At 70.8% G+C, this 50741-nt stretch carries 38 protein-coding genes and 1 tRNA gene; 19 read left to right on the top strand and 20 right to left on the bottom strand.

Annotated features, from left to right (window positions below):
* Positions 1 to 122: 122 nt before the first annotated feature.
* Positions 123 to 818, top strand: coding sequence for an HAD family hydrolase (locus C1A38_RS09705; RefSeq protein WP_102657495.1), 696 nt, complete (start codon positions 123 to 125; stop codon positions 816 to 818).
* Positions 819 to 1509: 691 nt separating this feature from the next.
* Here the strand turns inward: C1A38_RS09705 and C1A38_RS09695 are convergent.
* The 3 genes from C1A38_RS09695 to C1A38_RS09685 all read right to left on the bottom strand — a co-directional run bounded on the left by C1A38_RS09695 (position 1510) and on the right by C1A38_RS09685 (position 3221).
* Positions 1510 to 1779, bottom strand: coding sequence for a hypothetical protein (locus C1A38_RS09695; RefSeq protein ID WP_102657494.1), 270 nt, complete (start codon positions 1777 to 1779; stop codon positions 1510 to 1512).
* A gap of 47 nt (positions 1780 to 1826) precedes the next feature.
* Positions 1827 to 2258: a RusA family crossover junction endodeoxyribonuclease gene (locus C1A38_RS09690; RefSeq protein WP_102657505.1), complete on the bottom strand. Its 432-nt coding sequence runs from the start codon at positions 2256 to 2258 to the stop codon at positions 1827 to 1829.
* Between the two features lie 384 nt (positions 2259 to 2642).
* Positions 2643 to 3221 (bottom strand): DsbA family protein, encoded by a 579-nt coding sequence (locus C1A38_RS09685; RefSeq protein ID WP_013734788.1) that lies wholly within the window; start codon positions 3219 to 3221, stop codon positions 2643 to 2645.
* A 248-nt stretch (positions 3222 to 3469) separates the two neighbouring features.
* Between C1A38_RS09685 and C1A38_RS09680 the strand changes: the two genes are divergently transcribed.
* From C1A38_RS09680 to C1A38_RS09665, 4 genes are read left to right on the top strand one after another with little or no spacing between them, the layout of a single operon-like run.
* The gene (locus tag C1A38_RS09680; RefSeq protein ID WP_102657493.1) at positions 3470 to 4756 is read left to right on the top strand and encodes an ABC transporter substrate-binding protein; all 1287 of its coding nucleotides are present in this window, start codon (positions 3470 to 3472) and stop codon (positions 4754 to 4756) included.
* Between the two features lie 28 nt (positions 4757 to 4784).
* The gene (locus C1A38_RS09675) at positions 4785 to 5786 is read left to right on the top strand and encodes a carbohydrate ABC transporter permease (protein WP_102657492.1); all 1002 of its coding nucleotides are present in this window, start codon (positions 4785 to 4787) and stop codon (positions 5784 to 5786) included.
* Between the two features lies 1 nt (position 5787).
* A complete protein-coding gene (locus C1A38_RS09670; protein ID WP_102657491.1) occupies positions 5788 to 6624 on the top strand; it encodes a carbohydrate ABC transporter permease in 837 nt (278 codons plus the stop codon).
* A gap of 11 nt (positions 6625 to 6635) precedes the next feature.
* Complete coding sequence (locus tag C1A38_RS09665; protein ID WP_013734784.1) at positions 6636 to 7838, top strand: ABC transporter ATP-binding protein; 1203 nt, start codon at positions 6636 to 6638, stop codon at positions 7836 to 7838.
* Positions 7839 to 7948: 110 nt separating this feature from the next.
* On the opposite strand, the gene C1A38_RS09660 is transcribed toward C1A38_RS09665, so the two are convergent.
* Positions 7949 to 9703: an L-lactate permease gene (locus C1A38_RS09660; RefSeq protein WP_102657490.1), complete on the bottom strand. Its 1755-nt coding sequence runs from the start codon at positions 9701 to 9703 to the stop codon at positions 7949 to 7951.
* Between the two features lie 260 nt (positions 9704 to 9963).
* Between C1A38_RS09660 and C1A38_RS09655 the strand changes: the two genes are divergently transcribed.
* Positions 9964 to 10377: a hypothetical protein gene (locus C1A38_RS09655; protein ID WP_102657489.1), complete on the top strand. Its 414-nt coding sequence runs from the start codon at positions 9964 to 9966 to the stop codon at positions 10375 to 10377.
* On the opposite strand, the gene C1A38_RS09650 is transcribed toward C1A38_RS09655, so the two are convergent.
* The 3 genes from C1A38_RS09650 to C1A38_RS09640 form a co-directional block, all read right to left on the bottom strand.
* Positions 10361 to 11431, bottom strand: coding sequence for a winged helix DNA-binding domain-containing protein (locus C1A38_RS09650; protein WP_199180156.1), 1071 nt, complete (start codon positions 11429 to 11431; stop codon positions 10361 to 10363). The genes C1A38_RS09655 and C1A38_RS09650 overlap by 17 nt on opposite strands.
* A 410-nt stretch (positions 11432 to 11841) precedes the next feature.
* Positions 11842 to 12429 carry an HAD family hydrolase gene (locus C1A38_RS09645; RefSeq protein WP_238358824.1) on the bottom strand — a complete coding sequence of 196 codons (588 nt, stop codon included), beginning with the start codon at positions 12427 to 12429 and terminating at the stop codon, positions 11842 to 11844.
* A 63-nt stretch (positions 12430 to 12492) separates the two neighbouring features.
* Complete coding sequence (locus tag C1A38_RS09640; RefSeq protein WP_199180152.1) at positions 12493 to 12981, bottom strand: GNAT family N-acetyltransferase; 489 nt, start codon at positions 12979 to 12981, stop codon at positions 12493 to 12495.
* Positions 12982 to 13149: 168 nt separating this feature from the next.
* Here C1A38_RS09640 and wrbA point away from each other — a divergent pair, with 168 nt between their 5' ends.
* On the top strand, positions 13150 to 13767 hold the full coding sequence (gene wrbA, locus C1A38_RS09635; RefSeq protein WP_102657486.1) for an NAD(P)H:quinone oxidoreductase: 618 nt from the start codon (positions 13150 to 13152) through the stop codon (positions 13765 to 13767).
* 87 nt (positions 13768 to 13854) lie between these two features.
* On the opposite strand, the gene C1A38_RS09630 is transcribed toward wrbA, so the two are convergent.
* Positions 13855 to 15777 (bottom strand): anthranilate synthase family protein, encoded by a 1923-nt coding sequence (locus C1A38_RS09630; protein WP_102657485.1) that lies wholly within the window; start codon positions 15775 to 15777, stop codon positions 13855 to 13857.
* Positions 15778 to 16032: 255 nt separating this feature from the next.
* Here C1A38_RS09630 and C1A38_RS09625 point away from each other — a divergent pair, with 255 nt between their 5' ends.
* The 3 genes from C1A38_RS09625 (at position 16033) to C1A38_RS09615 (ending at position 20489) form a co-directional block, all read left to right on the top strand.
* Entirely contained in the window at positions 16033 to 17418 is a 1386-nt protein-coding gene (locus C1A38_RS09625) for an FGGY family carbohydrate kinase (RefSeq protein ID WP_102657484.1), read from the top strand.
* Between the two features lie 120 nt (positions 17419 to 17538).
* Positions 17539 to 20070: a sensor histidine kinase gene (locus tag C1A38_RS09620; RefSeq protein WP_102657483.1), complete on the top strand. Its 2532-nt coding sequence runs from the start codon at positions 17539 to 17541 to the stop codon at positions 20068 to 20070.
* A complete protein-coding gene (locus C1A38_RS09615) occupies positions 20067 to 20489 on the top strand; it encodes a roadblock/LC7 domain-containing protein (protein WP_102657482.1) in 423 nt (140 codons plus the stop codon). Before C1A38_RS09620 ends, C1A38_RS09615 begins: the two co-directional genes overlap by 4 nt.
* A gap of 126 nt (positions 20490 to 20615) precedes the next feature.
* Here C1A38_RS09615 and C1A38_RS09610 read toward each other — a convergent pair whose 3' ends face one another.
* Together C1A38_RS09610 and C1A38_RS09605 are read right to left on the bottom strand one after the other, a co-directional pair.
* Positions 20616 to 21845, bottom strand: coding sequence for an MFS transporter (locus tag C1A38_RS09610; RefSeq protein ID WP_102657481.1), 1230 nt, complete (start codon positions 21843 to 21845; stop codon positions 20616 to 20618).
* Between the two features lie 57 nt (positions 21846 to 21902).
* A complete protein-coding gene (locus C1A38_RS09605; RefSeq protein ID WP_102657503.1) occupies positions 21903 to 22706 on the bottom strand; it encodes a DUF3152 domain-containing protein in 804 nt (267 codons plus the stop codon).
* A gap of 143 nt (positions 22707 to 22849) precedes the next feature.
* Between C1A38_RS09605 and C1A38_RS09600 the strand changes: the two genes are divergently transcribed.
* Positions 22850 to 23353: a SigE family RNA polymerase sigma factor gene (locus C1A38_RS09600; protein WP_102657480.1), complete on the top strand. Its 504-nt coding sequence runs from the start codon at positions 22850 to 22852 to the stop codon at positions 23351 to 23353.
* Positions 23350 to 24084: a hypothetical protein gene (locus C1A38_RS09595; RefSeq protein WP_102657479.1), complete on the top strand. Its 735-nt coding sequence runs from the start codon at positions 23350 to 23352 to the stop codon at positions 24082 to 24084. Before C1A38_RS09600 ends, C1A38_RS09595 begins: the two co-directional genes overlap by 4 nt.
* Positions 24085 to 24116: 32 nt before the next feature.
* Here C1A38_RS09595 and C1A38_RS09590 read toward each other — a convergent pair whose 3' ends face one another.
* On the bottom strand, positions 24117 to 25610 hold the full coding sequence (locus C1A38_RS09590) for a GH1 family beta-glucosidase (RefSeq protein ID WP_102657478.1): 1494 nt from the start codon (positions 25608 to 25610) through the stop codon (positions 24117 to 24119).
* A 961-nt stretch (positions 25611 to 26571) separates the two neighbouring features.
* On the opposite strand from C1A38_RS09590, the gene C1A38_RS09585 reads away from it, so the two are divergent.
* The 3 genes from C1A38_RS09585 to C1A38_RS09575 all read left to right on the top strand — a co-directional run bounded on the left by C1A38_RS09585 (position 26572) and on the right by C1A38_RS09575 (position 31818).
* Positions 26572 to 29463 (top strand): glycoside hydrolase family 48 protein, encoded by a 2892-nt coding sequence (locus tag C1A38_RS09585; protein WP_199180153.1) that lies wholly within the window; start codon positions 26572 to 26574, stop codon positions 29461 to 29463.
* A gap of 452 nt (positions 29464 to 29915) precedes the next feature.
* Positions 29916 to 30797 (top strand): phosphatase PAP2 family protein, encoded by an 882-nt coding sequence (locus tag C1A38_RS09580; protein ID WP_102657476.1) that lies wholly within the window; start codon positions 29916 to 29918, stop codon positions 30795 to 30797.
* Between the two features lie 214 nt (positions 30798 to 31011).
* On the top strand, positions 31012 to 31818 hold the full coding sequence (locus C1A38_RS09575; RefSeq protein WP_102657475.1) for a maleylpyruvate isomerase N-terminal domain-containing protein: 807 nt from the start codon (positions 31012 to 31014) through the stop codon (positions 31816 to 31818).
* A 110-nt stretch (positions 31819 to 31928) separates the two neighbouring features.
* Here the strand turns inward: C1A38_RS09575 and C1A38_RS09570 are convergent, their stop codons facing one another.
* Positions 31929 to 32870: a DUF1028 domain-containing protein gene (locus tag C1A38_RS09570; RefSeq protein WP_102657502.1), complete on the bottom strand. Its 942-nt coding sequence runs from the start codon at positions 32868 to 32870 to the stop codon at positions 31929 to 31931.
* A gap of 133 nt (positions 32871 to 33003) precedes the next feature.
* Between C1A38_RS09570 and C1A38_RS09565 the strand changes: the two genes are divergently transcribed.
* On the top strand, positions 33004 to 33969 hold the full coding sequence (locus tag C1A38_RS09565; protein ID WP_102657474.1) for an LLM class F420-dependent oxidoreductase: 966 nt from the start codon (positions 33004 to 33006) through the stop codon (positions 33967 to 33969).
* Positions 33970 to 33980: 11 nt separating this feature from the next.
* Here C1A38_RS09565 and C1A38_RS09560 read toward each other — a convergent pair whose 3' ends face one another.
* The 5 genes from C1A38_RS09560 to C1A38_RS32180 form a co-directional block, all read right to left on the bottom strand.
* Positions 33981 to 36323 carry a transglutaminase TgpA family protein gene (locus C1A38_RS09560; RefSeq protein ID WP_102657473.1) on the bottom strand — a complete coding sequence of 781 codons (2343 nt, stop codon included), beginning with the start codon at positions 36321 to 36323 and terminating at the stop codon, positions 33981 to 33983.
* A complete protein-coding gene (locus C1A38_RS09555) occupies positions 36299 to 37534 on the bottom strand; it encodes a DUF58 domain-containing protein (RefSeq protein WP_102657472.1) in 1236 nt (411 codons plus the stop codon). Before C1A38_RS09555 ends, C1A38_RS09560 begins: the two co-directional genes overlap by 25 nt.
* A 14-nt stretch (positions 37535 to 37548) precedes the next feature.
* Complete coding sequence (locus C1A38_RS09550; RefSeq protein ID WP_102657471.1) at positions 37549 to 38544, bottom strand: AAA family ATPase; 996 nt, start codon at positions 38542 to 38544, stop codon at positions 37549 to 37551.
* A gap of 25 nt (positions 38545 to 38569) precedes the next feature.
* Positions 38570 to 41182 (bottom strand): fibronectin type III domain-containing protein, encoded by a 2613-nt coding sequence (locus C1A38_RS09545; RefSeq protein WP_102657470.1) that lies wholly within the window; start codon positions 41180 to 41182, stop codon positions 38570 to 38572.
* Positions 41183 to 41390: 208 nt separating this feature from the next.
* Positions 41391 to 43631 carry a tetratricopeptide repeat protein gene (locus tag C1A38_RS32180; protein ID WP_286047218.1) on the bottom strand — a complete coding sequence of 747 codons (2241 nt, stop codon included), beginning with the start codon at positions 43629 to 43631 and terminating at the stop codon, positions 41391 to 41393.
* 216 nt (positions 43632 to 43847) lie between these two features.
* Here C1A38_RS32180 and C1A38_RS09530 point away from each other — a divergent pair.
* The 3 genes from C1A38_RS09530 (at position 43848) to C1A38_RS09520 (ending at position 45532) form a co-directional block, all read left to right on the top strand.
* A tRNA-Leu gene (locus C1A38_RS09530) sits at positions 43848 to 43931 on the top strand.
* A gap of 246 nt (positions 43932 to 44177) precedes the next feature.
* Positions 44178 to 44504, top strand: a complete 327-nt coding sequence (locus tag C1A38_RS09525) for an AbrB/MazE/SpoVT family DNA-binding domain-containing protein (RefSeq protein WP_233196738.1) — start codon at positions 44178 to 44180, stop codon at positions 44502 to 44504.
* Between the two features lie 50 nt (positions 44505 to 44554).
* Positions 44555 to 45532: a tyrosine-type recombinase/integrase gene (locus C1A38_RS09520; RefSeq protein WP_233196737.1), complete on the top strand. Its 978-nt coding sequence runs from the start codon at positions 44555 to 44557 to the stop codon at positions 45530 to 45532.
* Positions 45533 to 45714: 182 nt separating this feature from the next.
* On the opposite strand, the gene C1A38_RS09515 is transcribed toward C1A38_RS09520, so the two are convergent.
* From C1A38_RS09515 to C1A38_RS31730, 3 genes are all read right to left on the bottom strand, one after another.
* Entirely contained in the window at positions 45715 to 48516 is a 2802-nt protein-coding gene (locus tag C1A38_RS09515) for a tetratricopeptide repeat protein (RefSeq protein ID WP_158244877.1), read from the bottom strand.
* Between the two features lie 486 nt (positions 48517 to 49002).
* On the bottom strand, positions 49003 to 50115 hold the full coding sequence (locus C1A38_RS09510; RefSeq protein WP_233196736.1) for a tyrosine-type recombinase/integrase: 1113 nt from the start codon (positions 50113 to 50115) through the stop codon (positions 49003 to 49005).
* Positions 50112 to 50438, bottom strand: coding sequence for a hypothetical protein (locus C1A38_RS31730; RefSeq protein ID WP_233196735.1), 327 nt, complete (start codon positions 50436 to 50438; stop codon positions 50112 to 50114). The genes C1A38_RS09510 and C1A38_RS31730 overlap by 4 nt, the downstream gene beginning before the upstream one ends.
* Between the last annotated feature and the right edge of the window lie 303 nt (positions 50439 to 50741).

Below are 50741 nucleotides of genomic sequence, written 5' to 3'. Positions count from 1 at the left end.
GTTGGGGGTTGGGGGTTGGGGCATCGGCGCCTCGCCGGGCGGTGGGGTTGGGTCGTGGGGTGGTTATCGGGTCGTGGGGAGCGGGGTGGGCCTTCTAGAGTCGCGGCGTGATTGCTGACGGGGTGGGGATCGAGCCGGGTCGGGTCCTTGTGTTCGACGCCGATGACACGCTGTGGGAGAACAACGTCGTCTTCGAGCGGGTCATCGATGACTTTCTGGCCTGGCTGGACCATCCGACGCTGGACCGGGTGCAGCTCCGGGCCGTACTCGACGACATCGAGCGGGCCAACACGGTCGCTCACGGGTACGGCAGCAAGGTCTTTCTGCGGAGTCTGCGGGACTGCCTGGAGCGGCTACGACAGCGACCGGCCACCGAAGCGGAACGGCGCGACATCGACGCGTTGGCCATGGCGCTGGTGAACCACCAGGTCGAGTTGATGCCGGGGGTGGCCGCCGCGCTGGACGAGTTGGCCGGCCGGCACGAGTTGCTGCTGCTCACCAAGGGAGAACCCGAGGAGCAGCAGCGTAAGTTGGACGCCTGCGGACTGTTGCACCATTTTCAAGCCGCGCACATCGTGGCGGAGAAGAACGTCGAGACCTACCGCTGGTTGGTCCGGGAACATGCGGTCGACCCGGCTCGGGCCTGGATGATCGGCAATTCGCCGCGGTCGGACATCCTGCCGGCTCGTGCCGCCGGGTGGCGTGCCGTGTTCATCCCGAACGCCAACACCTGGGTGTTGGAGCACGACGAACTGGACCCGGCGGACGAGGGCGTGCTGCACCTCAGTGCCTTCCCCGAGCTGCTGCGGCACTTCTGACCGACCGGTTCACCGTGGTCGAGCTGCACGCCCGGCCGCGCGTCCGGGGTCCGATCTTGATCAGCGCCAATGGGTGATCGGGTGTTACAGCAACCTGCCACTTTTTCGCGTTGCTGGTAATCATCCGGGCTGGGGAGCACGCATTGTCGTGGCGCCGCCTAGCCTCGCCTTCGGCGCCGCGACTCGCCGGGGTGTGTCGCGGCGTCAAGGTTCGGTGTGGGGCACCGTGGAGCTGAGTGCGGGCGGGCCAGCCACCGTGCTGGGTTGGTCGATACGCCAGGTCGGCGCCAGGCCTGGCCCGCTGCCACGCCGAACCAGGGGTCAGGGCCGGGACGTGCGGGACCGGTCCTGACCCGAGAACATCATCACCGGACGGTGGGCGCGGCCCGGGTTGCATCGCCGCCGGAACAGGTCATCGCGCACACCAACCTGTGCTGGGCGCACCAGTTCGCGCCGGGTCGCACCGCCGGTACTGTTGCCACGGCAGATGTCACCTTCGCCAAGGCATCCTGACCTGGGCAGCCCAACGCACCCGCGCCGGCCCTCGGGTGTCGGTCGGGCTGTAGGTCCACGGTGACGAGGGGCGAGAACGTCCCGCGCCGGCCCGTACCGTGGCCGAGCCGGCAGGTTACGTCGAGCGCGGCGTCGACCGCGCAGTGACCGGTCGCGCTTTCTCAGGGGGGCTTCGCCCTCAGGGGGCTTCGCCTCGGACGATGGCGACCGCGACCCGGCAGAACTCGTCCATGTCGGGTTCGAAACCGGCGGCGATGTCGGGGTGCAGGCCGGACCGGGTCTCGTCCAGGAGTCGTTGGCACACCTGCTCGACCGGCTCGCCTGCGTAGTCGCTGCGGACCCGGACGGCGGCTGCCTGAAGCGCCGAGGTCAGCTGCTCCTCCAGCGGCCCGCGCAGCTTCTCCTGCACCGGGTCACGAGGTGTGAGCGTGACATGTGGCTCCGACATCGGCGCTCCCTTCGTCGGCGGCTGCGGTACCCCACCGCGGCCGTCCGTCAAACCGCCTCTGGTACGGCCGCCACGCGAACCTGGTACGAGAATTCCTCGGCCGGTTCCTCGGCGTACGACAGCCGGCGGATCTGCTTGTCGTCGCCGTAGACGGCGACATCGACCAGGACACCGAGATGGGCCAGCCCGATGTTGGCGACCCGCTTCTTGTCCTGCAACACCGCGCACACCCCGCCCAGCAGGGTGCTCGCGTCGGAGGTGCGATGTCCGGGCGGGCAGCGCAGGGTCACGTCCACCTCGATCGGCCCGGACAGGGGGGTCCAGCCGGTGTGCTGTGCCGCCTCGCAGGCGGCTTGCAGCAGCGCGCGTACTCTCGTCGCCTGCCGGTGTCCGGCGGCGAAGATGGACAACGCCTCGGTCTTGACCGGTGGCAGGCCGCTTACCTCGAACGTCAGGGCGAGAGTGCGGGTGTCCTGCACCACGACGGCACCTCCTCATTGGAGATGATCCTGCCCAACCGGTGCAGCGGTGGCGTGCTGTTCCGGGAGAACCAACCGATCGGGCGGATCGGGGGTCGGCCGGTGGCGTATCGACGGCGACGGCGTACGCGCTGACGGCGATGCTCGTTCAACGCTAGTGCACCCGGCGGCCACCCCGGTAGCACCCCGCACCACTGCACCCCGACCCCACACAAACGGCCACCCCACCCAACCCACCAGACGAACCACCATCCCCCACTCGCCCACCCACGCCCACCCCATCCCACCCACCCGTGACCCGGAGACAACTTCGGGGAAGATGTCGCCTTCTCGCACGGCGAGGCGACATCTTCCCCGAAGTTGCTGGGCGATCTCCCGAAGGGGTCAGCGGCGGGCGCGTTTGATTTCGTGGAAGGCCGGCATGCGGAGCAGGGGGAGCAGGTTGTCCCAGAGGGTCAGGGCGTCGTCGGTGGCGGGGACCTCGGTCAGGATCGGTCCGTGGATGCCCCGGTCGGCGTCGGGGACCATGAGCACGGGCGAGCCGATGTCGGGTCCGGCGGAGCCGTACGCCAAGGCGTGTGAGGCGTGTACGGCCTCGTCCCAGCGCTCGTCGTCGAGGGCGGCTGCCATGTCGTCGAGCCCGGCCGCCTCGACGGCCGCGTCGACGATCTTCCCGCTCGGCGGGTTGCCGGCGTCGTGGGTGCGGGCACCAAGTTCGGCGTAGAACCGGCCGGCGTCGGCGTGGCGGCCCTCGGCGCGCAGCGCCTCGACCAGGCGCAGCGCCCGGGTGGAGGCGGCTACCGCGTCGGCGTACTCCGGTGGGATGTTTCCGCCGTTGAGGATGCTGAGGCTGAACGCCCGCCACTCGATGCTCAAGCCGCGAGCTTCGGCGACGGCGACCAGCCAGCGGGAGGTCCGCCAGGTCCACGGGCATGCAGGGTCGAAGAAGAAGGTGGCATCCACCGCCCGAGGGTAGCGCCGACCGCGCGTCCCCACCGAGGTGTGTGATCTGGGCCACCGGTGTGCCTGTCCGGCGCGTGTCACCTGGGTCAGGTTTCGCGACTTCGCAGGTCGGGCAGTGTTGTCGCCACGAAACGTGGGGCCGGAGAACCAGCAGGTCACGGGCCTTGATCGTCTCGCCGTGCGCCGGGGCACGGGTGCCTTCCCCCGGCTGTTGGCCGACCTAGGAGGAGGGGGAGGGGGATGCCGACATGAGTGACCCAGACCAGGGTGAGCGCCGGCGCCGACCCCGGGTACGCGTGGCGGCGGCGGCCGCAGCGCTGACGTTGGTGGCACCGATGGCAGCCTGTGCCTCCGGCGACGACACCGGTGTGCCCGTGATCAACCTGTACTACCCGCCGGAGCAGAACCTTCAGCAGGTGGTCGACCGGTGCAACACCGAAGCCGCCGGCCGCTACCGGATCGTGAACCGGGTGCTGCCGCGGGAGGCCGACGAGCAGCGGGTGCAGCTGGTCCGGCGGCTCGCCGCCGCCGACGACGGCATGGACGTGCTCGGCCTCGACGTCACCTGGACGCAGGAGTTCGCCAGCGCGAAGTGGATCCTGGAGTGGACCGGATCCGACCGCGCCGAGGTGGAGGAGGGCACCCTCGAAGGCCCGTTGGAGACCGCGCGGTACGAGGACAAGCTCTACGGGGCGCCGAAGAACACGAACGTCCAGCTGCTGTGGTACCGCAAGGACCTGGTGCCGGAGCCACCGACCAGCTGGGACGAGATGATCTCGACGGCGCAGGGGCTCAAGGAGCAGGGCAAGCCGCATCAGGTGCTCACCATGGGCGCGCAGTACGAGGGCCTGGTGGTGCTCTACAACACCCTGGTGGCCAGTGCCGGCGGCAAGCTGCTCAACGACGACGGCACCGAGGCCGCGGTCGACGACGGCGCGGTACGGGCGCTGGAGGTGCTGCGCGGCTTCGCCACGTCGGGCGTGGCGTCGCCGTCGTTCAGCAACGCCACCGAGGACCCGGTACGGCTGGAGTTCCAGTCCGGCTCCGGCGCGTTCCAGGTGAACTGGCCGTTCGTCTACCCGGCGATGCAGGAGGCCAACCCGCAGCTCGCCGAGCAGGTCGGCTGGGCCCGGGTGCCGGGCGTCGACGGGAACACCCCGAGCCGGGTGACCATCGGCGGGGTCAACCTCGCGGTCAGCCGGTACTCCACGCATCCCGAGGAGTCCTTCGAGGCGGCCAAGTGCCTGCGCAACGCGGAGAACCAGAAGTTCTCCGCGATCAACGACGGGGTGCCGCCGACCATCGAGAGCGTCTACGACGACCCGGAGATGGACGAGGCGTACCCGATGAAGGAGACCATCCTCGAACAGCTGCGGGAGCCCGCCGTACGGCCGCTGACCCCGGCGTACCAGAGCATCTCCACCGTGACCTCGGCGATCCTGTCGCCGCCGGCGGCGATCGACCCGCAGAAGACCGCCGACGAGCTGCGTGAGGCGATCGCCGACGCCCTGGAGTCGAAGGGGGTCCTGCCATGAGCCAGCGACACCACACGGGGGTGAGAGCATGAGCGTCAACGCCACCCCGGCGGGCGCGGACGTGGCCGCCGACGGGACCGACACCGGCAGCACCGGTCGGCACGCCGCCGTGCCCGCGCAGCGCGACAATCGACGGCGCAAGCCGCCGCTGAGTGAGAACAAGCGGGCCGAGCGCCGGCTGGGTCTGCTGCTGTGCGCCCCGGCCGCGCTTGTCATGCTCGCGGTGACCGCCTACCCGATCCTCTACTCGGTGTGGCTGTCGTTGCAGCGCTACGACCTGCGGTTCCCCGCCGAGCGGGAGTTCATCGGTCTGCAGAACTACGTCACCGTGCTGACCAACGAGTTCTGGTGGACCGCGTTCGGGGTGACCATGCTGATCACGGTGGTCACCGTGGCCGTGGAACTGGTCCTCGGCATGGGCCTTGCGCTGATCATGCACCGTACGCTTGTCGGCCGCGGCATCGTCCGGACCTCGGCGCTGATCCCGTACGGCATCGTCACGGTCGTCGCCGCGTTCTCCTGGCGGTATGCGTGGACGCCCGGCACCGGCTACCTGGCCAACCTCTTCTCCGACGGCGCGCCGCTGACCGAGCGGGCCAGCGCACTGGCGATCATCATGCTGGCGGAGATCTGGAAGACCACGCCGTTCATGGCGTTGCTGCTGATGGCGGGCCTGGCCCTGGTGCCGGAGGATCTGCTCAAGGCGGCCTCCACCGACGGCGCCACCGCCTGGCAGCGGTTCACCAAGGTGATGTTGCCGGTGATGAAGCCGGCCATCCTGGTCGCGCTGCTGTTCCGCACCCTTGACGCGTTCCGGGTCTTCGACAACATCTACGTGCTGACCTCCGGGGCCAACGAGACCTCGTCGGTGTCGATGATCGCCTACAACAACCTGATCCGGGGGCTCAACCTCGGCATCGGCTCGACCATGTCGGTGCTGATCTTCATCACCGTGGCGATCATCGCGTTCGTCTTCGTGAAGCTGTTCGGTACCGCTGCCCCCGGCAGCGACGACGGGGAGAGGCGTTGACATGGCTGACACCACCGCCCGCCGCGCCAAGCTGCAGTGGGGCCTGCTGAACGCCGTAGTGGTCGTCTTCGCCCTGATCCCGGTGCTGTGGATCATGTCGCTGTCGTTCAAGACCCCGGCCACCCTCACCGACGGGAAGTTCATCCCCCGGGAGTGGACGCTCGACAACTACCGCAACATCTTCAACACCGACCAGTTCGTCCGGGCACTGATCAACTCGATCGGCATCGCGATGATCGCGACAGTGATCGCCGTTGTGCTCGGCGCGATGGCCGCGTACGCGATCTCCCGGCTGGACTTCCCCGGCAAGCGGCTGCTGATCGGGGTGTCCCTGCTGATCGCGATGTTCCCGCAGGTGTCGCTTGTCTCGCCGCTGTTCGAGATCGAGCGGCAGCTGGGTCTGTTCGACACCTGGCCGGGCCTGATCCTGCCGTACATCACCTTCGCGTTGCCGCTGGCGATCTACACGCTGTCGGCGTTCTTCAAGCAGATCCCGTGGGATCTGGAGAAGGCGGCCAAGATGGACGGCGCGACCCAGGCGCAGGCGTTTCGGCGGGTGATCGCCCCGCTGGCCGCGCCGGGCCTGTTCACCACGGCGATCCTGGTCTTCATCTTCTGCTGGAACGACTTCCTGTTCGCCATCTCGCTGACCTCCACCGAGCGGTCCCGCACGGTGCCGGTGGCGCTGTCGTTCTTCACCGGCGCCTCGCAGTTCGAGGACCCGACCGGGGCCATCTGCGCCGCCGCCGTGGTGATCACCGTACCGATCATCCTGTTCGTCCTCTTCTTCCAGCGCCGCATCGTCTCCGGCCTGACCTCCGGCGCCGTCAAGGGATAGGTGGGTTTCTCATGGCTGACATCGTGCTCGACAAGGTGAGCAAGAAGTTCCCGGACGGCACCACGGCGGTGCGGGACGTCGACCTGGAGATCGCCGACGGCGAGTTCGTGATCCTGGTCGGCCCGTCCGGCTGCGGCAAGTCCACCACCCTGAACATGATCGCCGGGCTGGAGGACATCAGCTCCGGTGAGCTGCGCATCGGCGGCCAACGGGTGAACGACAAGGCGCCCCGCGACCGGGACATCGCGATGGTCTTCCAGTCGTACGCGCTGTACCCGAACATGACCGTGCGGGAGAACATGGCCTTCCCGCTGCGGCTGGCCAAGCTGGATCGCGCCACCATCGACCAGAAGGTCGAGGAAGCCGCCAAGGTGCTGGAGCTGACCTCGCTGCTGGACCGCAAGCCGGCCAACCTCTCCGGCGGCCAGCGGCAGCGGGTGGCGATGGGTCGGGCCATCGTGCGTCAACCCAAGGCGTTCCTGATGGACGAGCCACTGTCCAACCTGGACGCCAAACTCCGGGTGCAGATGCGGACCGTGGTGTCCCGCCTGCAGAAGCAGCTCGGCACCACCACCGTCTACGTCACCCACGACCAGACCGAGGCGATGACCCTCGGCGATCGCGTCGTGATCATGCGAGGTGGGGCGATCCAGCAGGTCGGCCCGCCGCAGGAACTGTACGACCACCCGAACAACCTCTTCGTGGCCGGTTTCATCGGCTCACCGTCGATGAACTTCCTGCCCGCGACGGTCGAGGAGGGCCGGCTGCGTACGGCGTTGGGCGACCTGCCGATCGGCGACCGAATCCGCCGCGAGTTGGAGGGCGCCGACGCGCCCCGCGAACTGATCCTCGGCATCCGTCCCGAACACTTCGAGGACGCCGAACTGGTCGACGAGCAGACCCGCGACCGGGGCATGGAGTTCACCGCGCCGGTGGACATCGTCGAGTCGATGGGCTCGGACAAGTACGTCTACCTGACCGTCGAGGGAGGCCGGGCCAGCGCCGCCGAGCTGGAGGAGTTGGCCGCCGATGCCGGTGCCGCCGACCTCGCCGGCTCGAACCTGGTCACCCGGCTGTCGGCCGAGTCCACGGTGACCGAGGGGGAGGACCGGCGGGTCTGGTTCAACCTGGAGAAGCTGCACCTGTTCGACCCGTCGAACGGCCGCAACCTGACCCTGCACGAGGGCCGCTCGGCGGGAGCGCTGGCCGGCTGAGACTCGAACCTGCCCCGCCGTGTGGGGGGTGCACCTGTTGTCGTCGGACCAGGTGCACCCCCACCGCGTCGATACCGACCTGACCGCGCGTCGCCACGTACGGGCGTCCGTTACGGCACCATCCAGCTCAGCACCGGGGTCGCCTGGAGGCCGACCAGCACCGCCATCGCACAGATCAACAACACGCTCCAGCCGAACATCCGGCGGAACAGATCGCCCTCACGGCCGTCGAGCCCCACCGCGCTCGCCGCGATCGTCAGGTTCTGCAACGAGATCATCTTGCCGACCACTCCGCCTGACGCGTTGGCCGCGGCGAGCAGCACCGGGTCCAGACCGGCGCGCTCCGCAGCGGTGACCTGGAGCGCACCGAACAGTGAGTTGGACGAGGTGTCCGAGCCGGTGAGCGCCACGCCCAGCCAGCCGAGAATCGGCGAGAGCAGCGCGAACAGGCCACCGGCACCGGCCATCCAGGTGCCCAGCGTCGCGGTTTGCCCGCTGCCGTTCATCACGAAGGCCAGCGCCAGCAGTCCGCACACGGTGAGGATCGCCCAGCGCAGTGAGGCCAGAGTCTGCCCGTACGTGACGACTGCGGTTCGCGGAGTGATCCGCAGGATCGCCATCGTCACCAGTCCGGCCAGCACCAGCAGCGTGCCGGTCGAGGAGAGCCAGTTGAACCGGAAGACCGGCAACGTCGACGGCGCTCCCGATGTGGTCAGCAGGTGCAGTCCGGGCCAGTTGAAGGTCACCGTGACGGCGTTGAGCGCGTCCGCGATGGCGGGCACCTGCGACAGGCCGAAGATCGCCACGATCACCAGGTACGGGGCGTACGCCCGCCACACCTCGACCGACGTGTCCGGCGGGTCCGACGCCACCTCCGCACGGGCGGCGACCGCCACCGCCTGCTCTGTCGGCCTGCCCGGCCCTCCCGACCCGCCCGGTGCTCCCGACCGGCCCGACCGGCCCGACCCGCCCGACGCGCTCGGCTCGCCTGGCGTGACCGTCGTGCCGGGTCCTGCCGGGGCGGCGGTGTCGATCACCGGGTCGTCGTGACGCCGAGGCGGCCACAGCCGTGCGATCACGGTCACCACCACGGCGCTGACCAGCCCGGCGACGATGTCGGCCAGGGCCATCGCGAAGTAGTTCGAGGTGAGGAACTGGGCCAGCGCGAACGACAGGCCGCAGGCGAGGGCGATGTGCCAGGTCCGGCGCAGCCCTCGGCGGCCGCCGACCATGCCGACGAGCAGCAGCGGAATGAACAGTGCGATCACCGGTACCTGTCGCCCGGCCATCGCGCCCAGGTCGCCCGTCGGCAGGTCGGTCACCCGGGCCAGGGTGGTGATCGGCAGGCCGAGCGGCCCGAATGCGGCAGGCACGGTGTTGGCCACCAGCGCCACGGTGGCCGCCTTCATCGGACGGAAGCCCAACGCCAGCAGCATCACCGTGGTGATCGCGACCGGCGTGCCCTGGCCGGCCAGCCCCTCCAACAGCGAACCGAAACAGAACGCGATCACCAACGCCTGCACCTGCTGGTCGTCGCTGACCCGGGCGAACGAGCGCCGGAGCACGTCGAAGTGTCCACTCGTCACGGTCATCCGGTAGATCCAGATGGCGGTGCCGAACGTCCACACGAGCGGGAACAGCGCAAACGTCGCGCCCTGACTCGCAGTCAGCAGCGCCTGCCCGGTCGGCATCGAGTACGCCAGGATGGAGACCAGCAGCGCGACGGCGAGTGCGCCGAGCGCAGACAGCCACGCCCGTACCCGCAGCACACCGAGCAACAGGAACAGCGTGACGATCGGTAACCCGGCGACGAGGGCGCTCAACGCAAGTGAGTCGGCGAGCGGGTCCAGGATCGGACGGTACACACGCACCTCCGGGGCAGGTCGGCCGGCCGATCGCCGTACGAGTGCGCCCAGTGTGCTCGATCGACTACGTCGCGTCCTCTTCGCGATTGCGCTGTCTGCGCACAAGAAGAGTCGCGGCGGCGGCCGACGAACCACCTGGCGCGACCCCGCGAAGCAGATCTTGGTACGAAACGGCCCCCCGAGGGGCGCCTTCGTACCAAGATCTGCCGCGGTCGTCAGCGCCGTACCGGATATGGTCCGCAGAGCTGTGGGAGGACGGGATGTCGAAGGTGGTCGTTCGAGTTGTCGCTGTCGCTGGTGCGGCAGGGGCCCTCATCGCGGCTGTCGGCCTGCCCTGGGCCTGGTACGGCGACCGGGCCGTACACCTCACCGAGTTTCCGGGGTGGGTCTGGTATGCCGGCGCGGCTGTCCTGCTCAACGTGGTCACCGCGGGGGCGATCGTCGTGCCGGGGCGTCGAGGATGGCTGCTGCTGGCGGCCGGTGGGCTCGGTGTCGTCACAATCGTGGCCGCCGTCGTTGTCATGACCCGCTATGCCGACGTGTTTCTCGGCCCGGTCGTCCCTGCGGTGCGTCCGTCGCTTGGACCTGGTGGACCGGTCGCGGTGCTGGCCGCGCTCGCCAGCATGACCGCCGTCGCCGGCTCGCGGTACCTGCGGTTCAGTCGCTCCAGGTGACCCGGGGTGGCAGGGCGAGGAAGTCGGCGTACCGGTGCAGTGCCTGCTCGACCTGCTCGCGGCGGGTCGGGCCGAGGTCGGCCAGCGGATGCACCGTGAGGGTGACGCGGGTCTTGGCCAGGCTTCGTTTCCAGGTGCCGACCACCCGGCCACCGACCACGACCGTGGCCTGGAAGACACCATTGCCGCCGGGGATGATCGCCTGCTTGTGCTCCGGGTCGAGCATCAGCGCGCGGTCCTTGTAGCCGAGCAGGTACTCGTCGAAGCCGGGCAGGGCCAGCACGTCGTCCACCTCGGTGCGGGGTGCGTCCAGCAGCGGGGTGTGCAGCACCGCCTCGGCGCCGTCGACCACAACGGTGGTCAGGTCGTCACCGGCGGCGGCGATGCCGCGTTTCGCGTCGGCGGCGGTCAGGCCGGTCCAGCCGGCGAAGTCCTGCCGGGTGGTGGGGCCGTGGCTGCGGAAGTAGCGCAGAGCCAGGGCGGCCAGCGCCTCGTCGCGGTCGAGCTGGTGCTGGTCGGGTGCCCACTCGTCGAGCAGTGCGAAGGTCTGCTCGGTGCCGATGTTGGGGGCGATGCAGGTGACGCCGCGCTGGGCCGCGTACCACAGCAGGTGGTAGCCGCGCTGGCCGGCGCCGTCGATGCCGGCCGCGACAAGCGCGGCGACGCACTCGGTGCGGGTCAGGCGGGTGCCGCCGGCCAGCGTCGCGCCCAGCACGTCGACCGCGCGGTCGGCCTCGGCCTCGGACAGGCCGAGGAACTCCCGCCGCTTCGCGGCACCGGCCAACGCGCGTACGCCTGTCAATTCCAGCAGCCAGCGGGCGTCCCGGGCCGGAACCAGGTGGATGGTGCCGCGCATCGGCCAGGTCCGCAGCGCCTCCCGGCGCTCCAGTGAGGCGTGCACGTCCGCGTGGGTCGACCCGGGCAGGCGTACGCCCAACGACCACATGCCGCTGGCCAGGTCCTGCGCCTGCATGGCACCGAACCACTCCACCACCTCGGCGACCGTGGTGAACGGCGGGGCGGTGGCGTGCGGGCGCAACCGGAGACCGGCCATCCGCAGGGCGAGCGCCTCGGCGCCGGTCAACGCCGTCGAAACGGTGGGTGCCACGAGGTGGGCCGCCTTCCCTTGCTGCTGCTCCACCGCAGCATAGGAGTGGCCACCGACATCAGCGGGCCACCACGTCCAGGCGAGTCAGCATTCCCCCTGATCGCGCTTCGCCGGGACCCACCCGATCGCGCTTCGCCGGGACCCCTGATCGCGCTACGCCAGCTTCGTTGGTGGCGGAGCGCGATCCCCCGTTCAGGTTCGCCGCCGCGGGGCGGCGATGCGAGTCGCCGGCAGCGGTCTTCTCAGGATGGCGCTTTCCAGCTCAGCCGAGAACCATACAAAGGGCACCTTGCGGAACTCTTGAGCAAAGGCGCGATCCTGACCGGCCGCCCGGGTGGTGTCCCGCGCCGCACCGCTCAGCCCTGGCGGGGCTGCGGCACCCGGACCGCCGCCATGCCGGCGGCCGTGGCGGATTCGATCCCGAGGTCGGCGTCCTCGAAGACCAGACACGCCTCCGGGGGTACGCCGAGCAGTTCGGCGGCGCGCAGGAACGGCTCCGGGTCGGGCTTGGGCCGGGTGTAGTCGCCGGCGCAGACCAGCACGTCGAACCGGTCGAGGATGCCCAGCGCGCCGAGGGAGGCGGTGACCGCCTCGCGGGTACTGCCGGAAACCACCGCGAACGGGATCCGTCCGTGCGCGTCGTCGATGTGGTGCAGCACCCCGGGGATGCCGGCCGCGCTGGGCAGCAGCTGCTGGTAGAGCGCCTCCCGGCGGGCGATCACCGCCTCCAGCGGCATGTTCAGCCGTTGCTGCTCGTTGAGCGCGGCCACGATGTCGGCCGTCGGCCGTCCGGCCCAGGCGTAGAACAACTCCTCGGGGAACTCGCAGCCCCACTCGTCGAGGGCCTGCCGCCAGGCCGTGTAGTGCTGCGGCATCGAGTCGACGATGGTGCCGTCGCAGTCGAACAGGTACGCCTTGAAGTCGCCGGATGGCAGGGGGAGCATCACGCGGCCCAGGTTATCCGGCCGACGACGACCACCCGGATCGCCGGAGGACCATCACCAGGATCAGAGCCGCTGGTACATCACGAGCAGGTCGACGTAGCTTCCGTCGGGCTGCCGGAAGCCCTCCGGGATCCGCCCGACCACCTCGAACCCCAGCGACCGCCACAACGCCACCGCCCGGGTGTTGCTGGCCACCACGGCGTTGAACTGCATCGCCCGGTAGCCCTCCGCGCGGGCCAGGTCGAGCACGTGCCGCCCGAGAGCCCGACCGATGCCACGCCCGGCCGCCCACGGGGCGACCATGAAGCTGGCGTTGGCCACATGATCGCCGGGGCCCAGCTGGTTGGGGGTCAGCTTGGCCGAGCCGAGCACGGTGCCGTCGGGGTCGACCGCGACCACCGTACGACCGGGTGGTGACACCAGCCACATGCCCCGTGCCTGCTCCTCACCCACGTCGCGGGGCCAGGTGTACGTCTGGCCGGCCGCGACGATCTCACGCAAGAAGGGCCAGATCCCCGACCAGTCGTCGGCCGTCGCGATCCTGATCTCCATGGCCGCGAGCATGCCAGCCGGCGGGCTGCCGGTGTCAATCGATATCGCCGGGTGGATCAGCGCGTGCCGCCGGCAGTCGCGACCAGGTCAGGAAGCGCCGCGAATGTTCACCGACGCGAAGTTCGGGTAACTGCGAAGCCTACTCATGATCGAGGAAGGAAGCGTGTGATGGCGGCACAGGTAAAGGTGGCGGTGATCTACTACAGCGCGACCGGCATCACGTATCAGATGGCTCAGGCGGCCCGCGAGGCCGCCGGTGACGCGGGGGCCGAGGTACGGCTGCGCAAGGTGCGGGAGCTGGCGCCCGACGAGGCGATCCGGTCGAACGCGGGCTGGTCGGCGCACCACCTGGAGACCCAGCACATCGAGGAGGCGCAGCTGGACGACCTGAGCTGGGCCGACGTGGTGATTTTCGGCGCGCCGACCCGGTACGGCATGGTCGCCGCCCAGCTCAAGCAGTTCATCGACACCTCCGGCCCGCTGTGGGCCCAGGGTGCGCTGGTCAACAAGGTCTACTCGGCGTTCACCTCCACCGCCACCAAGCACGGTGGGCAGGAGTCGACGCTGCTGTCGTTGTTCAACGTCTTCTACCACTGGGGTGGGATCGTGGTCACCCCCGGTTACACCGAGCCCAGCCAGTTCGTCGCCGGCAACCCGTACGGCGCGTCGCACGTCAGCAACAACGGCGAGACCGCTCCGGACGACGTCGCCCTGACCGCGACGGCGCTTACCGCCCGTCGGGCGGTGCACATCGGCGCGGCGGTCAAGAAGGGCCTGGCCGGTTGAGCGTCGACGGACCGGTGGCCCGGGCGGGGGCTCTCAAACCCGCCCGGGCCACCGGCCCGTCAGCAGCGCTACCCCGGATCGGCGCTGCTATGCCTGCACGGTGGGGGACAGTTCACCGGCCGGCGCCGGCAACAGGTCCCGCAGCAGGTCGGCCAGCACGGCCAGGCCGTCCGGGCTGAGCACCGATTCCGGGTGGAACTGCACCCCGGCGAAGCCCGTGCCGCGCAGCGCGTGCACCGCCCCGTCGGCCTCGTCGCGGGCCAGTTCGACGGGACCGTACGGGCTGTCCTGCCGGTCGGCGGCGGCGCGGGCGGTGAAGGTGGCGTAGAAGCCGAGGCGTCGGGGCGTGCCGAACAGCGGCACCGTGCGTTGCAGCCCCTGGTAGGGCGCGGCGCGACGGTCGACCCGCAACCCGAGCAGCCCGGCCAGCAGTTGGTGGCCGAGGCAGACTGCGAGCGTCGGTCGGCCGTCGGCCAGCAACACCCGCAGCAGGGCCCGTAGCCGCTGCATCTTCGGGGTGTCGCTGTTCGGGTCACCGGGGCCCGGCCCGACCAGGACCAGGTCGTACCCGGACACCGGCGCGTCGGCGTGCCAGGGCTGCACGGTGACCGTCAGGCCCAGCGCCCCCAACTGGTGGGCGAGCATCCCGGTGAAGGTGTCCTCACCGTCGACGATCAGCGCCCGACGGCCGGTCAGCGCGGGCACGGCGAGTGCCCCCGGCGGCCGCTGGTCCAGCCAGAACCGGGACAGTGGCGCGTTGCGGGCCGCCAGTGCCGCGCGTACCTGCGGATCGTCGGCCAGCCGGCCCACCGGGCCGGTGCCGGCGGTCGGCGCCTGCGGCCCCAGGCCCAGGGCGGCCAGCACGCCGGCCGCCTTGGCGTGGGTCTCGGCGACCTCGGCCGCCGGGGTGGAGTGCCGCACCAGGGTGGCACCGACCGGCACCCGCAGCGCCCCGTCGGGACCGATCTCGGCGGTACGGATGAGGATTGGCGCGTCGAGGGTCTGCCGACCCGCGTCGTCGTGGCCGAGCAGGGCCAGCACGCCCGCGTAGTAGCGGCGGCCGGTGCGCTCGTGTCGGGCGATCACCCGGCAGGCGTTCTCCATCGGGCTGCCCGTCACCGTCGGTGCGAACATGGTCTCCCGCAGCACGTCGCGGACGTCCTTCGAGCCGCGACCGGCGAGCAGGTACTCGGTGTGCGCCAGATGGGACATCTCCTTGAGGTACGGCCCGACCACCTGACCACCGTGCTCGGCCACCGTGGCCATCATCTTCAGTTCCTCGTCGAGGACCATGTACAGCTCCTCGACCTCCTTGGTGTCGGCGAGGAAACGCAGCAGCGCCGCCCGGTCCGCCGCCGCGCCGGTGTGCCGGAAGGTGCCGCTGATCGGGTTCATCATGACCAGCCCGTCGTCGACGCTGACGTGCCGTTCCGGGCTGGCACCGACAAGCGTGCGGGCGCCGGTGTGCACCACGAACGTCCAGTACGCACCGCGTTCGCGCAGCAGCAGGCACCGCAACGCGGCCAGCGCGGCGGTCAACGGCGCACCCTGCACCTGAGCGTGCAGGGTGCGGTGGATGACGAAGTTGGCCCCTTCGCCGCGGCCGATCTCCTCGGCGAGCACCCGGGCGACGGTGTCGGCGTACTCGTCGTCGCTGATGTCGAAGGCCGCGCCGGTGGTGCGTACCGGACCGTCGGGCAGCGCGTCGAGGACCTCGGCCAGCGGCAACCGTGCCCGACTGTCGATGCGCAGGCACTCCAGTGGCACGCCGTCGTCGACGCAGGCGAAGCCCCGCTCCGCGACCTGCCGGAACGGCACCAGGGCCAGCGTGGTGGGGCCGGCCGCTCCGGCGGGTAACGGGATGTCGGCGAGTCGGTCGACGGTGCCGACCGGGCCGGTGAACAGGTCGAGATGCTCGGCGCCGTCGCGGCGGATCAGAGCGAACGGGCCCGGGTCGGCGCCGTCGGCGAGCGCGGCGAGCAGGTCGGTCAGCGGTGTGGGCGGTGTCATCGGTCTCCTCGGGCCGGGTGCCGCCGTCGGGGGCGGCCCACGGGCCGGAAGAGTTGACCGGCGGCCGCCTCGTCGGGCGGCCGCGTGGGAAAGCTACGCGCGGGGATGGGCCGCCGGGTCGGCGGGCCACCAGCAGGACAGTCGCGCGAGCATGCGCCCACCCTACGCGCGTGGCGGGCGGTGGGGAAGCCGTTCGACGTACCCGGGAGCACGGCAGGGTTGTGCTCGCCGAGCCAGGGGGTACGTTGACCGGCGATGAACATTCTCGCGCTGGACCTGGGCACCTCCTCGGTGCGTGGGCTCGTGCTGGGTGACGACATCCAGCCGGTGCCGGGAGCGTTGGCCCGGCGTCGGATCGACCTGACCGTCGACGACGAGGGCACCGGCACCCTCGATGCCCGCAGCTACCTGGCCTGCCTGTTCGACTGCCTGGACGAGTTGAACGAGCAGGGCTGGCTGCGCGAGGTGGAGCTGGTGGCGATCAGCGCGCAGTGGCACTCCGTACTGCCGCTCGGCGTCGACGGTCAGCCGCTCGGCCCGGTGCTCACCTGGCTGGACACCCGGCCCGAGCCCGCCCCGACGCAGGCCGGCCCGGCCGATCCGGATGCCTACCACCAACGCACCGGCACCTGGTGGCACCGCTGCTACTGGTCGGTGCGGCTGCCCTGGCTGCGGGCACACTGCGGCAGTCCGGTGGCCCGGTTCGCCGGCCTGGTCGAGTACGCCCTCAGTCAACTGCTCGACGACGCGCCGATGTCGGTATCCCAGGCCTCCGGCACCGGCCTGCTGGACATCAGCACCCTCGACTGGGATCCGGAGGCCTGCGCGTTGGCCGGTGTCGGCGGTGACGAACTGCCGGAGCTGGCGCCGTCTCACTGGCGGGGCCGGCTACGTCCGGCGTACGCCCGCCGGTGGCCGACGTTGGCGCGGGTGCCCTGGTCGCCGCCGATCGGTGACGGAGCCGCCTCCAACGTCGGCTCCGGCTGCATCGACCACACCCGGGCGGCGGTGACCGTGGGCACCTCGTCGGCGGTGCGGCTGCTGCAACGGATGCCCGCGCACGAGCCGCTGGCCCCGTTGCCCCCGCGGCTCTGGCGCTACCGTGTCGACCACGAGCACGTGGTCACCGGGGCGGCGTACTCCTCCGGGGGGAACGTGTTCGCATGGGCCGATCGGGAGTTGCGGCTGCCCGAGGGCCCGGCGCTGGAGGCGGCGCTGTGGGGGCTGTCGCCCGGCGACCGGCGTCCGGCGAACGTGGCCCTCGGCGGTGACCGGCCACCGGGCAGCCGTCGCGCCGGCTCGGGTGAGCTGAGCGGGTTGAGCTTCAGCACCACTGCCGTGCAGATGCTGGCCGGACTGCTGTACGGCGTGTGCGAGCAGGTCGTCGATCACCTGGCCGCCCTGGAGTCCACCGTCGGTGCACCGGTGGAGGTGGTTCTCGGCGGCGGGGCGATGGCGGCCTCGCCGTGGTGGCGGGCAGCATTCGTCGAGGTGTTGGCGCCTCGACAGGTGCACTTCGGGCGGCACCCGGAGATCGGTGCGACAGGTGCCGCGCTGGTGGCCTGTGACCGCATCGCCGACGCCGTCGAATTGGCCGATATCGGCCAGACGGATGATCAAAGCTCGCCGGGTACGGCATAGGGTGACGCCCGGCGGTGCCCTCCTGAACCAACGTAAGGGCAGGGCGTTGACACTGGTCCGGGACCTGGTTGGATAACGGGCGCTCCCCGGGCCGCGGCGGACGCGTGGGAGGAGGAGCTCGTGGCAGCAGGACCGGACCAGGCCTCGACGGTGTCGCACCATCGTCGGCGGCGGTTCGACGTCCGGGTGGTGCCCCACCGCCGCCGCTCCGCGCTGCGGCTTCGGGACTGGCGGATGCGCACCAAGCTCGCCACGGTGCTGGTGATCCCGTCGGTCGCCTTCCTGGTCCTGGCGGGGGTGCAGACCCAGAGCCTGGTCGGCCGGGCCAACACGTTGAGCGACTTCGCCGCGCAGGTGGGCATCGCGCCGGAGATCGCCAACCTGGTGCACTGGTTGCAGATGGAACGCGACCGCACCGCCGGTGAGCTGCCCGCCTTGCGGGCCGCCTCCTCCGAGGAGGAGAGCGCGCAGGTGGTGGAGGCGCTGAAGCCCTACCGCGACAGTGTCGACCAGGCAGCGCAGGCGTTGCACCGGGCCGCCGAGCCGGTGGGCAGGGGCGACGCCTCCTGGGAGGAGACCTACTCGGTGGCCTACCAGGCCTACCAGCAGGTCATCTACATGCGCAACGTGATGACCACAGTGGTGTTGAGTGACGACACCATCCTCGGCAACTATCACCGGGCGGTGGACGCCCTGTTGACCCTGCTCGCCCGACCGTCGCCGGGCGCCGAACGGCCGGAGCTGTCCGACGCGGTGCTGCGCTACGTGCAGTTCGCCCGGGCCAAGGATCTCTCCTCGCGAGTACGCGCGGAGCTCTACGCGGCGGCCCGCAGCGGCGGGTACCAGGACAACGACCGGGCGCAGCTCAACGATCTACGATCGCGGCAGCTGACGGCGTTGGGCGCGTTCCGTGTCGCGGCGAGCAACGCGCAGGTGGCCCGCTACGACCAGCTGAGCCAGCTGGATCCCTTCGTCCGGGCCGGCCGGCTGGAGGACCGGGCGCTGACCCAGAACCCGACCGCGCTGACGTTGCTGGCCGACGACGACTGGTGGACGTTCAGCGAGGTCCGCCATGACCTGCTGAGAGATTTCGAAGCCGAGATCCTCGCAGACTCCGCGACTCAGGCGGAGCGGGCCAGCGACGCCCAGCTGCGGGAGACGCTGCTGATGGTCGGAGTGATCATCACGGTGCTGCTGGTGGCGGTGCTGATCTCGGTGCTGATCGGCCGGTCGATGGCCCGGTCGATCCGCCTGCTGCGTTCACAGGCGTTGCGGATCGCGCAGATCGAGCTGCCCGACGCGTTGGCCCGGTTGCGGTCGGTCTCCGGTGGTGTGCCGCCGATCGAGGTCTCCCCGGCGGTGGTGCGCTCGCTCGACGAGATCGGTGAGCTGGCCGAGGCGTTCGTCGCGGTGCACCGCAGCGCGGTCGGGGTGGCCGTCGAGCAGGCGAACATGCGACGCAACGTCAACGCGATGTTCATCAACCTCGCCCGGCGTAGCCAGGTGCTGGTGGAGCGGCAGCTGGAGCTGCTCGACGACCTGGAACGCGAGGAGAGCGACCCGGACCAGCTGGAGAACCTGTTCAAGCTGGACCATCTCGCCGCCCGTATGCGGCGTAACGACGAGAGCCTGCTGGTGCTGGCCGGTACCGAGTCGACCCGCCGCTGGAACCGGCCGGTCGGGTTGAACGCGGTGCTGCTGGCGGCGAGCGCCGAGATCGAGCAGTACCAGCGGGTGCGGCACGAGGCGGTGGCCGACCTGCATCTCGTCGGGCATGCCGTCGGCGAGGTGGTGCACCTGCTCGCCGAGCTGCTGGAGAATGCCACCGCGTTCTCCCGCCCCGACACGGTCGTGCAGGTGATGGCCCGCGCGGAGGGCTCCGGCGCGACGATCGAGATCGCCGACCAGGGTCTGGGCATGAGCCCGACCGCGCTGGCCGAGGCCAACGCCGTACTGGCCGAGCCGCCGGCGGCGGACGTGGCGACGGTCGAGCGGATGGGTCTGTTCGTGGTCAGCCACCTGGCGGCCCGGCACGGCATCGAGGTGCGGTTGCACGGCGGGATCGGCGGGCTGGTGGCCCGGATCCGGCTGCCCGGTGCGCTGCTGGCGGCCGCACCGCCGCCGGGTCTGGACCCGGCACCGTCGCCGCGCGGGCTGCCGGTGCCCCGCTCGCAGGTGCCGGTGACCGCCGGACAGCCGATGGAGCTGCCGGTGGCCGGGCAGCCGATGGAGTTGCCGGTGGCCGGGCGGCGACCGACCACCGTGCCCCGACAGGCTCACCCCGTGCCGGTACGCGCGGAGGACGTGCTCGCCCCGGCGGCCGCACCGGCGTCGACGGGCAGCGGATGGTGGTCCCGGGAGGGGCCGTCGTCGCCGGCCACCGCCGACAGTTCGGCACCGCCGTCGGTGCCGGTGACCGGCGGCACCAACGACCGCGGACTGCCGGTGCGGGTTCCGATGGCCCAGTTGCGCAGCGTCACCCAGCCGGCCCGTCCCGGGCAGCAGCAGGTGGCGCGGCACGACCCGGACCCGGAGGCGGTCGGCGGCATGTTGTCGAAGCTGTACAGCGGTGTGCGACGTGCCGAGGCCGAGGAGACCACCGAGATACCCGTGCCACCGCCGGGGACATGGAGTGAAGGAGGACCCAAGTGACAACGTTGTCTCAGGAGGCCCGGGACCTCAGCTGGCTGGTCAGCGGGTTCGCGGAACGGGTGCCCGGTGTGGCGCACGCCGTGGTGGTGTCCTCCGACGGACTGCTGGTCGCCATCTCCGATCACCTGCCACGCGACCACGCGGACAAGCTCGCCGCGGTGACCTCGGGCCTGATGAGCATCACCGCCGGCGCGGCCCAGATGTTCGACGGTGACGTGGTCAAGCAGACCGTGGTCGAGATGGGCCGTGGCTACTTCCTGGTGATGCAGATCCGCGACGGCTCGATCCTGGCCACCCTGGCCGCAGCGGACGCCGACATCGGTGTGGTGGGCTACGAGATGGCCCGGCTGGCGAAGCAGACGGGGGAGATGCTGACCCCGGCCCTGCGCGCCGAGTTGCAGCAGGCCCTGCCCCGCTGACCCGTTCCCGGAGGTAAGGAAGGGCACCTTGTTAACGCCTCCGGTAGTAGCGGGGCCCCTTCTTAACACTCCGGTCGGCGCGGGCCGAGGGCATCGGGGCGTGGCGGGTCGGGAGGCCGAGTCCGGTCAGCGCAGGCCGAGGGCACCGGGCGTGGCGGGTCGGGAAGCGAGCCACCATGCTGCGGTGGCGGCGACGGCGACCGCGCCGCTGAACACGAACGGCGCGCCCAGGCCGGCGCGGGTGGCAAGTGCGCCGCCGGCCAGCGCGCCCAGTGCCGTGGCGCTGTAGGTGACCAGGCGGGCAGCGGCGACGACCCGACCCAGCAACCCGCCGGGCACCAGCCGCTGCCGTACCGACAGGGCGGCGACGTTGAGCACGGCGAACGCCGCGCTGGTGGCGACCACCACGACCACGGCCACGGTCCGGTCGGCGACGACCGCCAGCAGCACCGGTACGCCTGCGGTGACCGCCATCGACCAGGTGAGTACGGTGCGGTGGCGGAACCGGGCGATCAGCCGGTCGGCGGTGAACGAGCCGAGCAGACCGCCGACCGCCCCGGTGGCCAGCAGCAGTCCGAAGCCGAACGCCCCGAGGTCGAGGGCGTCGCGGGCATACAGCACGAAGATCGCGAACCAGGCGGTGTCGGCAGCGGCCACGGCGGCGGTGACGAGCACCAGGGTCCGCAGCATCGGTTGGCGTACCAGCCAGCGCAGGCCGGCCAGGACACCGTCGCCGTCGGCGACCGGCGCGTCGTCGTCGTGGCCGGGCCGGTGGGCCAGGGTCAGCGGCAGGGACAACACAAGCATCACCGCCAGGGCGAGCGTGGCGCCGTTGACGGCGAACGGGATGGCGGCGCCGACGACGAACAGCAGTGCCCCCACCGGGGGGCCGACGAACTCGTTGCCGACGATCTCACCGGCGACGAGCCGCCCGTTCGCCTTCTCCAACTGGGCGTCCGGAACGAGCCGGGGTACGGCGGTCTGGGCAGCCGTGTCGCGGATGGTCTCGCCGACGCCGAGCAGGAACGCGGCGGCCACCACGAGGGCGATGCTCGCCCAGCCCAGGGCGATCGCGGCGGCGAGCGTGCCGAGCACGACGACCCGACCGGTGTCGGCGACGGTGAGCAGACCGCGGGCCCCACGGCGGTCGGCGAGGGCGCCGGCGAGCAGGCCGGACACCAACCAGGGCAGGAACTGGGCGGCGGCAACGGCGGCGACCGCCAGCGGATTGTCGGTGAGCGCCGCGGCCAGCAACGGGAAGGCGGCCACCCGGATGCCGTCACCGAGGTTGGCAAGCGCGGCCGCGCTCCAGAACGTCCAGAACGGCCGGCCCAGCGATCGTCGATTCCGATCCATCCCGCGAGCCTAGGCGTAGCCCGCGTCCGGCGGACACCACCCCGGGCCGTCGACGGGTCAGCCCGACAGGCCCCGGTCGCGCGGCGGGATCCGATCGTCGTAGGCCCCGGACCGCCCGGAGTAGCGGCGGCCGTCGAGGTACGGCAGGCCGTTGGGCGTACAGCCGTGCAGGCCGAGGGTCTGCTGCTGCATCACCGGCGCCGGTCGGCCACGGCCCGGGCACAGTTCGTGGCCCATGCCGAGACGGTGACCGACCTCGTGGTTGACCACGTACTGACGGTAGTGGTCGACGTCGGTGCCGAAGCCGGGTGCGCCCTTGACCCAGCGGGCGACGTTGACGACCACCCGGTCACCGTTGCGGCAGGAGGTGTAGCCGTCGGGAGTGTCCTGACACAGCAGGTCCCGGGTGACCGGGGTGGCCAGATAGATGGTGAAGTCAGGGCGACGGTCGGGGCCGACCCGGCGCAGTCGCCACTGCCCACCGGCGCTCCAGCCCTGCGGGTCGGAGAGGATCCGGCTGACCTCGGCGGCGAACTCGGTGAGCGCGATGCCCTCGATGCCCCGCTCGATCGCCACCCGGTAACGCAGCAGCCGACCCGGCCCGGTCCCCGGTGTCGCCTCGCCGCGAGCGACATCCCAGCGGTTGGCGCCCTGGGCCGGGTAACTGACGACCGGTGGTGGCGTGGACGCGAGCGGTGCGGCAGCCACTCTCGGTCGACCGGTCGGCGGCGCGGTGACGACCGGCGCGAACGGCGCTTCGGGCGCGGGCATCGCCGGGGCACAGCCGGCCAGCAGCACGGCGACCAGCGGTGACGCCCACGATCGGCCGCGACCGGCGGGCACCCGAGGGGCGTACGACATCATGGTTCTCCCTCCACTGCCTGCCCGGGTCGGGCGGCGGGGAGGAAGACGACAGGCATCGGTGGAAAGTTCATCCGCCGACGGCTCAACCTTTTGGTGGCCTCGCTCGTCAGGACTCATCGTGAGGCAGGCAAGAGGTGACGATGGCCAGGGGTGACGCCGAGTTCGTGGAGTTTGTCCAGGCGGCCTCCGGCCGGTTGGCCCACGCCGCGTACCTGATGACCGGCGACCACCACCAGGCCGAGGACGCCGCGCAGACCGCGTTGGTGCGTACCTATGCGTCCTGGTCGCGGGTACGCCGCGACGACCCCTACGCCTACACCCGACGAGTGATGATCAATTACATCGTGGACAACTGGCGGCGTCCGATCCGGGAGTACCCCGTCGACGAGGTTCCGCACCAGCGACGCGGTGACGTCGCCGACGAGGTCACCGCCCGGCGCTGGCTGCAGATCGCCCTCGGCGCCCTCACCGCCCGCCAACGGGCGATCGTCGTGCTGCGCTACCTGTTCGACCTGCCCGAACAGCAGGTCGCCCGCGAGCTCGACGTTTCCCTGGGCACGGTGAAGAGCACCACCTCCCGAGCCCTGGAGAAGCTGCGGCAGAACCTTGTCGAACTGCCGACCGCCCCGGGAGGGGACCGATGAACGAGACAGATCGCCTCCGCGCGGCCATCCGGGCCACCGAACCGGACGACCGGGGTCGGTTCGACGTGGACACGATCATGCGGCAGGGGCGTCGGCTGCGCCGCAGGCGACGAGTGGTCCGGGGCGGCGCGGCCCTGCTCTCGGTCATCGTGGTGGCCGTCGGCGTGGCGGCCGTGCTCCGCCAACCCGATCCGTTCGAGCGCAGCGCACAGCCCGCAGCCACCTCGTCGACGGCCACCACGGTCACCGAGCCGACCGTCGGCGCGGCGACGCCGCCACCGGCACGGCCGCCGATCGGTACGGTCCTGAGCACCGGCATCCGGTACGGCGGCGACGAGCGGGTCTTCTACTTCGTCGCCGTCGACGTGCCCCGGGCGCCCGAGGTGACGATCGGCCTGGTCGCCGGGCGGCGTTCCGTCACCGGCGCGCTGACCGTGGACTACCTGGTCAACGACGTCGAGGGCAGCGACCGCCGACCCGGCTTCCACGAGCTCGGGTACGAGCCGTCGGCGCAGCTGCTCCCCGACGATCCGGTGCCCACGTTCGGGTACTTCGTCGGACCGGCCACCCGGATCATCGGCTCGGTCGGCGGGCAGCGGATGGATGCGGAGCTGGCCAGGTGGAGCGAGGACGCCGACGTGGTGGTCTTCTGGTTCCATCCGCAGGTGCTGCGCCCAGGGCAGCGGCTCGACGGCATCCTCGCCTGGGACGCGCAGGGCCGGCGGCTCTGATCCGTCCGCCGGCCCTGCGCGTCACCCGGGTCTCACACCGCGTTGTCGGCGATGACCTGGCGGTACCAGTGGGCGCTGCGCTTGAGCACGCGCCGCTGGGTGGGGTAGTCGATGTAGATCAGTCCCCAGCGCTGGTCGTAGCCCTCGGCCCACTCGAAGTTGTCGAGCAGCGACCAGACGTGGAAGCTCTCCAGGGGCACACCGTCGGTGACGGCGCGGTGGGCGGCGGCCAGGTGGTCGCGCAGGAAGGTGACCCGGCCGGTGTCCTCGACGGTGCCGTCGGCGGCGAGGACGTCGGGGGTGGGCAGCCCGTTCTCGGTGACGGTGAGCGGGATCGGGCCGTAGTCGCGGGTGACCCGGGTCAGGATGTCGTACATCCCGTCCGGGTAGATCTGCTGCCAGCTCGCCTCGGAGGTGGGCCAGCGGCGCATCGTGCCGCCGTTGGCGGTGACGTAGATCGGGGTGTAGTACTGCACCGCGAGCACGTCGACGGGGGAGGAAATGATCTCCAGGTCGCCGTCGCGGATGCCCCGGACCATCCGACTGGTCGGCCCGAGGTCGGCCAGGACATCCTCCGGGTAGCTGCCCTTGAGAGCGGAGTCGAGGTAGAGGCGGTTCTCGTAGCCGTCGTACAGCCGGGTGGCCTCGGCGGCGGCGGGCGAGTCGTCGGCGGGGTAGCAGGGGTGCAGGTTGAAGGCCGGCCCGATGCGGCCGGTGCCGCCGTCGGCGCGCAGCGCCTGCACCGCGAGGCCGTGGGCGAGTTGCAGATGGTGGGCGACGAGGTAGGCGGCGTCCGGGTCCTGCCGGCCGGGGGCGTGGTGGCCGTACAGGTAGCCGTTCTGCACGACGGTCTTGGGCTCGTTGATGGTGAGCCAGACGGGCACCCGGTCGCCGAGCGCCTCGAACACGGTCGCCGCGTAGTCGGCGAAGCGGTACGCCACGTCGCGGGATTCCCAGCCGCCGGCGTCCTGCAGCGTCTGCGGCAGGTCCCAGTGGAACAGGGTGGCCATCGGGGAGATGCCACGCTCGTGCAGCCCGTCGACCAGGCGACGGTAGAAGTCGATGCCCCGCTGGTTGGCGGCGCCGGTGCCGTCGGGCTGGATGCGCGGCCAGGAGATGGAGAACCGGTAGCTGCGCAGCCCCAGGTCGCGCATCAGATCGAGGTCTTCGGCGTAGCGGTGGTAGTGGTCGGCGGCGACGTCACCGGTGTCGCCGTTGCGGATGCGCCCCGGCGTGTGGCTGAAGGTGTCCCAGACCGACTCGCCCCGGCCGTCTTCCTTGGCGGCGCCTTCGATCTGGTACGCCGAGGTGGCTGCGCCCCAGCCGAAGTTCACCGGGAACTGCAACCGGGCGGCGGAGCTGGCGGTCGGCTCGGTGGGTGCGGCATCCTCGCCGGTCTGGCAACCGGCGAGGGCGGTGGCGCCGGCTGCGGTGGTGACCGCGCCCAGTGCGGCGCCGGCCGGCGTCACGGCGGTGGCCGACAGCGCCGCGCGGCGCAGCAGGTGGCGCCTGGTGAGCATCGACATGGGTTCTCCTCGTGGGTGGGGTGGCCGCCGCGCCCCTCGGGAGCGCTCCCAATAAAGCGTAAAGGGTGGGCGGCCGCCGCTGGCGCATGATCGTCGTAGATCACGGACGACCGCGATGGCGGCGGAGACAAAGGTGGGGGGTTCTGGCGGTCAGCCGGTCGGGCGTCGGGTGTGGCGGGACCGGGGTGCGCCGAGTTCCGCGGGCGGACCGGCGGCGTGCTCCCGGATGTGGTCGGCGGGGCAGCGCACGGTCGGCGGGCGGGGCATACTGCCGTGCGGGGCGCGCGGGTGATGCGCGTCTGACCCGTCGGCCTCTTTTCCCATCGTTAACGGGGGTTTAGTGTGGGGACGGGGGAGGGCAACCCCCGTCCCCACTGTGTTGCGGTACACGCACGTGCGGATTGGCGTCCCAGTCGTGCGTGTCGCGCGGGAGCCGGGCCACGCGAGTGGCTTGAGGATCCACCTCCCCTCACTGTGGTGGGGTGACGGCTGACGGCGGTGTCCGGGCTGGCCCGCCGTCGGCCTGCGGTCTTAGTACCCGTTGCTGTGGGCACAGCGCCGGGTAATCCAATGCTTGGAGCTCCGTCGATGGAAGCGCTCCCATCGACGTTGTTTGCGACTGTAACGCCCGTCACGGCTTTGTGAAAGCCCCAAAATAAGATCGAAACAACCGAGTGCTTCCGGAAGTATGATCTCTGGTGCTGGGAGCGCTTCCATGGCACACTGTCGATCGACCACGTGGAGCCAGGTATGCGTGAGCGTGGGGCCGCCGAGGGCTTCCGGTGTATCCGGTACGGCGCCCTGATCGCAGTGGGTGTCTGACGACGACCTGCTGCGTTCCGGCCCGTCGGCCGGCCCACCACCATCCACCGGCGTCTCGCGTCCTGTCGTCTGCGAGGCGTCCCGCCGGGGCGGCACCGCACCCGGCCTGGTTCGAGGAGACACCGCGCAGATGAGAAATCTGGCAAGACGTCGCCGCCTGGCGTGGCTCGCCGCCGCGGCACTGGCGATCGGCGGGGTGACCGTACCCGCCGGCGCCGCGCAGGCCGCACCGGCCTGCGACGTGGTCTATGAGACCAATGACTGGAGCAACGGCTTCACCGCCAACATCGTCCTCAAGAACCTCGGCGACCCGGTCAACGGCTGGACGTTGCGGTTCGCCTTCCCCGGCAACCAGCGGGTCACCAACGGCTGGTCGGCCCGGTGGAGCCAGAGCGGCAACGAGGTCACCGCCGTCAACGAGGCGTGGAACGGCAGCATGGCCACCGGCGCCAGCACCACCATCGGCTTCAACGGCTCGTACACCGGCAGCAACCCGAAGCCGACCTCGTTCTCCGTCAACGGGGTCACCTGCGGTGGCGTCGCCCAGCAGCCTCCGACGGTGAGCCTGTCGGTCCCCGCCGGCCCGTTCACCGCCCCGGCGACCGTGCCGCTGACCGCCACCGCGAGCGACCCGGACGGCACCATCGCCCGCGTCGAGTTCTACCGCAACGGCCTGCTGGTCAACACCGACACCACCGCGCCGTACGCGTACACCCTGGAGAGCCTGCCGGCCGGTGACTACACGGTGCAGGCCCGGGCCTACGACAACAGCGGGCTGTCGGCGATCGCCGAGCGGTCGTTCAGCGTCACCGCGTCCACCGCGCCGGCGGTGGTGGCCACCCCGACCGCGCTGACCGTGCCCGAGGGCGGCAGCTCCACGTTCAACATCAAGCTCAGCCGCGCGCCGTCGGCTAACGTCTCGGTGAGCCTGACCCGCACCGGTGACACCGACATCACCGTCCCGTCGACGCCGCTGACGCTTACCACCAGCAACTGGAACAATGGCGTCGACGTGACCGTCCAGGCCGCCGAGGACGCCGACACCGTCGGTGGCACCGCGACGATCACCGCCTCGGCCACCGGCCACACGCCGGCGACGGTCACCGTCACCGAGATCGACAACGACGTGCCGGGCGGCGACGGCGAGTACGTGCAGCGCTTCCTCACCCAGTACAACAAGATCAAGAACTCGGGCTACTTCAGCCCGGAGGGCGTGCCGTACCACTCGATCGAGACGCTGATCGTCGAGGCGCCCGACCACGGCCACCAGACCACCTCCGAGGCGTTCAGCTTCTGGCTGTGGCTGGAGGCGTACTACGGTCGGGTCACTCAGAACTGGGCGCCGTTCAACAACGCCTGGACGGTGATGGAGACCTACATCATCCCGTCCACGGCCGACCAGCCGACCGCCGGTTCCGCCGGTGACGCCACCTACGCCGCCGAGAACGACCTGCCCAACCAGTACCCGTCGCAGCTGGACGCGAACGTGCCGGTCGGCAAGGACCCGCTGCGCGCGGAACTGCAGCAGACCTACGGCACCGGCAGCATCTACGGCATGCACTGGCTGCTGGACGTGGACAACGTCTACGGCTTCGGCCGCTGCGGCAACGGCACCACCCGTCCCGCGTACATCAACACCTTCCAGCGGGGCACCCAGGAGTCGGTGTGGGAGACCGTGCCGCACCCCTCCTGCGACACCTTCGCCCACGGCGGGCCGAGCGGCTACCTCGACCTGTTCATCAAGGAGTCCGGCACCCCGGCCAAGCAGTGGAAGTACACCAACGCCCCGGACGCCGACGCCCGCGCCGTGCAGGCCGCCTACTGGGCGCTGACCTGGGCCAAGGAGCAGAACAAGCAGGCCGACGTGGCGGCGACCGTGACCAAGGCCGCCAAGATGGGTGACTACCTGCGGTACGCGCTGTTCGACAAGTACTTCAAGCGCATCGGTAACTGCGTCGGGGCCACCCAGTGCCCGGCCGGTAACAACCGCGAGTCCGCCCACTACCTGCTCTCCTGGTACTACGCCTGGGGCGGCGCGTACGAGACCAGCCAGAACTGGTCGTGGCGGATCGGTTCCAGCCACAGCCACTTCGGCTACCAGAACCCGTTCGCGGCCTGGGCGCTGACCAACGTCAACGAGCTCAAGCCGCGCTCGTCGACCGCGGCGGCGGACTGGAACAACAGCCTCACCCGGCAGCTGGAGCTCTACACCTGGCTCCAGTCGGCCGAGGGTGGCATCGCCGGTGGCGCGACCAACAGCTGGGGCGGGCACTACGGCACGCCGCCGGCCGGCACCGCCACCTTCTACGGCATGTTCTACGACGAGGACCCGGTCTACAACGACCCGCCGTCGAACCAGTGGTTCGGCATGCAGGCCTGGTCGATGCAGCGCATCGCCGAGCTGTACCTGGTCAGCGGTGACGCCCGCGCCAAGGCCCTGCTCGACAAGTGGGTGCCGTGGGCCATCGCCAACACCACCCTGGGCGAGGACTGGTCCATCCCGGCCGATCTGAAGTGGACCGGCCAGCCCAACAACTGGAACCCGACCAACCCGCAGCCGAACACCAACCTGCACGTCGAGGTGATCGCCAAGGGTCAGGACGTCGGCATCGCCGCCTCCTACGCCCGTACGCTGATCGCCTACGCGGCCAAGTCGGGCAACGTGGCGGCGAAGAACACCGCCAAGGGCCTGCTCGACGCGCTGCACGGCGAGAGCGACGCGCAGGGTGTGTCGACGGTGGAGAAGCGTGGCGACTACCGGCGCTTCGACGACGTCTACGACGCCTCCACCGGGCAGGGCCTGTACATCCCGCAGGGCTGGACCGGCCGCATGCCCAACGGTGACGTGATCGCCCCGGGCAAGAGCTTCGTCGACATCCGGTCGTTCTACAAGAACGACCCGGCGTGGCCGAAGGTCCAGGCGTACCTCGACGGTGGGCCGGAGCCGGAGTTCCGCTACCACCGGTTCTGGGCCCAGGCGGACGTCGCGATGGCGTACGCCGACTACGGGAAGCTGTTCCCCAACGGCTGAACGACGTCCTCCGGGTGGGCGGTGACCCACCCGGAGGCTCCGGCCGGGCCTCGGGGGTAGAGGCAGGACCGGCCGGCGGCCTGACACCCACGGTCAGGCCGGGGTGGGTCGGCCCTCTGGCCGACGCAGCGGAGAAGCCGACCCACCCCACCGCCCCCCGATTCGACAGTGACACCACGCAGATCGTGAAAAAAAGTGACCGCCTCGGGATAACAACACCGCCGAGGACGGAGTAACGTACATCACCGGAGAGGCCGCTCCCCCCGTGGCGGCCTCTCCCTTTTGCTGTTGCGGCCACACCCCTTCTCGCCGTCGGCCCGAAGCCACACAACATCTCCGGCCGACCGCCGTGCCGCCCAGCGTTGCCCCTGCTCAGCTGCGCCTGACGCCGGTGCCGGCGCGGTCGGCGGGCCACTGGCAGACCGCCGGGCGACGGCGGCTAAGTTGTCCGGGTGCGCGTGACGCCGAGGGGTGGGACTGCGGTCTGGTTGGTCTTGCTGGCCCTTGTCCAGACGGCGGCCTTCATCGTCGTCTGGCGATTCGCCCTCTACACCGACGTCGGCCAATGGATCGACACGGTGGCATTGACCGGCAACCGGATCGGCCGTGACCACATCGAGGATCCGGTGGACCGGATCCTCAACGCGATGTCCGTGGTGTCGCTGCTGGCAGCCACCGTGACGATCGGGTTCATCGCGTTGATCCGGGGCCGGGTGGCCCTGGCGGTGGCGGCCACCCTGCTGATCGCCGGCGCCAACGTCACCACCCAACTGCTCAAGTACGGCCTGGCCCGGCCCGACTACGGCATCGACCCGGAACGGGCGTACGTGGGCAACAGCCTGCCCAGCGGACACACCACCGTCGCCGCCTCGGTGGCGGTGGCGCTGGTGCTCGTCCTGCCACCCAAGGGCCGGGCCTTCGCCGCCGTGGTCGGTGCCGCCTACGCCGCCGTCGCCGGGGTGGCGACCCTCTCGGCGGGCTGGCACCGTCCCAGCGACGCGGTGGCCGCGTTCCTCGTGGTCGGCGTGTGGGCGGCGCTGGCCGGCCTGTTGCTGCTGATCACCCAGCGGGAACAGGCAAAGGTCTCCTCGGCCGACGCGCACCGGGGCGTCGCGCTGCTGCTCGGCCTCGGTGGACTCCTGGCGATCGCGGGCTGCGCGCTGGCACTGTCCTGGCTGGTGGGGCAGCGCACCACCGCGCCGGCCGAGTTGCCCCGCCACCCCCTGTTCGTCGGGTACGCCGGCAGCGCCGCCGGCATCGCCGGAACGATGGGGGTGGTCATGGCGCTGGCCCTCTCCGCAGTGCACCGCATCGTCCCCCGCCACAAGGGCTGACCACCCTCACCTGTGCCACAACACCACCGCGTCCGGACTTGCCCGCAAGATCGTGCTCGATCCAGGATCGAGTGGGTTGAGCGTGAGAACGAGGCCACTCGATCCGGGATCGAGCACGATCATGAATCGTCGGTCGGTGGCGGGAGTTGGCTCCGGGGCCGAGCTGCCCGAGCGGGGGCCGTCGGAGGTAGGGGGGTCCGAGGTGGGGGAGTGCGTGGGGGACGTCGATCTCGTTCGGGCGGCTTTCCGTGCGGAGTGCCTGCGGCTTGGTGAGGTGCTGGCGGCCCTCGATCCGAGGGACCTGGCTCGGCCGACCGGCTGCGTGCCGTGGACGGTGGCCGAACTGCTGGCACATGTTCGCACCGGTGCGGGCCGGCTGATCGACATGCTGGCCGCACCGGCACCGACCGGTGCCCTGGTCGACGCCGCCGGCTACTTCGGTGCCGCCAAGTTCACCCCCGAGGTCGACGCCGCCCGCATCGAGTCGGCCCGCGCCGAGGCGGATCGGGTCGAGTCGGCTCGTGCCGAGGAGGCTCGCATCGCGTCGGCTCGTGCCGAGGCGGATCGGGTCGAGGAGGCTCGGGTGGGGGACGGGCGGGCCGAGAGTGGTGAGGAGAGGTTCGGCTCGGAGGGTGCGCGCCGAGGGGTCGGATCGGGTGAGGACTTCGACCGGGCCTGGCGCGCTGCCCTCGCGGCCGTCGAGGCGTGTCCACCGGACCGGGTGGTACGCACCCGACACGGCGATGCGATGACGGTGACGGAGTTCCTGCGTACCCGGGTGGTCGAGGTCGGGGTGCACGGCCTGGACCTGGCCGCGGCGCTGGACCGTCCGCCGTGGCTGACCACGGCCGCCAGCCGGGTCATCACCGACCTGCTCACTGCGGGCCGCCGCCTGCCGGCGGAGCTGGGCTGGGACCGGCTGACCCTGATCACCAAGGTGACCGGGCGCACACCGTGCAGTCCTGCCGAACAGGCAGCCCTCGCCCGCGTCGGCCTGCCGCTGCTCGCCTTCGGCCGCTGATCCCCACCGAACGGACAGGCCCCGTCGAGCGGGCTGGCTGCGTCGACTGGTCTGGCTGCGTCGACTGGTCTGGCTGCGTCGAGTGGACCGGCCGGGTCGGGTGGGGCGCGTTACCGTGCCGACTCAGGGTCGCTGCCTACCGGGGCCGCGGAGTCTCTGCCCGCGCTGACGGCCGGGTCGCGATCCGTTGAGGCCGCACCTCGGGGTGCGGGTACCTGGGGGAGGGCGGCCCGCAGCCGGGCCAGCACCACCGGGTCGATGCGGCTGGGGGCCAGCCGCTCCTCCAGGTTCTCCAGGCCGGCCCACTCGACAAGCGCGTCCTCCGGATCGGCCGGGTCCGCGGGGTGGCCGAGGGCGGTGAGCAGACCGGCCACCTCGGCGGCCACCGCGCCGGTCAGGTCGAGCAGGGTGGCCGGGTCGGGGCGGCTGAACATGAGGGTGTGCACGGCCAGCAGCCGGTCGAGCTCGGTGATCGGATCGGGGTGGTCGTCGACCCGCAGATCGATCATGAGGTCGCCGGTGCCGCCGTACCCTCCGCCGCGACGGACCACGACGAGCCCGGCGCTCTGCTGGCCACGCCGGTCGCCGCCGGCCTCCTGCCCGGCGCGCAGCGCAGCGAGCAGCCGCTGCGCGAACGGCAGATCGGTACGGGCCAGCCAGGTGTCACGCAGCGCGTCGATCACCTCGGGGCCGGTGAGGATGTTGCCCTGCGCGGCCCAGCCGTCGCCCGCCTGGCCGCCCGCCCAGTCCCGGCAGTGCTCCCCGGTGTACGTGGCGCCGGGGCCGGTGGCGGCGACCACACCGAGCTGGCGGTGGTCGCGTTCCGGGTCGGCGGCGACCAGACCGGCGACCACACCCGCCGCCGTCACCCCGGTACGCAGCAGGGCGAGCCCCTGGGGCCGGTAGGCCAGGTTCACGTGTGCCTGGGTGGCGATCGCGCCGACCTGCGCCTCGGCTGCCGGTACGAGCGCGCCGGCGGCCAGGAAGCGGCTGGCCACGGCGACACCGTGCAGGTGGCCGTCGGCGGAGCGGGCGACGAGCGAGAAGGTCACGTCGGCAAGGTTAGCGCTGGTCACGGCCGGATTGCCGCTTCGGCGAGGGCAGCCGGTCGACCGGGTGGCCGAGGGGGATCTTGCCTGGGAGACCGGGTACGGGCACCATCGATCGATGACGACGCGATGGGCGATGACGGTGCCGTTGGACGGGGTCGCGCTGGCCGACCATGCCGCCGTGTACGAGGCTCTTGCCGATGCCGGGTTCACCGACCTGTGGTCCTCCGAGGTCAACGGTGTCGACGCCTTCACACCACTGACGCTGGCCGCCGTCTGGCAGCCCGGGATGCGGCTGGGTACCGCGGTCACGCCGGTGTTCACCCGCGGGCCGGGCCTGCTGGCGATGAGTGCCGCCGCGCTCGCCGACGTCGCGCCGGGCCGGTTCGCCCTGGGCATCGGCGCGTCGTCGCCGGTGGTGGTGTCCGACTGGAACGCGGTCGAGTTCACCGAGCCGTTTCGGCGTACCCGTGACGTGCTGCGGTTCCTGCGGGCGGCGTTGCGGGGGGAGACCGTCGACGGGGCCTTCGACACCTTCGCCGTGCGGCGGTTCAGCCTGCAACGTCCGCCGGCCGTACCGCCGCCGTTGCTGCTGGGCGCGCTGCGGCCGGGCATGCTGCGGTTGGCCGCCGCCGAAGCCGACGGGGTCATCCTGAACTGGCTCGCCGCCACCGACGTACCTCGCGCCGTGGCGGAACTCGGCGAACGCCGCCCGCAGTTCGAGGTGGTCGCCCGGATCTTCGTCTGCCCCACCGAGGACGCCGGGTACGCCCGCACCCTGGGCCGCCGCATGATCACCAGCTATCTGACGGTGCCCGCGTACGCGGAATTCCACAGGTGGCTCGGCCGCCAGGAGGCGCTGTCGCCGATGTGGCAGGCCTGGGCGGCCGGCGACCGGCGGGGCGCGCTCGCCGCCGTGCCGGACGAGGTGGTGGACGCGCTGATCGTGCACGGCTCACCCGAGCAGTGCCGGGCCAAGGTCCGCCGCTACGCCGAGGCCGGGGTGGATGTCCCCGTACTGGCGCTGCTGCCCACTCCCGAACTGGCTGCCGGGGACACGGCGGCCCTGACCACGATGATCGCCCGGCTCGGCCTCGGCTGACCGGGTCGTCCTCAGCGTCGCCAGCGCAGCGGCCCTGGATGCACCGACCAGAGCAGCCGCCGCCACCGGGACCGGGCGGCGCGCAGCGCGCCCGTGTAGCGGGTGGCCGCGTCGGCGGCGATGTCGGCCTGTGCGTCGGTCACCTGGCCGGGGGCGAACCCGACCTGGTTGACCAGCCGGGCCAGGTCGTCCACCGCCCGGCACGCGGCCACCGACCGATCCTCGGCCGGTCCCGCGCCAGCGCCCTGCGACACGGCGACCTGCGAGGCGGCACCCGGCGACGAGGCGGCCTGCGACGGGGCGGCCTGCGACGCGGCGGCCGGCAACGGGGCGGTTGGCGACGCGGCGGGCAGGGCCCGGCGAGCCGCGGCGGCGACCTCGGTGGCGGACAGGTCGGCGGGGACCGGTCGCCCGGCCAGCCGCAGCGCGTCGGTCAGTTCCCGCCAGGCACCGGCGACCCGCTGGTCGGCCGGACCTCGGTGCAGCCGGTTGCGGGTCAGCGCCCGGCGCAGGCCGGCCAGGGTGGCCAGCGCCGCCACGACCAGCAGCAGAAGACCGGCGGCGGCACCGGCGGCCAGCACCGGCGTGGACAACCCGGCATGATCGTCACCGCCCTCGGCGGCGGCCGGGGGCGCAGCCGACGCGGTCGGCTCCACGGTCGGCTCCGGCTGCTCCGACGGCGGTGGCTTCTCCGGCTGCGGCCGGAAGTCCTCCTCCACCGGTCGTGGCTCGTCGTCCGGGCGGGGCAGCGGGTCGAACGGTACCCAGCCCACCCCGTCGAAGAGCACCTCCGGCCAGGCGTACGCGTCGCCGGCGCGCACCGGCCCGTCGCCCGGCGCGGCGAACCCGACCACCACCCGCGTCGGTAACCCGGCCAACCGGCCCAGCACCGCGAACGAGGCCGCGAACTGTTCGGAGGTGCCCCGCTGCCCACCACCGTTACGCGGCCCGAACAGGAAGAACGCCAGATTCGGGTACGCGTGGCCGCTGGGCGCGTCGGCGACCAACCGGTAGTGCTCGGCCAGCCACTGCTCGATCGCCGCCGCCCGGGCGTACGGGGCGCCGTTCTCCTCGGCCAGTTGGGCGGCGAGCCGGCGCAACTGGTCGGGCGCCCCGTCCGGCACGTGCAGTACCCGGGCCACCTCGTCCCCGGCCGGGGTGTTCGCGGTGGCCAGCAGGTTCGCGTCCGGACGTTCCCGGGCGGAGATCACCGTGTAGCGCAGGCCGGGACTGAGCCCGTCGGGCCGGATCAGGGTGCCGGTGCCCGGGTCGTACGCCACCCGGGCGCCGGTAACCTCGCGTGGTGTGGCCACCGCCGGCAACAACCGTCCACTCAGCTCGTCGACGGTGATCTCCTGCCGGACCGTCTCCACGGTGGCGTGCGTCGCCGGTTCCACTGTCGGCAGGATCCGGCCGGCGTTGCGGTAGGTGGCACCGACCCGCCAGGTCACCCCGTCGTAGTCGCTGAGCACCGCCAACCGGATCCGGTTGCCGCCACCGGCCTCGGTGCGCACCTGGAACAGTTGCTGGTCGGGGCGCAGCGCCCAGCCGGAGATCCGGATCAGCGGGTTCTCGTCCAGCGTCTCGACCTGTGGCGGCTCGACGTACCGGCGCGGGTCCACCGGTCGTACCTCCACCAGCGCGGCCACCGCCGGGCCGAGCAGCGTCGCCGCCGCGACCACCACCGCCGTACCGGCGGCGGAGGCGACCGCCAGCCGGGCCCGTACCCGTGAGCGCACCGTCGGGGCCAGCGTGTCGAGCGGGTCGTCGCCGCGCCGGGCCGAGGCGGCCAGGCCGAGCCCCGCCAGCACCACAAGCGCCACGGTCGGGCCGATCGCCGGTTCGGCGTTGGGCCCGACGACGTACACCGCGCCGACGTGGAGCAACACCGGTGGGAGGTAACCCAGCAGCACCCGCCCGGCGCGCAGGGCCACCTCCGCGCCGGCCAGCCCGGCCAACCAGGCACCCACCAGCGGCACCAGGACGGTGTCCGGGGTCGGCTCCACCGGGATCATCGCGGTCAGCAGCCGGGGGATGCCGTTGCCGGCGGCGTCGGCGGCCACCTGGGCGAACCCGCCCGGCAGACCGGCCCGATCCGCGGTCAGCCGCAGGCACCACGCCGTCCAACCGAACATCACCAGCACCGACACCGGCGCGACCAGCCACGACGGCAGCCGCCGCGCCGCGACGCTGACCAGCACCGACCCGAGGGCCGCGCCGGCCACCAGGGCGGTCAGCAGCGATCCGGCGTACACCCGGTCCAGCGTCACCCCGGCCAGGACGACCATGCCGACAAGCGCCGCCGGCACCGGGACCGCCCGCAGCAGCCTCACCACCGGCGCACCCCGTCCCACTCGGCGGCGAACGCGGCCCCGTCGGCCGCGTCCACCACGAGCAGACCGCCCGTACCCGGCGGCGTCGGTTCCGTCGCGCCGAAAACCCCGACCACCACCGACGGGTACGCCCCGCGCAGCGCACCGACGTGCCCCAGGTCATCGCGCCCACCGGGCCCGGTGAGTACGACCAGGGTGTCGCCGAGGCGGTCGCGGCGCAGCCGTGCCGCCGCAGCCTCCAGCGTGCCCTCGTCCGACAGCGACACCGCCGCCAACCGGTCCAACGGCCCGGTCGGTCCACCGTCGCCGGCCCCGTCCGCGCCCGCCCCGTGAGCTTCCGTGCCGCCAAGGCCCGCCGGGCCGTGGTGAGTCGCTGCGGTGCTCGCCTCGGCGAGGTCGTCCGGCGCGGCGACGAAGAGCAGCGTCACGGGCAGGTCCTCGCGGACCGCCGCGGTGACCACCGAGGCCGCCGCCTCACATGCCGCCTCGAACGACTCGGCCACCCCACGCACCCGCTGCGGATGCGCCGCCAACCGGTTGTCCAGCAGCACCACGATCCGGGGCAGGCTGGTGTCCACGTTCTCCCGCACCATCAGCTCACCGACCCGGGCACTGGTACGCCAGTGCACCCGCCGCAACTCGTCACCGACGACGTACTCCCGCAACGAGTCGAAGGTGATCGAGCCGTGCGGTACGGCGTCGACCCGGCCGTCGAGACTGCGGCCCGCGCCGGTGGGCACCGCACGCAACGGATGGATCTTCGGGTGCACCCACACCGGCACGCTGTCGCCGTAGCTGCGGGCCACCACGACCAGGCCGAGGGGATCGCGGCGGGTCACCCGCAGCGGACCCACCGGCACCACGCCCCGCCGGGCGGTCGGCACCTCGTAACCGACGGTGGTGTCGGCCCCCGGGCGCAGTCGCAGCACCGGCACCGGCACCACCTGGTCGCCGCACCGGTCGGCGGCGAGCAGACTCGCCGACCGCAACCGACCCACGTTGCGAACGGTCAACGTCATCGCCGCCGGCTCACCCCGCGCCACCCGGTCCGGGTCCGCCTGCCGGCGCACCTGCAACCGGGGTCGCCACGCCGCGCTCAGCACCGCGACCGCCACGGCGACGCCGGCCGCCGCGCCGAGCACCGTCAACTCCGGGTACCCGAACCGGAACCCGGCGCCGAACAGCAGCACCGCGGCGACGAGCAGACCGGTACCCCGGGCGGTGATCCCCACGCCGCTCCTCGCGATCAGGGCTGCGCCGGCGCCGGCTGCCCCGACGGCAGCGGCACCGGCACCGACGCGACGGCCTGACGCAACACGTCACCGGCGGTCACGCCACGCACCTGGGCGTCCGGAGTGAGCAGCAGCCGGTGGGCGAAGACCGGCTCGGCGAGGGTCTTGAGATCCTCCGGCATGATCCAACCCCGGCCGTCGATAAGCGCGTACGCGCACGCCGCCCGGGTCAACGCGATCACCCCACGCGGGCTGACCCCGACCCGCACCTGCGGATGGGTACGGGTCGCCGCGGCCAGCCGCACCGCGTACGTGTACAGCGGCTCGGCGATGTGCACCCGGCGGGCCATCCGGACCATCTCCCCGATCGTGGTGGTGTCGGTGATCGCGGCCAACGCCTCGGGGGAGCGCACCGTGGCCCCGCGCAGCACCTCCACCTCCACCGCCTCGTCGGGGTAGCCGACGGAGAGCTTGACCAGGAACCGGTCCAGCTGCGCCTCCGGCAGCCGGTAGGTGCCGTCCATCTCCACCGGGTTCTGCGTCGCCACCACCAGGAACGGCTGCGGCACCGGATGGCGTACGCCGTCCACCGTGACCGTGCGTTCCTCCATCACCTCCAGCAGCGCCGACTGCGTCTTCGGCGACGCCCGGTTGATCTCGTCGGCGATGACGATGTTGGCGAACACCGGACCCGGATGGAACTCGAACCCCCGGGTGGCCTGGTTGAAGATCGTCACCCCGGACACGTCCGACGGCAGCAGGTCCGGCGTGAACTGGATACGCCGCCACTGCCCCTTCACCGTCGCCGCGATCGCCCGCGCCAGGGTCGTCTTACCCACCCCCGGCACGTCTTCGAGCAGCACGTGCCCCTGGGCGAACAGCGCCGTCAACGCCAGCCGGACCACCTGCGGCTTACCGAGCACCACCGCGTTGACGTTCTCCGCCAGCCGGGCGGCCAGGGCGGCGAAGCCCTGCACCTCCTGGTGGCTGAGGGGTTCCTGGCTGTTCACGGTGGTGCTCCTTGCCTGGGGTGGATCAGCAGGTGGGCAGGACGTTGATGTTGTCGCCGTCCTCCAGGTTCAACCAGACCCACGGGATGTAGTTGCGACCGCTGTACTCGACCCGCACCCACCAGGTGCTGCGCTTGCCGTTGTTGTAGACGTACGCGTACACCTCCTCGCCGCGGACCTTGCACAGCGCCTTCAGCCGGGTGCCGGGCTTGGCCCAGCCGACCTGCCGGTCGTTGTCCTGCCGGGGCACCGAGAAGATCTCGTTGCCGTTGCGGCCGTCGCGATCCCGGTCGCAGTAGGTGCGCTGCTCCGGCTCGTCGCCGTTGACACAGGTGGCGATGCCGTACAGCGCGTCGGTCTCCTGAGCCCGGGTCGCCGTACCCGAACCGGCGGCGTTGGTGGCCGTCACCGTGAACGTGTAACCGGTGCCCGGCGTCAACCCACCCATGGTGATGCTGGAACACGGGCCGCTGGTGGCCGGCTGACCCGACCGGGACAGCGTGCACGTCGCCTGCCCACCGCCGGCGTCCACGGTGAACGCCACAGTCGCCGACGTCGAGGTCGCCGACGAACCGGTCACCGTCACCCGGGGCGGCGCCACCGTCCGCGCCGTCGTCGTCGCCTCCGGACCCTCACCGGCCTCGTTGACCGCCCGGACCCGCACCGTCACGTTCTGCCCGTCACCCAGGCCACCCACCGTCGTGCGGGTGTCGGTGACCTCGCTGCGCTGCTCGCCCACCTCCACCACGTACCCGGAGATCGGGCGGCCGTTGGCCTCGGCCGGGGCCCACTGCACCGACACCGTGCCCGGCCGATCCGCCACCGTGCCCGCGGTCAACTCCACCGGCGCACCGGGCACCGTGAACGGCACCACCGTGTCGCTGACCGGCGACGACTCCGACGACGCACCCTTGTCGTTGACCGCCACCACCGTGAACGCGTACTGCGTGCCGTACTCCAACTCACCGGCGGCGATCACCAACTCGGTGCCCTCCGACTCACCGGCCGGGGCATTCGTCCCCGCCGACGTGGCCGTCACCGCGTACCGGGCGATTGTGTTGCCCTGCCCGTTCGCCTCAGGCCAGGTCACCACCACCGTGCCGTCCGGCCGGGCCTGCGCCGAGACACTGGCCGGCGCGTCCGGCACCTCCGCCGTCGGGGTCACCGGATTGCTCTTGCGCGCCGGTCCCGCACCCTTGGCGTTCACCGCGTGCACGGAGAAGGTGTACGTCTCCCCGTTGGTCAACTCCTTGACCTGCACCGACCGCTGGTTCGCCCCCACCTCCAGGCGCTGCCCGGCACCCTCCACCACATAGCGGACGATCTCCGCGCCGTTGGCCGCCGCCGGACGCCAACTCACCCGCGCCTGCGCGTCACCGGCCGACGCGGTCACACTGCGCGGCGCACCCGGCTTACTCACCTGCGGCTTGCGCGGCGGGGGAGGCGGCGGCGGTGGCGGCTCCTCCGGCGGATCACCACCGAGCACGTCGTTGGCGTACTTGTCGACCTCACGCACCTCGTGCCGATCGTTCACCACCCGGGCGGTCGCCGCGTCCGGTGCGTTGATGAACAGATGGTTCTCCCGCACCTCCAACTCCAACGGCCCACCCCAACGGCCCCGGATGGTGTCCACCAACTGGCCCGCCGCGTCGAACGCGTACACCACACCCGCCGCGTCGTCGGCACAGTAGATCCGACCCGCCCAGGCCACCGCAGCGCCCAGCCGGTCACCCTCACCCGGCACCGTGAACGACCGCACCTCGCCGTCGGTCACCGCGTGCACCTGCCGCTGCCCGGCCACCGTCACCGGCACCACCGGCCCGCTGGTACGCACCGGCACCGTGCCCGGCCCGGTCAACTGCTCACCCAGCACCGTACGACGTGTCTCGCCCCGCACCACCGTCACCAGCGCCCCGGCCGTACGGTCCAGCACCGCCACACCGTCATCAAGCGTGGAAACCATCAACTCGTGACTGGGCTCCGCCACGTCATGGGTCTCGACCCTGCTCGGCGACACCGGCGCATCCGGTGCCCCCGACGCCGGCAACCGGGCGGCGGTGATCGCCGAGACCGTGCCCTCGGCCGGTACCGCGATCCACAACCGACCCTTGCCGTCGAACGTGCCACCGGTGATCCCCGGCGGGTACCGCACCGGCTCACCCACCGGCGTCAGCGACCGGGGATCCAACTGCCGCACCACACCCTGCACCGCGTCCACCACGAACGCCGCATCCTCGTGCAGCGCCACACTGACACCCAACCCGGGCGTGGTCGGCGTGGTCGCGGTGATCTGCAGCGTGGCCAGGTCCAACGCGCTGATCTGACCACTGTGCAGGTCACGCAGCACCAACATCCGATCCGTCTGCACCACCTGCATCGGATGCCGTCGCGCCGCGGGCACCTCCACCCGGGTGTCCACCCGGGCGGTCACCCCGTTGACCCGGGCCAGTTCGCTGCGCGCCGCACTCCACAGCCACGAACTCGCGTCGTAGTTGGCCACCGCGTTGTCCGCCGAGCCGAGACCGAGCACGGTCAGACCCATCGCTGCCAGCAGCGCCAGCACCGTCGCCACGGTGACCAGACCACCCCGCAGCCGGGATCGGGACCGGGTCGTGCGGGTCGGAACGACCTCGTCCATGCTCGCCACAGTTGGCGCCTCCCGTGTCGTCCTGGCAGGCGGCGCCCCCGTACGGCAACCCCTCCCCTGAGCCGGGAGCCATCATATGGTCACGCTATGGACGCCGGGAACCCGCATTGTCCGCCTGTGGACACCCTGCGTGGCGTGTCGTCGGCGTGTCCTCCCACCACTGTCGGGCCGCGACGGTGAGCCGATGTCGGTCGGGTTGTCAACCCTCCCGGCTGGTACACACCTGGCTGGAGGTGGCGAACTGGTCGGTGCCGTAGACGGCGAGAACGGTGAAGCAGTAGTCCACTCGGGAGTTCAGCCCGTTCACGGTATAACTGGTCTCGCCAGGGCCCACGGTGGCCATCACCCCCAGCGACTGACCGGCCCGCCCACCGGCCACCATGAACGGCACCAGCCCGTCCGCCGGATCGACCCAGGTCAGGGTGATCGTGCTCCGGTCGTCGCGCAACGCGAGATCCGCAGGCGGCGCACCACCCTGCGGCTGCGCCGACGAGTCGGGCACCGTCGACGGCGCGGCGGACCGCCGATCGAGCAGCAACAGCCCGACCCCGAGCATCGCCGCGAGCGCCACCACCACCGCGACCACGGCCACCACCACGACCCGGTTACGACCGGGCGCCGACGTCATCGGGGGACCCTGGTACGGCGGGGTGCCCCCCGATCCCGGCGGCAGTTGGCCGGGCTGTTGCTGCCCCCACCCGGCCGACGGGTACGCCGGCCCACCGGGCGGCGGGTACGCCTGCGGTGCCGCCGGTTGCGTCGGCGGTGGGTAGGCGTGCGGCGCCGCTGGTGGTGCGGGGGAGGGGTAAGCCTGCGGTGTCGTTGGTGGTGCCGGCGGGGGGTAAGCCTGCGGTGTCGTTGGTGGTGCCGGCGGGGGCGGGATCTGCTGGGCCGCCCGCTGCGGGTCCTCGGCACCGAAACCACCGTGCTGCTGCGGGCCGCCCGCGCTGCCATAACCACCCGAACTGCCAGGCAGGTCGCCAGCCGGCAGGTGGCGCGGCGGCCCACTCGTCGGACGGTACGCCGGTGTCTCCGCGGCCGGGCCGGGAAGGCTGCCGGCGGCTGCGCGCGGGAACGGCACCCTGCCCGGCGGCCCGCTTGTCGGTCCCGGCTGGGGCAGCGGCGCGGTCAGCTCGTGCGCCGCCGGGCTCACCGGCGCGACCTGCCCCACGTCACCGAACCCCGGCACCTGATGCGCCTGAGGCCCGGACAGATGATCATTTGGTACGAAGGGTGGAGCACTGGTCGGCGCACCACTGAGTGGTGGCGTGGGCGGCGGTCCGCTGGCCGGGGGTGCACTCTGCGGCGGTCCGCTGACCGGAAGGGTGCCGTGCGGCGGTCCGCTGATCGGGGCCGCGCTGTGCGGTGGGCCGCTGACGGGCGGTGCTGTGTCGGCGGGCGGCGTCGTAGCCTGTGCCCGGGAGCCGAGGCGAGCCGTCTCCTCTGCCAGCAGCGGCCCGATCTGCTGGACCGGAATCGTCGGATTTGCCCATTGCGGCTGACGTGCTGCGGCCGGCTGGCCGTCACCCTGCTCCGCCGACCCGGTGGAAGGCGCAGGCACCGTCAGGTCCAGTACCTCCGTCGCGTCGCCCACCTCCGGCGACGTTGCCGTTGGCGACGCTGCTCCGGGTGACACCGCTGCGGGCGACGCCGCCTCGGGCGGCAGCGCCAGACCTGGCTCACCCAGGCGGGCAGTCTGGTCGTGAATAGCGGCCCGGGGTGTAGGCACCGCCGGAGCAGGTGGCACCGATGCCGCCGGGCCAGGGGGCGGCGGCACCGGCGGCACGGCCGGGGCAAGGGGTGGCAGGTCGGGCGCAGAGGGGACGGCTGGGGCAGCGGACGCAGCGGGAGCCACCGCGGGTAGTGGCGCGGTGGCGATCGACGCGTCGTGCGGCTGCCAGGCGGTCGACAGGACGGCCAGCGACACCGTCGGCTCAGCGAGCGCACCATGCGGCGACTGATCGACCGAAGCCGGTTGTCCGGCCGGGGGAGCCGCCGGCGGGAGGGCGGGCGCGGCGTCGCCGAGATACTCGCGTGCTGCGCGTACCGCTGGATGATCCACACCGAGCACGGCGGGGCCGGCGGTCGCGACGCGCAGGTAGTTTCGGCGAGCCTCGTGGCGGTTGCCCAGTTCGTCCGCGACGGATCCCAGCTCGTACGACAAGGCCAGCATCAGCGGGTCCGACTGCGGCCACCGGCGCTCCCCGGCGGCGAACGCCTCCTCCAGCACCCGGCGGGCGGCACTCGGCTCGTCCGCCTCCCGGTGCAGCCGAGCCAGCAGGTGCGCGGTGCTCAGGACGTCCGGGTGATCCTTGCCGAACGGCGGCCGAGCAGACTCGAACGCGTCACTCAGCAGCTCACGGGCGGCGGCATGGTTGCCCGCCCCACGCAGTGCGAGGGCACGCTGCTGGGCGACGGCCAGGGGAGAGGCATGGGGCACGTGGCCCATGCTGCCGGGTGTCGCCGCCGCACCGCTACCCGACCCGCGGACCCGGTACGCCCGTCTCCCGGACCCCGCCCCTTCCGGCCTGGGCGGGCGGCCGATGCCGATGTGCATGATCCATCTGCGGCGTGTACAGTAACTCCCCGTGCGGCCCGCTGGGCGGCCTTCGGATGGTGGACCACCGAGGCCGGCAGGGTAGGCTGGACAGAGTAGGTCCGGGTGGCGGAATGGCAGACGCGCTAGCTTGAGGTGCTAGTGCCCGTATAGGGCGTGGGGGTTCAAGTCCCCCCTCGGACACAATTTCCCCGCATATCTGCGTGATGTGACGTACCGGTGGTCAAACCCGTTTGACCACCGGACCCCAGTTCCCAACGTTGTCTCTCCCGCCTCGTCTCGGGGGTGGTCGTGGTGACTGCCCGGGTCGTGTCAGCGGTGGTGCCGCCCTCGATTCCGGCTGGGCCGAGAGGTGAGCCGATCAAGGGTCGGCGTGCCTTGCCGGTTGCGCAGCTGGCTCCCGAGGCGCGGTCGACGGCGCTGTATGGGATGGCGGCGATCGATCGTGATGGTCGGCTGGCCGAAGCGGTGGTTATCCCTGCGCTGGGGTGGCTATCGGGTACCCGGGTGGACGTTCGGGTGCGTGGTGGTCTGGTGCTCGTTACCGCCAATCCGCACGCGGCGTTCCGGGTGACTCGACCTGGTCAAGTTCGGCTACCGGCGACGGTCCGGCACTGGTGTGGGCTCGCAGCCGGCAGCCGTGTCCTGCTGGTCGCTGACCCGGCTGTCGGCCGGCTTGTGGTCTATCCGCCGGCCGCCGTGCACGCGATGATCACCGAAGCGCAGGCGGCTGCGTTGGACGGTGAGGCTGTATGACCATGCAGCCTTCTTCGAGCCGGCCGAGCCAGGCTGACCTGGACGCGGCGATGCTGCTGCTGTCCCGGCTTGGTATCTCACCGGGCGACCTGCAACAGAGCGCCCCTGCCGGTCCGCCGGCACCGACGTTCGCCGAGTACATCCCCGTGGTGTCGGAGGCGGTCAGCCCGGGTACCCGCAGGGTCTACGCCTCCTACTGGAACCGGGTTCTCAAGGAGTGGGGCCACCGACGGTTGGACGAGCCTGATCCGACCGAGATCAAGCGCTTCGCCGAGCACGTCAAAACGCATGTCGTCGCGCGCCGCAACGCCCGCGGCGGTCGCAGCGCGGCGGAGCACCTCATCGCCGCTCTGCGGTGTCTCTACAACCACGCCGTCGCTGATGGCCATCTCGCCGAGGCGGATAATCCAGCTCGTAAGGTTGCCAAACCGCAGCGCCTGCCGAGCACCCGCCGTGCGGTGCCGGACACGCGGCTCGCCGAGATCAATCAGGTCGCCGCCACGACCGGCGACGACCCGGTTCTGGACTGCCTGCTGTTGCGGCTACACACGGAGACAGCCTGCCGTCGGGGCGGAGCGCTGGCCCTGCGGCCAGCGGACCTTGACCCGGACCAGTGCCTCATCCTGCTGCACGAGAAGGGGGAGACGGTGCGCTGGCAGCCGGTGTCGCCTACCTTGATGCGGCATCTGCAACAGCACGTGGAGGAGCGGCCGGCCCCGCCGACAACGCCGCTGTTGCGTTACCGCAACGGCAAGCCGATCACGTATCGCCGCTACGACTACCTGTGGGAGCGCATCGGTAGACACCTGCCCTGGGTGGCGACCCAGCAGATCAGCACCCACTGGCTCCGCCACACCACGCTGACCTGGGTCGAGAGGAACTTCAGCTACGCCGTCGCCCGCGCGTTCGCCGGCCACAACGACAGCGGCGGCGACACAGGCACCACGACCACCTACGTCCGCGCCAGCCTGCAAGAGATCGCCGCCGCCGTGGCAGCTCTCACAAGCGAGGCGCACCCGCTCGCATAGCCAAGTCAGATGTCGCATGCGGTCAGCTATCAATGGGGCAAACTCCCGTGCTGGCCGCGAGAGCAGGTAAGGTGCCGTAGAAGGTTGTCGGGAGCGCTGCTCGTCAACGCTCCCGACAACCACTTCTGTACCTCGGCGGGGTGCGGTTTCCTGAAGCCAGAGGCAGCACGGCGTCCGCGTCGTTAGCTTTGTACCCAGTTCTCGCCAGCTCGTGCGAATATCTGACGGATTTGCGCGGCCTCACTGTTCTGCCCTAGACAATCCAATATCTCGGCGAAGGTTAGGCATGCTGCGATGAGATGGGCATTGAATATCCGTGGCAGTTGTTCAGCTAGGGCCTGATAGATGGTTATGGACTGGGTCGCGGCAGTTAGGGCCGCAGGAAGTTCCATCTTTAGTTTGGCGCAAATCCGGGCGTGCTCCATCAAAGACGAGGCTAGGCCAGGTAGGTGCGCAGCCGATCCTGTCTCGGGCAGTTGTCGGTAGGTAGCTACAGCCTCTGCGGCCGTATCCAATGCCTCCTCCCACCGATCTGCCGCTGCTAGATTGCCGCAAAGGTTAGTTAGCGCTCTGGCGAGGTCGGGTAAATGGGCCGTCGGGTTCGCCGTGGCCAGCTCTCGGTTGATTGCGACGGCTTCTTGTGTTGATGCCAGTGCCTCTTCCTGGCGGCCTAGCGCTGCCAGAACGCTGCCGAGGTTGTTCAACGCCATGGCAAGTTTAGGCTGGTGAACGGCCGGGTTCACCTTTGCCAACTCTCGGCGGATCGTTACGGCCTCTTGAGTCGGGACCAGTGCCTCTTCCCGGCGACCTAGCTCTATCAGTCGACCACCAAGATTGTTTAGCGCCATGGCGAGTTCGGGTATGTGGTCCGGGTTCGCATCGGCTAGTTGTCGGTGGATCTTTACGGATTCTTCGGCCGTGGTTAGTGCCTCTTCCCAGTGCCCTACCTCCGCCAAGCCGACGCCGAGGTTGTTCAACGCTAGGGCAAGGTCGGGTAGGTAGGCCGGGTTCGTCATAGCTGGCCGTCGGTGGATATCGACTGCTTGTCTGGCCACGGCCAGTGCCTCTTCCCGGCGGCCCATCCCTGACAGGGAGTTGCCGAGATTACTCAACGCCATGGCGAAGTCCCGTAGGTGGGTGGTATCGGTGTTGGCGTGTTGTCGGTAAACTTCTACGGCTTCTTCGGCTTTAGTCAGTGCCTCTTTCCAGCGGCCCAATTCCGCGAGACTGGCGGCGAGGTTGTTGAGAGCCATGGCGAGATTGGGCAGGTATGCCTCGTTCGCATCGGCTAGTTGTCGGTAAATTGTTACGGATTCCTGGGCTGCGGACAGTGCATCCTCTTGGCGGCCCACATCCGCTAGACGGTTGCCAAGGTTGTCTAACGCCAAGGCGAGTTCGGGTATGTGGTCCGAGTTGGCGTCGGTTAGTTGTCGGTAGATTGCTACGGCGTTCTCGGCCGCTTTCAGTGCCTCCTTCCAGCGTCCAGCCCTTGCCAGCGTTGACGAAAGAATGCTCTGGGTGGGTGCCCGATGTTCGGGTGGGGCCGTCATGGGGATGAGGCTTACGACGTGCTCGGCTAGTGCGGCAGCCGCCGGGTAAAGATCAACCCTGCCGTCGGGCAAGTGACGGCCGATCTCCACCGCCAGACTGAGATCGAGGTAAGGCGTGATGGCCACCAGCGCGACACCGTTAGCGTTCATCGCGAGGGCAGGGTCGGCTTGAAGCAGGAGGCGTAGCCGTTCAGCGGTGTGGCCAGAGTGAGTTGCGGATGCCGCCAAGTAGATCAATGCCCGGCTCAGGTGCTCGGATGGCCTCGGAGGCTCTCGGGTAAACAGTTGCCCTGGCTGATGTCGTAGCTGACCACCGTCGTTATGAGCGCTGGTGATCAGGTTCGCAGCCCAGACGTCGGCGTGGCCTGTCGGTTGCGGGCCGGGCAGGGTCAGGGCGATGAAGTCCTCGGCGAGTCGGTCGGGATACAGCGGTTCCAGGACGAGGCCATCGATGCTCGGTGGGTAGCAGCGCGCGTGTCCGTCGAGCAGTTTTTGAGCGCTGGTGTCGGCTGCCTGCGGCAAGCCGGTGTGTTCCAGCAGCGCCACGCCATCAGTCACCGATTGAGGGCCGGCGAGCGCGGCGATAAACACGGTGCGAGCGGCAGCGGTTACGCTCTGCTCTCCGTGGAGCTTGCTCCAGTAGCGGCGTTCCCGGTCCAGCAGGTACCGCGACAGATCCGCCGCGGTCTGCGGCGGATCTTCGCCGTAGGTCTGCGCATGTACTGCGGCGAGGGCCGCCATGTGTAAGGAGAGCGTCAGTCCGTAGATCGGATCACTGAGCTGTCCGGCGGGTGTTAGCACCGGCAGGTCGTCCACCTGGTAGATCTCGGCGAATCGATCGCATGCGGCGTCGAACAGTATTCGCCGGCCGGCCTGATCATCGGCTAGCGGCTGTAACAGACGCGGTGGCCAGCGTCCATCGATGCTGATGTCGAGGTTGTCGCACTCGACAGCGGTCACCGGCCACCAGTCGATCGAGCGGGCCAGCAGCAGGATGCGCAACGGGCCATCTTGGACCGCGTAATAGCGCAGTAACTTGTGCAGGTCGGACTGCGGCCAGCGTTCGGCGTAGTCCACGATCAGCAAGAGGGGCACGTCGCCGGCCGGCACCGGATCGCCACCGATAGGTGAGTCGTCGTGATGTCGGGCGTACCCGACCGTCCACCCCTGCATGGCGGCCTCTTCGCCAGCGCGAGCGGCCAGCCGGGTCTTACCCTGACCGCCAGCGGCGTGGATCAGCCAAGCGCTGCGCTGTTCCGGCCCGTTGCGCCAGGTTCGGATATCGGCCAGCTCTGCCGACCTGCCTGTGAACTGAATCGCCTGCCGTCGAGCGGCGAGCAGTCTGCTCGGCTGCTCCCGCAAGGCGATGAGGCCATCCAGCGGCGCCGGTCGTTGACTGGGCCCGGTTTCGACGACAAAGGCCGGACCATTCACCCCATGGAAGTGTTGATCGCGGCCTGCGACGTAGACATCGCGCTCTGCATAGACGCCTGGTGGGTTTCGCCGCCGAGAAGCCGGAATCATTGTGATCCGCGTCCGCCACCGAAGTGCTGGTCCCTGCCTGCGACGTACGCATCTCGGCCGGCCTGTACCTGCTGACGCACTTCGCCCGCAGTACCCCCGCCGCGAGCGTCCGGACCTGCGGCAGTTACATCGCGGCGAGCTAGCAGTTGGTAACAAGCTATCAGCAATGCGAGTAGAGCAAGAATCGCCGCAATCACGCTGCCCCACTTGGCCGCGTCGTCGAGCCGGGTCACGCCGAAGAAGGCTCCGGCTCCCACCGAGGCGATCGCCGTTAGAAGACCCAACCACACCAGAGCTCTTCTGCCACCTGTCACGAGACCATCATGGACCCTGACCGCGCTGTCAGCCTCGATCGACCGGCTCGGCAACTCGGTCTCGTCGGTCAAGATCTGTGACTCAGACCTCAGCGGCGATCGCGTTGAACAGCCCGCCGAGCCGCTGTTCTGGGCCGTCAACCTTTGTCGTGTGCTGGGCCAGCGGGTGGGATTCGCCCGTCAGCCCTGCTAGGGCCTGCGCGACTTCGTACACATCGGCGCGTACGTAGGTGGACGTGGTACCGGCGTCACTCTTCCCGTCGTGCCCGGCGAAGGCTCGCGCGACGGCGTAGCCAAAGTTCCGCTCGACCCAGGTCAGGGTGGTGTGGCGTAGCCAGTGCGCAGTTACCTGTTGGGTGGCGACCCAGGGCAGGTGAAGGCCAAGCCGCTGGAACAGGTGGTCATAGCGGCGGCTCGTGATCGGGTTGCCGTTGCGGTAGCGAAGCAACTCGCCCTTACGGTCGCCGTCGCCTCGCTCCTCGACGTGTAGGAGAAGGTGCCGCGCCAGGGTCGGTGACACCGGCTGCCACCGAACGGTTTCCCCCTTCTCGCTGAGCCGGACGAGGCATTGCACCGCGTCCAGGTCGCACGGGCGTAGTGCGAGGGCACCGCCCCTTCGACAGGCTGTCTCGGCATGAAGCCGCAGGATCAGCGAGTCGAGCTCGGGGTCGTTGCCGGTGCTGCCTGCTACCGCGAACAGTTGCGCAAGCTGCTTCTCGGGGAGTGCCCTCCGTGTGCTTGCCAGTCGTCGCGGTTTGGCTACCCGCAGGGCTGGATTCTCGGTTTCCTCGATGAGGCGGTCAGCGACGGCGAACTTGTAAAGACACCTCAAAGCCGAAATCAGGTGCTCGGAAGCCGTACGACCTCCGCGGGAGTTGCTCCTCACGATCGCCTCGGTCTTCACCTGCTCGGATAGTTGCTTGACCTCCAGCGGGGTCGGCTCGTCCAATCGACGATCCCCCCAGGCGTCACGCACGCGTCGCCAGTAGGAGTCGTAGACGCGACGTGTTCCGGGGGTAACCGCGTCCGCAACGCGGTCGATGTACTCGGTGAATGTGGGCATCTCTCGGCCCGGTGGGGAAGCCACGTCGCCCGGACCGAGGAGTTGCTCCGGTGTGATGCCTAGGCGCGCGAGAATGAGCCGCGCGGCCTCCACCTCGCCGCTGCTGAGGGAACGACCCACCGCCGGCGTCACCGTGGAGCTCCAAGGTGATAGGCCAGGACCATCGTGTCGAGCACAGCAACCGGATATACGAGGAGCAGGGAGCGGTCCAGAGACGCGGCGAGCAGTAGCCGGTCTCCTGCTTTCAACCGGGTGAGGTGCCGTGCGGTGGCCGGCAGCCGAAGGTGCCCTTGCCGGTCGAGCACATGGCTGCTCTTCTGCTGCGGCGTGATGACAAGGGCGTGCTGGGCGGCGGTGACAGCGACGGGCAATCCAGGTTGCCATCGCAGCGCCGCCAGGGCCGACCGGGCTGCAAGGCGACCGTCGACATCGATCGCGGTGACCGAGTAGTGCATCGCGTTGCGTCGCTCAGGCGCGCGTAGGTGCGGCATCGGCAGGCTACGACCGTACTCACCGGGCGATGGCCCCTCTGACCGTAGTGCTGACCAGAGCCGGTCGATGTACGGCACCGGGACGTCGACGGGAGGCGAGCCCGCTGAGACGGAATGAGGACGCTCATCGGAGATAGACATAGCCTCACATCCATGGCTCGATGGAAGGGCGCGTGCGGGGCACGAACGAGCGCCTCAGCTCGGCCGTCGCGCGGCGGCAATGCGATGCCTACACCGCGCCCTCGTATACGTACGAGAATCAGCGTG

Origin of the sequence: Verrucosispora sp. ts21 (genome assembly GCF_002879555.1) — a bacterium.
Classification (GTDB): domain Bacteria; phylum Actinomycetota; class Actinomycetes; order Mycobacteriales; family Micromonosporaceae; genus Micromonospora; species Micromonospora gifhornensis.
The sequence above is the reverse complement of the archived record's forward strand: the minus strand, read 5'-3'. Positions and strand labels throughout refer to the sequence as shown.

What these genes read in the sequence shown, in the direction of transcription:
- C1A38_RS09650 (WP_199180156.1), bottom strand. Translation starts at nt 11,431, where the DNA reads ATGGCCGGTCTCCGGTTGCGCCCGCACGCCACCGCCCCGCCGTTCACC.
- C1A38_RS09610 (WP_102657481.1), bottom strand. Translation starts at nt 21,845, where the DNA reads ATGGATCGGAATCGACGATCGCTGGGCCGGCCGTTCTGGACGTTCTGG.
- C1A38_RS31730 (WP_233196735.1), bottom strand. Translation starts at nt 50,438, where the DNA reads ATGCACTACTCGGTCACCGCGATCGATGTCGACGGTCGCCTTGCAGCC.
- C1A38_RS09640 (WP_199180152.1), bottom strand. Translation starts at nt 12,981, where the DNA reads ATGGAGATCAGGATCGCGACGGCCGACGACTGGTCGGGGATCTGGCCC.
- C1A38_RS09675 (WP_102657492.1), top strand. Translation starts at nt 4,785, where the DNA reads ATGAGCGTCAACGCCACCCCGGCGGGCGCGGACGTGGCCGCCGACGGG.
- C1A38_RS09590 (WP_102657478.1), bottom strand. Translation starts at nt 25,610, where the DNA reads ATGTCGATGCTCACCAGGCGCCACCTGCTGCGCCGCGCGGCGCTGTCG.
- C1A38_RS09565 (WP_102657474.1), top strand. Translation starts at nt 33,004, where the DNA reads ATGACGGTGCCGTTGGACGGGGTCGCGCTGGCCGACCATGCCGCCGTG.
- C1A38_RS09545 (WP_102657470.1), bottom strand. Translation starts at nt 41,182, where the DNA reads ATGGACGAGGTCGTTCCGACCCGCACGACCCGGTCCCGATCCCGGCTG.
- C1A38_RS09625 (WP_102657484.1), top strand. Translation starts at nt 16,033, where the DNA reads ATGAACATTCTCGCGCTGGACCTGGGCACCTCCTCGGTGCGTGGGCTC.
- C1A38_RS09600 (WP_102657480.1), top strand. Translation starts at nt 22,850, where the DNA reads ATGGCCAGGGGTGACGCCGAGTTCGTGGAGTTTGTCCAGGCGGCCTCC.
- C1A38_RS09695 (WP_102657494.1), bottom strand. Translation starts at nt 1,779, where the DNA reads ATGTCGGAGCCACATGTCACGCTCACACCTCGTGACCCGGTGCAGGAG.
- C1A38_RS09595 (WP_102657479.1), top strand. Translation starts at nt 23,350, where the DNA reads ATGAACGAGACAGATCGCCTCCGCGCGGCCATCCGGGCCACCGAACCG.
- C1A38_RS09670 (WP_102657491.1), top strand. Translation starts at nt 5,788, where the DNA reads ATGGCTGACACCACCGCCCGCCGCGCCAAGCTGCAGTGGGGCCTGCTG.
- C1A38_RS09520 (WP_233196737.1), top strand. Translation starts at nt 44,555, where the DNA reads ATGCTGCTGCTGTCCCGGCTTGGTATCTCACCGGGCGACCTGCAACAG.
- wrbA (WP_102657486.1), top strand. Translation starts at nt 13,150, where the DNA reads ATGGCGGCACAGGTAAAGGTGGCGGTGATCTACTACAGCGCGACCGGC.
- C1A38_RS09630 (WP_102657485.1), bottom strand. Translation starts at nt 15,777, where the DNA reads ATGACACCGCCCACACCGCTGACCGACCTGCTCGCCGCGCTCGCCGAC.
- C1A38_RS09665 (WP_013734784.1), top strand. Translation starts at nt 6,636, where the DNA reads ATGGCTGACATCGTGCTCGACAAGGTGAGCAAGAAGTTCCCGGACGGC.
- C1A38_RS09680 (WP_102657493.1), top strand. Translation starts at nt 3,470, where the DNA reads ATGAGTGACCCAGACCAGGGTGAGCGCCGGCGCCGACCCCGGGTACGC.
- C1A38_RS09645 (WP_238358824.1), bottom strand. Translation starts at nt 12,429, where the DNA reads ATGCTCCCCCTGCCATCCGGCGACTTCAAGGCGTACCTGTTCGACTGC.
- C1A38_RS09605 (WP_102657503.1), bottom strand. Translation starts at nt 22,706, where the DNA reads ATGTCGTACGCCCCTCGGGTGCCCGCCGGTCGCGGCCGATCGTGGGCG.
- C1A38_RS09655 (WP_102657489.1), top strand. Translation starts at nt 9,964, where the DNA reads ATGTCGAAGGTGGTCGTTCGAGTTGTCGCTGTCGCTGGTGCGGCAGGG.
- C1A38_RS09525 (WP_233196738.1), top strand. Translation starts at nt 44,178, where the DNA reads ATGGCGGCGATCGATCGTGATGGTCGGCTGGCCGAAGCGGTGGTTATC.